Source organism: Corynebacterium sp. AOP12-C2-36 (genome assembly GCF_052379185.1).
Classification (GTDB): domain Bacteria; phylum Actinomycetota; class Actinomycetes; order Mycobacteriales; family Mycobacteriaceae; genus Corynebacterium.
Map to the genome: position 1 here is coordinate 115,344 of NZ_JBQSYJ010000003.1, position 57,176 is coordinate 172,519.

Sequence of the window (57,176 nt, forward strand, 5' to 3'; positions counted from 1 at the left end):
CTCCGCGGAACGCAGGGACTGCTCGACGATGTCGAGCGCCTCCGGGAGGAGCCCGCTCTCGCGGTCGGACACCAGGTGCGCCATCACGCCCTCGAGTACGAGCTCCAGGAGCTGCAGCGTGGTGGCCGTGGAGATGTCGGTGCGCAGCCGACCGGACTCCCGTTGCTCCTCGAGGCGTTCGGTGACCGCCCCTCGCAGCGCGTTCTGGTCGGCCTCCCACACGCCCCGGAGTTCGTCGTCGAGCCGGATCCGTCGGGTGATCTCCACTCGCAGGCCCCACCACTCGGCGAGTTCGGGGTCCTCCAGGAGGTACCTGATCAGGCCGATCATTCCCCGGTTTCCGGCGAGGTCGGTCATGCGCACCATGTCGCGGTGGGCGACCTCACGGAAGAGGGTCTCCTTGTTGCGGAAGTGGTGGAAGATGGCTCCCCGGGACTTCCCGGTCTCCTTCTCCAGGCGTGACACCGTCGCCCCGTCGTAACCGTAGGTCACGAAGCAGGTCCTGGCTGCGCGGAGGATGTCGGTGCGCCGTTCTGAGAGATCAGTTTCACTGACCTTGGGCATGGACGGGCACCCCTCTCCGGTACACGTCCGCCCGCCTCACGGAGTCCGCGGGGCGGGCGGGGATGGACTACGGGACTAGCCGGACTAGCTGTTTTCCATCATGTTGCGCAGGACGAACTGCAGGATGCCGCCGTTGCGGTAGTACGCGGCCTCACCGGGGGTGTCGATACGGGTGACGGCGTCGAACTCGACGACGTTGCCGTCCTCCTTGGTGGCGGTCACGTGGACGGAGTCCGGGGTGGTGCCCTCGTTCAGGGCCTCGATGCCGGCCAGGTCGAAGGTCTCGGTGCCGTCCAGGCCCAGGGACTTCCAGGACTCGCCCTCCGGGAACTGCAGCGGGATGACACCCATGCCGACCAGGTTGGAGCGGTGGATGCGCTCGAAGCTCTCGGCGATGACGGCCTTGACGCCCAGCAGCAGGGTGCCCTTGGCGGCCCAGTCACGCGAGGAACCGGTGCCGTACTCCTTGCCGCCGAGGACGACCAGCGGGGTCTCCTGCTCGCGGTAGTTGACGGAGGCGTCGTAGATGAACGACTGCGGGCCACCCTCCTGGGTGAAGTCGCGGGTGTAGCCGCCGGTCACGCCGTCGAGCAGCTGGTTCTGCAGACGGATGTTGGCGAAGGTACCGCGGACCATGACCTCGTGGTTGCCACGACGGGCACCCAGCGAGTTGTAGTCCTTGCGCTCGACGCCCTTGGAGTCCAGGTACTGGGCTGCCGGGGTGCCGGGCTTGATGGAGGACGCCGGGGAGATGTGGTCGGTGGTGACCGAGTCGCCCAGCAGCGCCAGGACGCGGGCGCCGCTGACGTCGGAGACGGGGCCCGGGGTGGGCTCCATGCCGTCGAAGTACGGTGCCTTGCGGATGTACGAAGAGGCGTCGTCCCAGGCGAAGGTCTTGCCCTCCGGCACGGGCAGGGACTGCCAGCGCTCGTCGCCCTTGAAGACGTCGGCGTAGTCCTCGGAGTAGAGCTCCTTGGTGATCGAGGACTTGATGACCGACTCGATCTCCTCGGTGGCCGGCCAGATGTCGCGCAGGAAGACGTCGTTGCCGTCGTTGTCCTGGCCCAGCGGCTGGGTCTCGAAGTCGAAGTCCATGGTGCCGGCGATGGCGTAGGCGATCACGAGGATCGGGGACGCCAGGTAGTTCATCTTGATGTCGGGGGAGATACGTCCCTCGAAGTTACGGTTACCGGACAGCACGGCGGTGGCGGCGAGGTCGGCCTCGTTGATGCCCTCGGAGATGGCCTCCGGCAGGGGACCGGAGTTACCGATGCAGGTGGTGCAGCCGTAACCCACGAGGTAGAAGCCCATGGCCTCGAGGTCCTTCCACAGGTCGGCCTTCTCGAAGTAGCCGGTGACGACCTGGGAGCCGGGGGCGATGGAGGTCTTGACCCACGGTGCGGAGTGCAGGCCGAGTGCCGCGGCCTTGCGGGCCAGCAGGCCGGCGCCGACCATGACGGAGGGGTTCGAGGTGTTGGTGCAGGACGTGATCGACGCGATGCCGACCATGCCGTGGTCCAGGACCATGTCCTTGCCGTCGTAGTTGATCTCGATCGGGTTGGACGGACGGCCCTCGTTGCCGGTGGCTGCGGACGGCAGGTTGCCCTTGGCGTCCGCGGCGGTGGCCGGGTTGCCGGTGTGGCCGCCGACGTTGCCGCCTTCGGCGACGAAGTTCTGGGCGTCGGCGTTGCCGGAGTTGCTGTCGGCGTAGTTGTGCAGGTCCTTACGGAACTGTGCCTTGGAGTCGGAGAGCTCGATGCGGTCCTGGGGACGCTTCGGGCCGGCGATGGAGGGCACGACGGTGGAGAGGTCGAGCTCGAGGTACTCGGAGTACTCGGCGTCGTTCTCCGGGTCGAGCCACATGCCCTGCTCCTTGGCGTAGGCCTCGACGCGGTCCAGGGTCTCCTGGTCGCGACCGGTCAGCGCCAGGTAGTCGACGGTCTCCTTGTCGATGGGGAACATCGCGGCGGTGGAGCCGAACTCCGGGGACATGTTGCCGATGGTGGCACGGTTGGCGAGCGGCAGCTCGGCGACACCCTTGCCGTAGAACTCGACGAACTTGCCGACCACGCCGTGCTGGCGCAGCATGTCGGTGATGGTCAGCACCACGTCGGTGGCGGTGACGCCCACGGGGATCTCACCGGAGAGCTTGAAGCCGACGACGCGGGGGATGAGCATGGAGATCGGCTGGCCGAGCATCGCCGCCTCGGCCTCGATGCCGCCGACGCCCCAGCCCAGGATGCCCAGGCCGTTCTCCATCGTGGTGTGGGAGTCGGTACCGACACAGGTGTCGGGGTAGGCCATGCCGTCCTTGTCGAAGATCGACCGGGCCAGGTACTCGATGTTGACCTGGTGGACGATGCCGGTTCCGGGAGGCACGACGCGGAAGTTGTCGAAGGCGCCGGTGGCCCAACGCAGGAGCTTGTAACGCTCCTCGTTGCGCTGGTACTCGATGGCCACGTTCTGCTCGAGGGCGTTCTCGTCACCGAACGCCTCGATGATGACCGAGTGGTCGATGACCATCTCGGCCGGGTTCAGCGGGTTGACCTGGTCGGCGTCGCCGCCGAGGGCCACGACCGCGTCGCGGATGGTGGCGAGGTCGACCACGCAGGCCACACCGGTGAAGTCCTGCATGACCACACGTGCCGGGGTGAACTGGATCTCGATGCTCGGGTCGGCGGACGGGTCCCAGTTGGCGATGGCCTGGATGTGCTCACTGGTGACGTTCGCGCCGTCCTCGTTGCGGAGAAGGTTCTCTCCGAGGACCTTCAGCGAGTAGGGCAGCTTCTCCATACCCGGGACCGCGCTCAGGCGGTACATCTTGTAGGACCGGTCACCGACCTCCAGAGTCCCCTCTGCTCCAAAAGAATTCTTGCTGTCAGTCACGGCAGTACTCCTGAATCTCTTCTCGTTATCGTCGTCAGTTGTGTTGACGTTCGTCTGACGTCATCCCGCGGCGCGGACCTCACGGACCTCGTCTGGACCTGGTCCCCGGCACCGGGCACGATGGTGCCGTCGCGGACTACCACCATTGTGTCAGCAGTTGTCGCGGATTCCGTCGGAACTACTATAACAGTACGACCGTAATGCTACATAACCGCAGGACGTAGAGATTTATGCGTCCCAACCCCGCGTGTCGGCACCCCCGGACGGCGGGGTCAGGTGCTAGAAATCTATACAGTCAGATAACAAACCCACCCACCTCCAGCGAAATGAGCACGCCGTGGACTTCGAGAACGTCGACCTGCAGGCGGTCCTCGACGACATCGCCGAGACCGGGTACTCGACCTCCCAGGCGAGGGAGCAGCCGTCCGCCTCGGACCTGGCCGGCTACCGGGACCTCGCCGACGACGGCGTGGGGGTCGTGGTCGTCGACACCGACGCACTCCAGTCCACGGACCTGCGCAATCTGGCGCAGACCGTGAAGGACTCCGGCGAGGCGGGCGCGGAGGCGTCGACGGTCGTCGTCAGCGCCCCGAACAACACCCAGGTCGTCAGCGACGTGATGTCGCGCTACCAGATCGAGTCGACCCAGGGCGAGCTCCACGGCTCGACGGGACCGCAGGACGTGGCCGCGTTCCTGTCTTCCGCCGAGGACGCCCAGCCGGCGTTCTCCTGGATCTACGTCCTGGCCGTCGCGGGCGTCCTGCTCGCGGTCGCAGCCACCGCCGTGTTCGCCCGCATCACCTACCGCCGCTGAGCGGAAGCCCGGAGAGCGCCCCCGTGGCGCCCAGACAGTTCTGCAGTTAGAAGCTAGCGCGAGCCATCATAAATAGGGGCGGGGAGCCGCGCGAATACACTAGTCAAGGCACTGGGATTGTCTATGCTCAAGTCAAGGTTCAGAGTTTGAGTTGACCTCGGGGGATCATTGCAACGGGACACGCCGAAGCCACCATCTTTGTGACAAAGATCACATTTAAGGAACTGGCCTCTGTGGCCGCAGGTCAAGGCATTCAGCGTGACAAGTGTGCCTGCTGATTCTTATGTGGTTAGTGGGATTCGGGTTTCGCATGGGTCCGGAGTGGCTTACGGTTCAGTTGTCGTCAATTGGTAACGATCCGATATCGGAACGAGACCTGTTCGTGACATTTCCGGCGGTGATCAACCGGGCCGCCGGAACCTGGGCCCGGGCCCTGGACCACCTCGCGGGGAAGCGCGGTGGACAGGTGGCCGAGACAGGCTGACGTCAAGAACGACGACTTGACCGTAATGACCGGTACGCCATTGCAAGGAGAGACTCACCGTGGCACTTAGGCTGAACACCCGCGGCACCGTCCGCAGGTCGACCGTCCGGTCCACTCGGGCGCTGCTGTCCTTCGCGGTGGCCGCAGGACTCGCTGTCCCCGCCGCCACTGCCGTCGCCGCCCCGTCCGACAGCTCATCGAGCGCTGAAGACCAGACCGCCGAGGCCTACCTCGCCGACCTCGTTGGCACCGTCTCCTCGACAGAGGGTGAGGTGTCTTCACTGGAACTCGAGCTCGGTGGGCTCCGTGAGTCGGTGAACAAGGCTCGCGTCGACGTGGACCGGAGCCAGCGCGCCGCCCAGGAGGCACAGGACAACGTCACCGAGGCGCGTAGCCGTCTCGACGGATCCGACTCCGAGGTCAAGGACGCGCAGTCCACCCTCGACGAGCTGGCCCGCTCCGCATACACCCGCGGCGGCGACTCGGCCCCGATCGCACTGGCCTCCGGGTCGGACGCGACGGGCGACACGATCGACCGCGCGACCTACATGCGGATGGCCGCCGAGAAGCAGCAGGCCGACATCGACAAGCTCGACCTCGCGCGCACCCAGGCCGCCAACGAGGAGTCCTCGTTGCGCGTCTCCCGCGATGACGCCGACGGTCTCGTCACCGCGGCCCGTGACGCACACTCCGCCGCGGAGAAGGCGTTCACCGACGCACAGTCGACGATCTCCGCGAAGTCCGCGGAACTCGAGCGCGTCAAGAACACCCTGTCCGATGCGCAGTCGCGTCTGGCTGCCGCGAAGAAGGCCGTGGACAAGGTCTCCGAGAACGCCGCCGCCAGCTCCTTCGACAAGCGCCGCGCCGCCGAGGCGGCCGCCGACGGTATCGAGTCGACGCCCGCCGTCGACACGAAGGTCGACGTCGACGACGGCAACGGTGAGAGCGACGAGGTCGCCGGTCCGACCGCTGACGAGGCGACCGACGAGGCGACCGACGAAGTCACCGAGGACACCACGGACGAGGCCACCGGTGAGGACGCGGTGACCGAGGAGCCGCTCGACGACCAGCTCGTCGACGACACCGAGGCCGACGAGGCCGACGACGCCGCCGACACCGGTGAGGTGCCCGAGGTCGACGAGATCCCGGGGAGCTTCGACGGCAGCACCGAGGGTGACGCCTTGAGGCAGGCCGCGATCGACGGACTCGTCGGCGCGGCGGGCGATGCCGCGTACGCCGGCATCAGCTCCCACCTCTCCGGCGACCCCGACGGGGCTCTCGAGGCTGCGACGAACGCCGGCCGTGAGTCGGCCGCCAACGCCTACGCAAACCTGCCTGAAGGTACCGAAGGCACCGAGGGCGTCGAGGACACCGAAGGTGTCGAGGGCACCGAAGGCGAGGAGGGCGTCCTGCCGGAGGTCAACCCCGGTGAGGGTGAGGAGCCTGCGGAGCCGGACTCCTCCGGTACCAGCGAGGAGCAGATCGAGCGCGTCATCGAGCGCGGCATGGGCCAGCTGGGCGTGACCTACGCCTGGGGCGGCGGCAACGCCGACGGTCCCACCATGGGTGTGCGTGACGGTGGCGTCGCCGACTCCCACGGCGACTACTCCAAGGTCGGTTTCGACTGCTCCGGTCTGATGGTCTACTCCTTCGCCGCGGCCGGCATCCAGCTGGAGAAGTACTCGGGCTACCAGTACACCTCCGGAAACCAGGTCCCGGTCGGCGACGCCAAGCGTGGCGACATGCTCTTCTGGGGTGTGGGCGGCAGCTCCCACGTGGCCCTGTACCTGGGCGACGGGACGATGCTCGAGGCACCGCAGTCCGGCGACGTGGTCAAGGTCTCGCCGGTCCGTTGGGACGGGATCGAGCCGATGGCCGTGCGCATGATCGAGTAGCGCACCCGGGGCCACGGCGGCCCCGTCACACCGACATCACCGCAGGAGTTCACGCATCGCGTGGTCGACTGCGGTGATTCTCGCTGTGCGCACCGCCCCGGACAGCGGCAGCAGCTGCGGGTCGAGTTCGGCGCCGTGGTCGGTCGCGCGGGTGACCTCGATGACGGAGGCGACGACGTCGGCACGGGCCATGAGCTTCTCCGCCCGCGGCGAGACCCCGGGCGGCAGTCCGGGCAGACCGAAGAAGTCGGTCAGGGCGCCGACCGCCAGGCGCGGGGAGTGGTGACGGATCCCGGTCGTGCCGGACGCCTCGACGAGTGCGGCCGCGGCCTCCGTGGCCTCGCGCAGCCGGGTGTCCGCCTCGCCGGGGCCGTAGAACTCGCCGGCGCGCACGCGGCCTTCGCACCGGTACCACACCCACTGCACCAGCGAGTTGTCCACGACCGTGGGCACGACGACATGGGTGACCAGCGGGTCGGCGTCGGCGACGCTGATACCGGCACCGGCGCGTGACACCGCGGCCGCCCCGCGGCTTCCCGCGGGCAGGGCCGGCGGGTCGCCGGGACCGGCGAGGACGAGTCCGACGAGGGGACGCGAGGACAGCTCGACGGGGACGTCACGGGTGACCTCGCGCACGGCGTGCAGCAGGTCGACCAGGCCGGTGGCACGGTCGTCGAAGCGTCCGGCGAAGGGGTCGTCGCCGCCGGGGTCGACGGTCAGGGAGTGCGCCGGGCCCTGGACGTCCTGGAACGCGTCGATGACGTCGTCGGCGGAGACGAGGCCGTGCAGCCACCATCCCAGCCAGACGGTGGTGTTCTGCACCGGGGACCACAGTTGTTCGCGCAGCGGGGTGGCCCGCCTCGTGCCGGTGGCGTCACCGGCGGGGTTTCTTGACGACATTGCACCTAGCCTAGAGTTGGAGCCCATGAGCTTCAACGACAGGTACGGCCGTGACATCCTCGGGGGTTCCGGAGACGGGCAGGGGGCGGCCGGGGGGCACCGTTCCCGCCAGGCCCCGCCGGCACCGGAAATGCCCGCGAAGCCGGGCACCGTCGTCGAGGTCGCCGACGGGGGCTGGGTCGGCGCCGTCGTCGGTTTCGAGAAGACCTACGACGGGCAGTTCGTCCGGCTGGAGGACCGGCACGGCCGCGACCGTCTGTTCAAGTTGCGTCCCGGGGGCTTCCTCGTCGACGGTCGGCCGGTCACCCTCACCCGCTACGTGGCCCCGTCGCAGACGCCGCAGGACCAGCAGCGCTCGAACTCCGGGTCGCGCAGGGTCAGGGACGTGCGCGCCAAGGTCGCGGCCCCCTCGCGGATCTGGGTGGAGGGGTTGCACGACGCCGCCATCGTCGAGCAGGTGTGGGGCCACGACCTGCGCGTGGAGGGGGTCGTGGTGGAATTCATCGAGGGACTCGACAACCTGCCCGCCATGCTCGAGGAGTTCCGCCCGGGCCCCGGCAGGCGGGTCGGAGTGCTCGCCGACCACCTGGTGGAGGGGTCGAAGGAGACCCGGCTGACCCAGGGTCTCGGACCGGACGTGATGGTGACCGGACACCCGTACATCGACATCTGGGAGGCGGTGAAACCGGCGACCGTCGGCATCCGGGCCTGGCCGAAGGTTCCCTACGGGGAGGACTGGAAGAACGGCGTGTGCCAGCGGCTGGGGTGGGGCACGCCGACCGAGGGGTGGCGGCACGTGTACTCCAAGGTGCGGACGTTCCGGGATCTCGACGCCACCCTCATCGGGGCCGTCGAACGTCTCGTGGACTTCGTCACGGAACCCGGGAACCCCGCGAACTGATATTCTGCGGGCATGGGCCCGATTATCTGGTTGATTGCAGCGGCCGTCCTCGCGGTCGGCGAATTCCTGGTCATGGACTTCACGTTGCTGATGCTCGCGGTCGCCGCCCTGACCACCGCCGGGGTCGCCGTCGTGGACATCCCGGTGTGGGCGGAGGTCGGTGTCTTCGGGGCCACCTCCGCGGCCACGCTGCTGCTGTTGCGCCCGGTGCTTCGGCGCCGCTACATCGCGCAGGGCGAGGTCCGGGAGTTCACCACCAAGGAGCTCGAGGGGCAGCCGGCGCAGGTCCTGACCGACGTCACCTCCGAGAACTCGTCGGGCCAGGTGCGCATCGCCGGCGAGATCTGGTCAGCCCGGGCGGCACACCCCGGGTCCTCATTCAGTGAAGGGGACCGTGTGCAGGTCGTCTCCATTGACGGCACCACAGCCGTGGTGTGGAAAGGAGTGTGACCCGTGGAGATGATCTCGATCCTTCTGATCCTCCTCGTCATCCTCGTCGCAGTAGCCCTGTTCAAGTCCGTGGCCTTGATCCCACAGGGGGAGGCTGCGGTCATCGAGCGACTCGGCCGCTACACCAGGACGGTGTCCGGCGGGCTGACGATCCTCGTGCCGTTCATCGACCGGGTCCGCGACCGGGTGGACACCCGTGAGCAGGTCGTGTCGTTCCCTCCCCAGGCCGTGATCACCCAGGACAACCTGACCGTGGCCATCGACATCGTCGTGACCTTCCAGATCAACGACGCCGCGCGGGCGATCTACGGTGTCAACGACTACATCATCGGCGTCGAGCAGATCTCCGTGGCCACGCTGCGTGACGTCGTCGGCGGCATGACGCTGGAGGAGACGCTGACCTCCCGTGACGTGATCAACCGTCGGCTGCGCGGCGAGCTGGACGCCGCCACCACCCGCTGGGGCCTGCGCATCAGCCGCGTGGAGCTCAAGGCCATCGACCCGCCGCCCTCCATCCAGCAGTCCATGGAGATGCAGATGAAGGCGGACCGTGAGAAGCGTGCGATGATCCTCACCGCCGAGGGCCAGCGCGAGTCGGACATCAAGACCGCCGAGGGTAAGAAGCAGGCCCGGATCCTCGGTGCCGAGGGTGACAAGCACGCCCAGATCCTCTCCGCAGAGGCCGAGCGACAGGCTCGCATGCTGCTGGCCGAGGGTGAGCGTGCCGCGAAGTACCTCGAGGCGCAGGGCCAGGCGAAGGCGATCCAGAAGGTCACCGCCGCCATCAAGTCCTCCCAGGTCACCCCGGAGGTGCTGTCCTACCAGTACCTGGAGAAGCTCCCGGAGATGGCGCAGGGCGACGCGAACAAGGTGTGGATGCTGCCGATGCAGTTCGGCGACTCCCTGGAGCAGTTCGCGAAGGCCTTCGCGAACAAGGACGAGGACGGCACCTTCCGCTACGAGCCGACCCCGGTCGACGAGTCCTTCCGCGACGTCGCCAACGAGACGACCTCGGAGAACTGGTTCAACACCGAGTCCGCCCCCGAGATCGCCAAGGCCGTGGCCGAGGCCAATGCGGTGGCCAACCGCTCGGTCGACGAACCGACCGACGTGCCCACCCCGTCACCTGCGTCCCCGTCCGCCACCTCCTCATCCGCCTCCTCCGCGGCGACCGAGGAGGCGGCGGCGGCGATCACCCGAGGGGAAGAGTCTCCGTCCTGGCCAACATATGGACAGCCAGAAGCCAACCAGCCTGCTCAGCCTGCCACCCCGCAGCAGAAAGACGCTGAGACATAGCCTGTTTCGAGATGCCCAGCATCTCCGCCGCCTCACTCTGCAGGTGGCCCTGCCGGACCAGAGCCGTCGCCTCCCGCCCTTCGGCGGTGCGGCGGTTCAGTACGTGGGAGACCAGGGTGAACGCCGCGGCGATGTCCCCGGCCACGTCCGCGCCACGCCCCACCGCCTGCACGCCACCGGGACCGGCCTGCTCGACCCTCGCACGGATCATGCCGGCACGCCGGGAACCCCGCACCGCCCGGCCGGACGCCGCCACGAGCTGGTCGCGCAGCACGGCGTCCGACGCGTCCTCCCGCCCGTCCGCCTCTCCGTCCCCGCCGACCACGGCGCCGATCCCGATGGCGAAGTCGCCGGCCTGGATGAGGTTCATCACGACGCCCGAGGCACTGTCCGCGTCGTCGGCGAGGACGGCGAGTTCACCGGGCCCCAGGACCCGGACGTCGACGACGTTGTGGGCGTTGCCCAGGGCGTCGGCGACCTGTCGGACGTAGTCGGCCCGCCGGAGTGACGTTCCGCGGTATGTGGCGTGGACGGAGTACATGCCCGCCACCCTACATGTGTGTCTACTGTCAGGGCTTGACCGGCCCGGTCCCCGCCGCCGCGAGTTCGGCCCGCACGCCGCGCAACGCACCGGCGGTGAGCGCCAGGCCCACCACGGCGAGCACCACGCTGAGCAGCAGGAACCACGGTTCACCACCGCCGGCCAGCGTGTCCGCGGAGACTACGAGGGCGACGGTGAGCGGGGCGGAGCCCACCACGGTCGCCAGCACACAGGACACCAGCGGGATGCGGCTCAGCCCGCAGGCGTAGTTCAGCAGGCTGAAGGGGACCAGGGGGACCATGCGCAGCCCGAGGACCGCGAGCCAGCCACGGGCCTCCAGGGCCCGCTGCAGGGCGTGCACGCGCGGCATGGTCTCGGCACGACGCACGGCCGGGCCGCCGATCCAGCGTACGAGGAGCAGCGACAGCGTCACCGACAGGGCCATGCCGGTGAGTGCCAGCACACTGCCGACGAGGGGGCCGAAGAGCACGCCGGCGGACACCGTCCAGATGGTGCGGGGGACAGGCAGCTGGGTGGCGCCGACCATCAGGGCCAGGAAGGTCACCCACGCGACGCTCCCGCTGTTCTCCACGGTGGTGCGCACGGAGTCGAGGTCCGGGGTGGGCAGGAGCACGGCCGCGACCACGACGGCGATCCCCAGAGCCACGAGCCCGGCGAAGGGGAGCAGGTGGTCTCTGGACATGTCGGGTACGCCTTCGCGAGGGTCAGTTGAAACGACGAAGAGGCCCACCGTAGTGGGCCTCTTCTGTGGTGTCCGGAGGGGGACTTGAACCCCCACGTCCGTTAATAGGACACTAGCACCTCAAGCTAGCGCGTCTGCCATTCCGCCACCCGGACATGGATGCGGACGCCGAACACGGTCGCGGCTGATATCCAACCCTGTGTCCGTCGCACTCCGGTAACTATAACGAGTCGGTGCCGCGGTGACAAATCTGTGCCGAATGCCCAGGCCGGCGCGTATATCGGGGCACAGGTCGGGCCACCACAGGCTATGACTTCAGAGTCTTACTGCGGGGTACGAAACACTGCGGCATACTGGTTGCCATGAGTGACAAGACCCACCACCAGCCCACCTACCTCGACGACCGGTTCCCCGCCGCGGACCCCTACGCCCCGCTGACCGACCTGCCGCGCCTGGAGGTCTCCAGCGCGGACTTCGGTGACGGTGACCGTCTGCCCGGCGACCAGCTCGGCGGGAGCGACGTCTCCCCGCAGCTGTCGTGGTCGGGGGCTCCGGAGGGTACGCAGTCCTACGCGGTGACCTGCTTCGACCCGGACGCGCCGACGACGTCGGGCTACTGGCACTGGGCGGTGTTCAACATCCCGGCCTCGGTCACCTCGTTGGACGCCGGCACGGGCGACGCCGAGCTGGCCGGCCTGCCGGACGGGGCGATGGCGCTGCGCGGCGACTCGGGCAGCCGCGGCTACTACGGTGCGATGCCCCCGGCCGGGCACGGTCCGCACCGCTACATCTTCGCCGTGCACGCCCTCCCGCAGTTCCTGGAGATCAACGACCGCTCCACCCCGACGATCCTCGGATTCAACCTGAACTTCACGGCCACCGCCCGCGGCCTGCTCTGGGGCTGGGCCGAGAACTAGACGACCGACCGCCCCCGGGCAGTTCGGCTAGTCCTTCCAGGGAAGTTCGGCACCGACGGCCTCGGAGAGGTTCGTCAGACCGTGCTGCCGCACCTGGTGGGCGATACCGAGGTGGATGTCCCGGATCCAGTCGGGGCCGCCGTAGATGAAGCCGGTGTAGCCCTGCAGCAGGGTCGCCCCGGCGCCGATGCGTTCCCACGCCTGCTCCGGTGTCTCGATGCCGCCGACGCCGATCAGGACGAGACGGTCGCCGGCGCGCTGCCGGATACGCCGCAGCACCTCGAGCGCCCGGTCTGCCACCGGGGCGCCGGAGATCCCGCCGGCACCGAGCGCCTTCACGTCGGAGGCGCCGGTGGCGAGGTTGTCCCGGCTGATGGTCGTGTTCGTGGCGATCAGACCGGTGAGGCCGAACTCCAGGGCCATGTCGGTGACCGCGTCCACGTCCTCGTCGGTGAGGTCGGGGGCGATCTTCACGAACAGGGGCCGGTCGCTGGCCTGGCGCACGGACTCCACGATCGGCCGCAGGCTCTCCACGGCCTGCAGGTCGCGCAGCCCGGGGGTGTTGGGCGAGGAGACGTTGATCACCAGGTAGTCGGCGACGTCGTCGACGGCGCGGGCGGACTCGAAGTAGTCGCCGGGGGCGCACTCCACGGGCGTGTTCTTCGTCTTGCCGAGGTTCACCCCCACCGGTTCGGGGGAGACCCGGGTTCCCAGGCGCTTGGCCGCGGCCAGTGCACCGTCGTTGTTGAAGCCCATCCGGTTGAGCAGCGCCCGGTCGGCCGGGAGGCGGAACAGGCGGGGGGTCGGGTTGCCCGGCTGGTGCACCGCGGTGACGGTGCCGACCTCTGCCGAACCGAATCCGAGCGGGCCCCACACGTCGACCTCGGTGGCGTTCTTGTCGAAGCCGGCGGCCAGCCCCAGCGGGCGGGGGAAGCGGACCCCGGCGACGGTCTGCGCGAGCACCGGGTCGGTGACCACGAGGCAGCGGCGCAGTGCCGCGCGCGCCGCGGCGGACCGGGCGGCCACGGACAGTGCGGACGTCATCAGCCCGTGGATGCGTTCGGCCCGCAGCGTGAACAGCACGCGCAGTGAGGAGTCGTAGACGGCCCCGCGGAAGGCACGGAAGGTGGTCATGAGTCTGGTGTCCTCTCGGGAGGGTTAGCTGGGGAGGTCGTCGGCGGGGATGAGTTCACGGGTCCCGTCGGCGGCGACGAGCAGCAGGTCGCCGCTGCCGTCGTCGATGATGTGGCGCACGTCCGAGGTCGTCGGCACCTTGCCGACCTCCTCCGGTGTGCCGGTCGACAGGTCGTAGCCGGTCAGCGTGTTGTCGCCGGTGGTGGACACCCACATGACCTCACGCTCGGAGTCCCACAGCACCGCCCACGCGCCCTCACCGGTGGGCACCGCCTGGGTGTGCCGGATGACGTCGGTGAGGGTGTAGACCAGTGCCTGTCCGCGACGGGCGTCGGAGGCGACGAGCACCCCGTCGGGCTGCGTGCCGGCGGAGACCGTCCCCACGCCCTGGCCGATGCGCAGCGCGGCCACGCGCGACTCGCCGGCGATGTCGATGTCGGTGACGCTGGTCTGCTGCGCGTCGATGAGCGCGGCGCGCCACTCCGCGTCCTCGTTGTCGGCGTCGTCCTCGTTGTCGGCGTTGCGGGTGTTGCCGACCAGCTGCATGTCGCTGCCGGTGGCGGTCATGTCCTCGGAGCTGGTCTCCTCGCCGTCGGCGTCGAACCAGTGGACGTCGCTGTCGGACTCCACGGTCAACGCCACCTTGCCGTCGGGGTGCACCGCGGCGGCGGTCACCTCGCCGGGGGCCTCGAGACTGCGCACCTCCTGGCCTTCGGCGTCGAGGATGCGCACGGTCGTCCCACAGCCCAGCACGACGCCGTCGACCGCACCGGTCACCGTGGTGCACGTGTCGTCGACGTCCACCGACGGTGCGGAGCCGGACGCCACGTCCTCCAGCGGGCCGATCACCAGCCGCCCCTGCTCCAGCGCGGCGACCGGGGCGGGGGAGTCTTCGGTGACGGACGTCCCCACGCCGGCGCGGACCAGGCCCAGCAGGGCCTCGCCGGAGTCGAGCGTGCCCGTCACGTCGGAGGCGTCGGTGTCGGGGGACTCCAGCGGCTTGGCGGCGACGCCGACCACGGTCTCCCCGTCACCGTCGTCGGAACCGTCGGTCCCGATCATCTGCTCGGCGCACCCCGACAACGTCACCAGCGGCACCATGGCCAGGGCCGCGACGGTCAGGGGCTTGGCCGGGCTCATCCGCGGCTGTGTCAACAGGCTTCTCACGCCAATCACGCTACTACACGCGGTGCGGGACTCCGGCCTGTGTCGGGGCGGGGGGCTGTCGCGAAGTGACGGCGAGGTGATGGCGGGGTCGCGGCAGGGTACTCTCGTCAGCCATGGAGTTTTCCTCACATCTCGCCTCCGACGCCGGCGACGTCGTCACCACCACCGACATGGGGTGGTTGCAGACCATCATCCTCTCGATCGTCCAGGGGCTCACCGAGTTCCTGCCGGTGTCCTCCTCAGGGCACATGCGCATCGTCTCCCAGCTGATCTGGGGGGAGGACGCGGGCGCGTCCTTCACCGCCGTGATCCAGCTGGGTACCGAGCTGGCGGTGCTGGTGTTCTTCGCCAAGGACATCTGGATGATCCTGTCGGCCTGGTTCGCCGGTGTCTTCGACCCGGCCAAGCGCGACAACCAGAACTACCGCATGGGCTGGATGGTCATCGCCGCGACGATCCCGGTCGGTCTGATCGGCTTCCTCGCCAAGGACCTCATCCGCGACAACCTGCGCAACCTGTGGATCACCGCGATCGTGCTGATCCTGTTCTCCTTCGTCTTCATCTGGGCGGAGAAGGTCGGCACCCACCAGCGCAGCTACGACAAGCTCACCATGAAGGACGCCCTGCTCATGGGCTTCGCCCAGTGCCTGGCGCTGATCCCCGGGGTGTCGCGCTCCGGTGCGACGGTGTCCGCCGGCCTGTTCCTCAACCTCGACCGTGAGGTCGCCACCCGCTTCTCCTTCCTGCTGGCCATCCCCGCCGTCCTGGCGTCCGGCCTGTTCAGCCTGCCGGACGCCTTCGACCCCGCCGCCGGGCAGGCCGCCAGCGCGCCCCAGCTGGTCGTGGGCACCGCCATCGCCTTCGTCCTGGGTTACGTCTCGATCGCCTGGTTGCTGAAGTTCGTCGCCAACCACTCCTTCGCCTGGTTCGCCCTGTGGCGCATCCCGGTGGGTGTGATCGTGCTGATCCTGCTGGCCACCGGCATGATCAACGCCTGATCCACGCACCGGCCCCACCGGTGGCGTACCGCCGGGCCCGGGGTGACTAGACTCAGGCCCCATGCGTTCCTGGCCCACCCCCGACGTCCCCGTCCTCGCCGGTGACGGTGTCCCGCTCACTCTCCACGACACCGCCGCCGACCACGTCCTGCCGGTCGACACCGGCACCCTGACACCGGCCGGCGAGGTCGGTGTCTACGTCTGCGGGATCACCCCGTACGACTCCACCCACCTCGGCCACGCGGCCACCTACGTGACCTTCGACCTGGCGATCCGCCAGCTGCTCGACAACGGTCACGGCGTGCACTACGTGCAGAACATCACCGACGTCGACGACCCGCTGTTCGAGCGGGCCGAGCGCGACGGGGTGGACTGGCGCGAGCTCGGCGACAGCCAGATCGACCTCTTCCGCTCGGACATGGCGGCGCTCTCCGTCGTCCCGCCGCGAGACTACGTCGGCGCGATGGAGTCGGTCGACGAGGTCATCGACATGGTCGAGCGCCTGGTCACCGCCGGTGCCGCCTACCGTCTCGAAGACGATTTCCCCGACGTCTACGTCGACCACACCTTCACCGAACAGTTCGGCTACGAGTCGCGCTACGACTCCGAGACGATGGCCCGCTTCTTCGGCGAGCGTGGCGGAGACCCGGAGCGTCCCGGCAAGCGGCACCCGATGGACGCGCTGGTCTGGCGCGCCCACCGCGACGGCGAGCCCGCCTGGGACTCGCCCTTCGGCGCCGGACGACCCGGCTGGCACGTGGAGTGCTCCGCCATCGCCACCAACCGCCTGGGCTCCTCGTTCGCCGTCCAGGGCGGCGGCAGTGACCTGCGCTTCCCGCACCACGAGTTCTCCGCGGCCCACGCCGAGGCCGCGCACGGCGTGGAGCGCATGGCCGGGCACTACGTGCACACCGGCATGATCGGTCTGGACGGCACGAAGATGAGCAAGTCGCTGGGCAACCTGGTGTTCGTCTCCCGCCTGACCGCGCAGGGCCACGACCCGGCGGCCATCCGCCTGGGCCTCTACGAGGAGCACTACCGCCGCGACCGCGACTGGTCGGACGCGGTGCTCGCCCGCGCCGAGCGGCGCCTGGCGCACTGGCGCACGGTGGCGGACGCCGCGGTGGACGCCGGGACCGTCACCGCGGTGCGCGCCGCGCTGGCCGACGACCTGGACACCCCGGGCGTCCTGCGTCTCCTCGACTCCTGGTGTGTCGCCTGGGGCGATGCCGGGAGTGACGGGGCACCGGAACCGGACGCACCGACGCTGCGCACCGTGTGCGCGGCCCTGCTGGGGGTGGCACTGTGAACGAGTTCGTCGCCGCGACCGACGCGGCCCGTCAGGAGTTCATCGGGAACCTGCGGTCCATGGCCACCGGCAGCTACCTGCGCGAGGAGGACCGGGAGTTCTGGGAGGCTCCGTTCCCGGAGTCCGTGGTGGACGAGTCCGCCGAGATCCTGCACCGCCTGGTCGCCGGCGTGCGCGCCGACCCGACCGGGGAGGTCGTGCTGCAGGTCATCTCCGCGCACGACGCACTGCGTGCCCTCAGCGACCGGCACGCCGGCGCGGTCTACGAGGACGAGGAGGTCGAGGACTTCCGTGCGCTGGTGACCGTGCTGTGCGAGGAGGTCGGGGCGGACTCCCACGAGGTGCTCGACGACCTCGACAGCATCATCGAGCAGGAGTAGCCGGGGGAGCTACATCACCCGGCCGGCTGCAGCAGCAGCGACTGGCTGGTCGAGCCGAGGGGACCACGGGCGTCGTGGAGGCGTCCGATGGTCAGCCCGACCCCGTCGGGTCCCAGGTTGGCCTCGGCCTGCACCCCGGTCCACCCGTCGCCGGCCCACCCCTGCCCGGGCAGGCGGTGCAGCGACACGGTGAGGTCGGTGTTCATGAACTGCCACTCACGCGGGTCGAGGACGCGGTCGACGCCGTTGGTGGCGTCCGCCACGGCCATCAGGGAGGTCCAGGGGGAGTCGGGGACACCGGCGACGACGGGGATCGTGCTGCGTATCCAGGCCTGGCGTCCGGAGCCGTACATCTCGATGGTGTCGATGTACGGGCTCGCCCAGGCCTCGAGGAACTCCGTGGCGTCGGCGCACCGGTCACGGGGGAGCATCTCCGCGGCGCTGGGCACCTGCGGGTTCTCCACGGCGGTGGTGTCGGTGGTCCTGATCCACCAGGCGCTGCCGCGCACGACCTCGCGGCCGGAGGTGTCGGTGACGACGGCCTCCAGGTAACTGATCCGCCGGCCCGGGCGCACGACCCTGGCGGTGGTGCGCAACCGTGCCACCGGCACGGCGCCGAGCAGTTCGGTGGTGACGCGCACGAGGCGCCCTCCCTGCGGTGCGGCCTTTTCGAGGACGTGGGTGACCAGGGCGGACGGGGGAGCGCCGTGCTGCAGGTCCGGGCCCCAGGGGCTCACGGTGTGCGCGGTGGCGACGTAGTCGGTCCAGGTGGCCCCGAGGTCGTCGGTGGTCACGGCCGCGGGCTCGAAGTAGGCGTCGGTGGAGTGGGCGGGGGTGGAGATGTCTGGGGTGACGGAGGTCATGGTGGGCGATTGTATCGGCCGGTCGTCCCGGCGGGCATGATGGGAAGCATGAAGGCGATTCTCTGGGACATGGACGGCACACTCGTCGACACCGAACCGCTGTGGGGTGAGGCGACGTACGCGATGGCCGCGGCGATGGGCCGTGAACTGACCCCGGAGGTCCGGGCCACGACGGTGGGCGGCACCGCGGACGGGACGGTGCGCCTGGTGGCGCGGTGGGCGGGGCTGGAGCCCACCGACGACGAGGTCGACGGGTGGATCACCTGGCTCTACGACCACGTCTCCGCCCTCTTCGCCGAGGGGCTGGAACTGCGTCCGGGCGTCGGCGGGCTGCTCGCCGAGGGCCACCGGGCCGGTCTGCCGATGATGGTGGTCACGAACACCTTCCGTTCGCTGACGGACCAGGCCCTGGGCTCGATCGGCCACGAGTTCTTCGTCGACTCGGTGTGCGGCGACGAGGTGGCCACGGGCAAACCCGACCCGACGCCCTACCTGTTGGCCGCCGACCGGCTCGGCCTGGCCCCCGACGACTGCCTGGTGATGGAGGACTCCACCAACGGCATGACCTCCGCGGTCGCCGCGGGGTGCCGGGTCGTGGGACTTCCCGCGGACGGGGCTGTGGTGCCGGACGGTGCGGTGCCGGTGGCGGTGCTGCGTGGCGGGGAGCCGAATCTCGGGGGACTGGTCATCGACGACCTGCGCGGCTTCTGGGAACAGCTCGGTCGCGCCCGGGTGGGGTGAGCGGTCGGGGTGACCGCGTCGGCGCGCGGGTGCTGGTCTGTGACAGAATGAGTGCCGTGAAGAACTTCGACTCCCTGTTTGAGGAACTGTCCCAGCGTGCCGCGGATCGTCCCGCCGGCTCCGGAACCGTGGAGGCACTCGACGCTGGGGTGCATTTCCAGGGCAAGAAGATCGTCGAGGAGGCCGGTGAGGTCTGGCTCGCCGCGGAGTACCAGTCCGACGACGAGCTCTCCGAGGAGATCTCCCAGCTGATCTACTGGCTGCAGGTCGTGATGGTCGGCCGCGGCCTGAACCCTGCCGACATCTACAAGTTCCTCTGAGAGGCGGCGGCGTGAGCAATCCAGAGAACAACCAGCCCGACCTGCTGCGGGTCGCGGTCCCCAACAAGGGGTCGCTGTCGGAGACCGCCACGGAGATCCTCTCCGAGGCCGGTTACCCGGGCCGTGGCGACTCCAAGTCCTTGACCGTGGTCGACGCCGACAACGGCGTCGAGTTCTACTTCCTGCGCCCCAAGGACATCGCGATCTACGTGGCCAGCGGCCACCTGGACATGGGCATCACCGGCCGGGACCTGGCCGCGGACACCCGTGAGGAGACCGAGGAGCTCCTCGAGCTCGGCTTCGGCGACTCGACCTTCCGCTACGCCGCGCCCGCCGACCAGGAGTGGACGGTGGAGGGGCTGCAGGGCCGTCGCATCGCGACGTCCTACCCCAACCTCGTGCGCCGCGACCTGCAGTCCCGCGGCATCGACGCCACCGTCGTGCGTCTGGACGGCGCGGTGGAGATCTCGATCCGCCTCGGCGTGGCGGACGCCATCGCCGACGTCGTCTCCACCGGCCGTACCCTGCGCCAGCAGGGGCTGCGTCCCTTCGGCGACCCGGTGATCAGCTCGACGGCGGTGGTCGTGGGGCGTCGCGGTGCCCCCGTCGACGACCGGCAGCGGGTGCTGCTCAAGCGCATCGAGGGGATCCTGCACGCACGCAACTACGTGATGCTGGACTACAACTGCTCCCGGGACATCCTCGACCGGGCCGCGGCGGTCACGCCCGGCCTGTCGGCGCCCACGGTCGCCCCGTTGGCCCAGGACAACTGGGTGGCGGTGCGTGCCATGGTGCCGCGCAAGGACGCCAACACCCTGATGGACAATCTCTCGGCGCTGGGTGCCGAGGCGATCCTCGCCAGCGACATCCGCATCGCACGAATCTGATCTGACCCTCCAACCCCCCTTTCCCGAAAGGCCACGACCTCCCATGACCGTCCCCGAGTACCGGCCCGAGTCTTCGCCGGTCACGTCCTCGACTCAGCTGATCACGGCTGCTGAGACCCATTCCCTCAGCGCCCATGCCGCGGACACCTTCCGCACCGAGGAGGACCTGCTCGGCACCATGCAGGTGCCCGAGCACGCCTACTACGGCGTGCACGCACTGCGTGCGGTGGACAACTTCCAGATCTCCCGGACCACGTTGAACCAGCTGCCGGAGTTCATCCGCGGCATGGTGCAGGTCAAGAAGGCGGCGGCGCTGGCCAACCAGCGGCTGCACACCCTGCCGACGGAGAAGGCCGAGGCGATCGTCTGGGCCTGCGACCGGATCCTGCTCGACCACCGCTGCATGGACCAGTTCCCGATCGACGTCTACCAGGGCGGTGCGGGCACGTCGACGAACATGAACGTCAACGAGGTCGTCGCCAACCTGGCGTTGGAGTACCTGGGCAAGCCCAAGGGCAGCTACGACGTGATCAACCCCAACGACGACGTCAACATGGGCCAGTCCACCAACGACGCCTACCCGACGGGGTTCCGGCTGGGCATCCACACCGCCTTCCAGGACCTGATCCGCCACCTCAGCGCGCTGGAGCGCGCCTTCTCGAACAAGGGTGACGAGTTCCGCGACGTGATCACCATGGGCCGCACCCAGCTGCAGGACGCCGTGCCGGTGAGCCTGGGCGACGAGCTCACCGCCTTCGCCCAGAACCTGTCGGAGGAGCAGGCCCAGCTCGACCGGGCCGCCGGCTTCATGCTGGAGGTCAACCTCGGTGGTACGGCGATCGGCACGGGCGTCAACGCGCACACCGGTTACCGCGCCGAGGTCATCGAGGCGCTGCGTGAGGTCACCGACCTGGACATCGTCTCCGCCAACGACCTGCTCGAGGCCACCAGCGACACCGGCGCGTACGTCAACGCCAGCTCCGTGGTCAAGCGTGTGGCGATGAAGCTGTCGAAGATCTGCAACGACCTCCGCCTGCTGTCCTCGGGTCCGCGTGCCGGGCTCAACGAGATCAACCTGCCGGAGCGTCAGGCGGGGTCGTCGATCATGCCGGCGAAGGTGAACCCGGTGATCCCGGAGGTCGTCAACCAGATCTGCTTCAAGGTCTTCGGCAACGACGTGACCATCTCGATGGCCGCGGAGGCCGGCCAGCTGCAGCTCAACGTGATGGAGCCGGTGATCGCGCAGTCCCTGTTCGAGTCGATCCGTCTGCTCGCCCGCGCCTGCACCACGCTGCGCACGCTGTGCGTGGTGGGCATCACCGCCAACGAGGACGTGTGCCGCTCCTACGTCGAGCACTCCATCGGTATCGTCACCTACCTCAACCCGCTGATCGGCCACCACAACGGTGACCTGGTCGGCAAGGAGTGCGCACGCACGGGCAAGTCGGTGCGTGAGGTCGTGCTGGAGCGCGAGCTGCTGGACGCCGAGACGCTCGACCAGGTGCTCAGCAAGGAGAACCTGCTGCACCCGGTGTGGCGCGGCACGCTCTACGACAACTGAGCCCCGACACCCGCCACGGCACCCTGCCACGGCACCGGGGGTGTTCCCCGGGTGTCCCCACGCGGGGGGTGAATCCCGCACGGCCGCCCACGAGGTTAGTTTTCATGACTAACATCATGGGCGTGACATACCCCGCTGACAGCACCAGCACCACCGACACCACCACACTCAGCTACCGCACCATCCTGGGGGAAGTTCCCTGGTCACTGCGTGATATCGCCGTCGTCCGGGACAAGGGGAGACCGGACGACTCCGCCCGTGCCTGGGCACTCAGTCTGCCCCACGGACTCGCCGACGGCAGGATGGTCGACGGCCCCGCCGCCGCACACCCCCCGAACGCGGGGTTCCAGAAGATCTTCGTCGTCGACCCGGGCGAGACCCACCGCCACCACCTGGCCCGCGTCTTCGGCATCCGCTCCGGCCAGGACGCCCTCGACGCCGTCGCCGACCGGCTCTCCGCGGCAGGGGACCCGGCCTACAGTTCACAGCACGGCGTCCTCGCCGACCTGTGCGCCACCGCATGGTCCGAGCGTCCGGCGGCCCACACGGTCCTGGGGCCGGTGGACGCCGACCACCACCACGTGGTCGTGCCGTTCCTGCAGCCCGAGGCGTACCAGGCCCTTCCCCCGACCCCGCCGGAGGACATCTGTGCCTGGGACATCTCGGTCGCCGTACACCTGCTGTGGCTGGCCCACGGCGGGGGACTGCTCACCGAAGAGCAGTGCGATGCACCCCTGGGCCGCGCCCTGGCGATGGCGCGGGACGCCTACGGCAGCTGGACGGACTACGCCGACGGTGTGGTCGTCGGCCGGGCGGTGTCCGACGGGCGCCTGGACGACTCCTGCCACCGCTTCGTCCACGACACCGCCGTGGCGCTGAACCACCCGGACTCGCCGTGGTTCCGCCTGGACCTGCAGGGGTAGCCTGGCGGGCATGCTCCCTGACCTCGTGACCCCGGTCCACCGGTCCGCACTGCGCTCGATCGCCCGGGTCGTCGACGAGACCGCCACACCCACCCCGCCGGACGAGGCGCTGCAGGCGCTCACCGCGCAGCTGCGCGCCACCCCGGCGCTGGTGCTCACCGGCGCCGGGGTGTCCACCGACTCCGGGGTGCCGGACTACCGGGGCCCGTCCGGGTCGTTGACCCGCCACCGTCCGATGACCTACCAGGAGTTCCGGCACGACCCGGACGCCTCGCACCGCTACTGGGCACGCTCCTTCGTCGGCTGGCGCCGCATGGCCGCCGCACGGCCCAACCTCACCCACTACGCCCTCGTCGAGCTTGAGCAGGCGGGTCTGGTCACCGGGGTGGTCACCCAGAACGTCGACGGGTTGCACGCCGCGGCCGGCTCGCACAACCTGCTCAGCCTGCACGGGGATCTGGCGCGGGTGATCTGCCTGGACTGCGGGCACCTCGAGGACCGTCCGTCGTTGGACGCCCGGCTGGAGGAACTCAACCCCGGCTACGCCGAGAGCATCCGGTTGGACGCCTCGCAGGTCAACCCGGACGGCGACGTGAGCCTCGACGAGGCCCACGTCCGCGAGTTCCGCATGGCCGGGTGCCGGCGGTGCGGCAGCATCCTGCTCAAACCGGACGTCGTCTACTTCGGTGAGCCGGTGCCGGCCGAACGAAAGCACCGCGCGGACTCCATGCTGGACACGGCGTCCAGCCTGCTGGTCGTCGGCTCGTCGCTGGCGGTGATGAGCGGGTACCGCCTGGCGTTGGACGCCGCACGCCAGGGCAAGACGGTCGCGGTGGTCAACGGCGGGCCGGGACGCGCCGACCGCCGCGCCGACGTGCTCTGGCGCACCCCGGTGGCCCCGGCGTTCCTCTCGTTGCTGGACGCCCTCGACCTCTCCTGAGCGCTCAGGCGAACTCCTCAGGCGAACTCCTCGGGCACCCCGGGGTACTCCGGCGGTGTCCCGCCGAAGGCGGGGCAGATGGGCTTGAAGGAGCACCAGCCGCAGAGCTTCGAGGTCTTCGGCGCGAAGTTCCCGCTACGCGCGTCGGCCCCGATACTCGACCAGATGTCACCGAGGTCGCGTTCCACGTAGTTGAGTTCCGCCGGGGTGGGGGAGAGCACCATGTCGTCCTGCACCTTCAGGTACATCAGACGCAGCTGCTCGGGGATGTGGCCGAACAGGCGCCACCACACCAGGGCGTAGAAACGCATCTGGAACACCGCCTGCGCGGAGAACCGGGGGATGGGCTTCTTGCCGGTCTTGTAGTCGACCACCCGGACCTGGCCGGTGGGTGCCACGTCGACACGGTCGATGAACCCGCGCACAGGCACCCCGTTGGGCAGCGTGGTGTCCACGAACTTCTCCACGGACTCGGCGTCGAAACCGCCCGGGTTCTCCATCTGGAAGTACCCCTTGACCAGGGAACGGGCCTCCACCAGGAAGTCCATGGTGGTGTCCTCGGGCACGAGCTCGTCGAGCTGCGGGTCCTTGGCCTTCATCTCCGTCCAGTGCGGGGAGAGCATCTTCACCGCCGCCGGGTAGGTGCGTTCCTCGCGCGGCATGCCGTGCAGGTCCTCGAGCACGGCGTGCACGAGTGTGCCCTTGACCTGGGCGACGGTGCTCGGTTCGGGCAGTCGGTCGATGGCCCGCAGCCGGTAGAGCAGCGGGCACTGGCGGTAGTCGCCGACACGCGACGGGGACAGGGCGAGGGGACGGCGGCTCACAGGTGTTCCAGCATCTTTCCGGGATTGAGGATCGTGGTCGGGTCAAGGGCGCTCTTGACCGCGCGGTGCAGGGCGCGGTTGCCGGCGTCGAGCTCGGTGGGCAGCCAGGCTGCCTTCAGCGCACCGACGCCGTGCTCGCCGGTGATCGTGCCGCCGAGTTCCAGGCCCAGGGCCATGATGCGGTCGAAGGCGGTGGTCGCCGCGGCGACGGAGGTCTCGTCGGCGAGGTCGTGGAACACCGAGGGGTGGACGTTGCCGTCGCCGGCGTGGGCGACCAGGCCCACGGTGGTGCCGGTGTCGTCACGGATGGCCTCCACCCCGGCGCAGAAGTCCGCCAGGCGGCTGCGCGGGACGCACACGTCGTCGATCATCTGCCCGCCGCCGTGGGTGGAGGCGTAGCGTTCATTGGCGACCTGCACCGCCCGCCGGGCGGCGACGAGCAGGTCGGAGTCGACCGGGTTGTCGGCGAAGGCGACGTCGACGGCCCCGTGGGCCTCGGCGACGGCGGCGAAGGCGCGGGTGTCGTCGGCGGCGGTGGTGGCGTCGGACTGCATGAGCAGCACCGCGCCCACGGAAGCGTCCAACCCGAAGTCACCGACCTCGCCGAGCAGCCCGATGGTCATGCCGTCCATCATCTCCAGCATCGACGGGGACGCCCCGGTCGCCATGTAGGCGGCCACGGTCTGCACCGCGGCGGCGACGCTGGGGAAGGTCGCCAGCGCGCTCAGCGGATCGGCCCCTAAGGGAACGACCTTCAGCGTGGCCTCCACGATCACCCCGAGGGTCCCCTCGGACCCGGTGAGCAGGGACACCAGGTCCAGGCCCGCCACGCCCTTGACGGTGCGCTGGCCCAGCCGGGTGAGGGTGCCGTCGGCGAGCACCACGGAGATCTCACGGACGTACTGGCGGGTCACGCCGTACTTCACGCAGCACATGCCGCCGGCGTTGGTGGCGATGTTGCCGCCGACCGAGGAGATCGCCACCGACCCGGGGTCCGGCGGGTAGGCGAGACCGCGGGGACGCAGCGCGTCCTTGAGGTCCTTGTTGATGATGCCGGGTTCCACGGTGACGGTCATGTTCGCCTCGTCGACCTCCAGCACGCGGTCCATGGACGCCACGGACAGCAGGATGCAGCCGTCCACCGCGCACGCACCACCGGACAGCCCGGAGCGCGCACCCTGCGGCACCACCGGGACGCCGTGGGCGTGGGCGAAACGCATCGTGGCGACCACGTCGTCGACGCACCCGGCGCGCACGAGGGCCCGTGCCGCGCCGTCGGCGCGGTGCGCGGACTGGTCGGTGGAGTAGGACGCCAGGACGTCGGCGTCGGTGCTCAGCGAGCCGCTGAGCCGGCCGCGCAGCTCGGCGAGAGCAGTATCGAGACCAGTAGCAGTTTCCGTCACAGGTGCTCCAGCATCTTGCCGGGGTTCAGGATCCCGGTCGGGTCCACGGCGGCCTTGATGTCGCGGTGCAGGCGTCGGCTGCCCTCGTCGAGTTCGGTGGCGAGCCAGTGGCTCTTCAGGTTGCCGACACCGTGCTCGCCGGTGATGGTGCCGCCGAGTTCCAGGCCCAGGGCCATGATGCGGTCGAAGGCGTCCTGCGCGGCGGCCACGGAGGCCTCGTCGGAGGTGTCGAAGAAGACCGAGGGGTGCATGTTGCCGTCGCCGGCGTGGCCGATCACGGTGACCTGGGCGCCGGTGGCGGTGCGCACGTCCTCGATACCGTCACAGAACTCCGCCATGCGGGAGCGCGGCACGCAGACGTCGTCGAGGAGCTGTCCGCCGCCGTGGGCGCGGGCGTAGTGCTCCCAGGCGGGCTGGGCGGAGCGCCGGGCGGCGACGAGGAGTTCGGAGTCCACGGCGTTGTCGGCGAAGGCCACGTCGATCGCCCCGTGCTCACCGGCGACGGCGGCGAAGGCCTCGGTGTCGTCGGCGGCGGTGGTGGCGTCCGACTGCATGATCAGCACCGCGCCGACCGAGGCGTCGAGTCCGAAGTCGCCGAGGTCGTTGACCATGGCGATGGTCGCGGCGTCCATCATCTCCAGCAGCGACGGCGCAGCACCGGTCGCCATGTAGGCCGAGACGGCCTCGGCGGCGGCGCGCACGGTGGGGAAGGTGGCCAGCGCACTCAGCGGGTCCGCCCCCAGGGGCACGACCTTCAAAGTGGCCTCCACGATCACCCCGAGGGTTCCCTCGGAGCCGGTGAACAGGCTGGCGAGGTCGAGACCGGCCACGCCCTTGACGGTGCGGTGTCCCAGGCGGGTCACCGTCCCGTCGGCGAGCACCACGGTAAGTTCACGGACGTACTCGCGGGTCACGCCGTACTTCACGCAGCACATGCCGCCGGCGTTGGTCGAGATATTGCCGCCGATGGAGCACATCGCGTAGCTGCCGGGATCCGGCGGGTACGCCAGCCCACGCGGGCGCAGCGCGTCCTTCAGGTCCTTGTTGATGATGCCGGGCTGCACGGTGACGGTCATGTTCGCCTCGTCAACCTCCAGCACGTGGGTCATCGACGCCAGGGAGAGCAGGATGCCACCGTCGACGGCGTTGGCCGCCCCGGAGATCCCCGAGCGTGCGCCCTGCGGCACCACGGGGACGCCGTGGGCGTGGGCGAAGCGCATCGTGGCGACCACGTCGTCGACGTCCACCGCGCGCACCAGGGCCAGCGGTGTGCCGACCGGGCTGTACAGCGCCTCGTCGGAGGAGTGGGCGGCGAGCACGTCGGGGTCCGTGCTGAGGGAGCCGGTCAGCTGGGCGGCGAGTTCGGCGGTGTCGGGGAAGCTCATTCCCGTCACTGTAGTAGGCGGTGTTCCACCGGTGTTCCGTCGGTGCTCGCCCGCCGTCGCGGTTACCGTGGTGTGCATGCACAGCAACGCACTCTCCGGATCGACGTCCCCGTACCTCCTCGCCCACGCCGACAACCCAATTCAGTAGATAGGCACCCTTAGAACCACCCCCGGACACGGGGTCTCGTCGGCGGGCTAACGCCGTACCTTGTGGACGCGCGGACGGGTGGGCAGGACATAGAGTCCATCGCCCCGCCGGGGCGGCATCTTCCCCGTTTCGATCAAGGAACGGTAGATGTCCTCGATACGCTCGATTTCCTTCTCCGTTGCCACGAACACCGTGTCTTCCGCCGGGTCGCCCTTGGGTTTGAAAACCGCCATGGGTTCATTTGCCACGAACGCCGCCATATCGTGAATCAGGTAATACAGAAGGTCGAAGTCGTCTCTCATCTCCTTGACGTAACAGCGGGAACCCAACATGGATACGTCGTCGGCCAGTTTCCTCATATGTTCCACCATCGTTTTTGCATCGCGTGGGCGGAAGAATGCAACTTTCTTCACCAGGAGCTTTGCAGGGGAAATCTGCTTCCATTCTTCGATGTAGATGGACCGCATTTGCGTGCGTTTGGCGGACCGCGCTGCCAGCCACCCACCCCACCATGCACCAATGAGGGCACCGATGATCGCCGCCCCGCCGGATATGGCCGCTACGGCCACGTCGATTTGTTCCATGGGATGAACATAGCCTGCCCCGCCGTCCCCGTCGTCCAGGACCCCCAGCGCAGAAGGAACCCCCTATCCGTCGCCGTGTTGGCGGGATAGGGGGTTCCTTCTGCCTGCGCGTCACCGTCACCGTGACACATTCACCGTGTCCGGGTCACCATCCCGGACGTGTCGATCTTACCAGGTGGGGACGCGAAACTCCGCACTAGAAACCGAACATGCGGCGGCCGATTTTGCCTAAGTCGGTCTCGTTGTCGGTGGCGTGTTCGTGCCCACGGCCGTAGGCGGCGACGACACCGCCATTCGCGGGCGCTGGCACGTTCGCCGTCCCGGTCAGGGCGTCTCCGTACACCCGGCGGCCCAGATCATCCAGCGACGGCGGAAGGGACACGTTCCGTGACTCCCCCCTGCGCTCCCGGGGCAGGCCGGACGGTCCCGGCGGTGTCGTACGTACCCGCTCGGCGTCCTGGCGCCACTGTTCTAACTGCTCCGGGGTGGGCTTGTTCGCTGTCATCGTCGGGTCCTTCCGAACGGGACGAACCCGTCCACATAGCCGTGCATGGTCTCTACGTAGATGCCGCTTCCCGTGGGGTCGCCTATGTCGGCGGTGCCCACGGCGCGGTTGCGCCGTAGCGCCAGGTCTCCCTGATAGGCCTGCACCGGTGTCGGCCGGTTGTCGTCGTTGCTGTTCACGCTGCGGTCCTTTCGTCGGTCGGTTCGTCGGTGTGGCCCAGCGCGTGCAGGGCCTTCACGATGTCGGGTTCGTCCACGTCGCCGTCAAGACTGACCCAGACCTCTAGGGTGAGATCCTCCAGGGACAGCCCCGGCGCTTCCCGCAGTAGACGGCGGGCACTGCGCTTGACCCTGGTAGCCACCGGGTCCAGGGCGGCTACCTCTGGGACGGGTTCGGGTGCCACCTCCGGTTGCAGGATGGGCACAACGGGTTCCGGGGCGGGGACCGGTGCCGGGGTGGTCTCCAGTGTCTGCGGGGTCGCTGTCGGCGGTGACAACGGATCGGCGCGCCCTTTCCGTAGGTGCTTCCCACGGAAGGCCAGCAGGGCCAACGGGCCACGTGCGAGGAAATGCCCCGAGACGGTAAACGTGTCGGCAGATAGGTACGTTCGACACAGCCCGTGTCCGCCGCCTGCCAGCCCGTAGGGTCGGCGTTCATCTTCTCCAACGGTTGCACCTATCGGAGTCAGGCCACGCAACAAGTCGGCCGCACCCTGCGGGTCCTCGGCACGCCCAGCCAGGTGCTCCGCGCTGACCACTTCGCCGGTGCCCACCAGGTCCCGCAGGGCGCGGATCACCCGCTTACGTTGGCGCTGAAGGGCCAGGCCGTCGCCGCGCTTATCCGGGCGGCTGTCGTGCACTGCAAGGGCGGCGGCATCCTCCGGCGTCACCGGGAAGCCTGCCAGTCGATAGACCATTGCCCGTTCCCATGAACCGACGGGATGCCAAGGGTAGCGGTCCCAGTCGGGTTCAGTCGCGGTGGCGGTCATGGCGGTGTCCTTACGCGGCGGGGGCTGCGCTGTGCCGTGCCAGGTAGGCTTCCGTGGCCTGAAGGGGGGTTCCCAGCCCTGCCCGGCGAATCAGGGTGCGAGCGTCAAGGACGACACCCTGCGCCCTTTCACGGTCAGTCAGCTGCACCTGATTCTCCAGCCACGCACGGGCACCGGACGCGGCGTCCTGCCGGGCCTGGAACTCGTCGGCGTCAGCACCCAGCGGGTCAGCCAACGGCTCCAGTCGGCCCCAGCCACGGGTGACGATGATGTGCAGGGGACCAGCGCCCAGCGTGTGCGCGGCCATGCCGTCGGCGTCCAGCCACACGGCGGCCCGGTCGTGATTGTCGAACCCGTGGGGGAAGTCGGTTGCGCGGGCGTCCCGGACAGCACCGGTTTTCATCGTCCCGAACAGGGCCAATAGGTCGCGCTGGTCGGCGTTCAGAATCGGTGCCCAGCTGGCTTCGACCTCACGGGCCAGTTCGATGTGGGCACCCGACAAGCGCCGGATGTCGAGCTTCTGGCTGAAGTTCGCGGCACCGTAGGCGTCCGTGCGCTTCAGCAGTTCGTCCCGCAGGTTGCCGGGCAGTGCTTCGACGGCCGCCATGGCCCGGTCAGCCATGTCCTGGAGACCGTCGGCCACGGACTCCCTGCTGGCATCGATCAGGGCACGGGTGGCGAACTCCGGGCGGTCGTTCTGCTCGACCAGCGCGGCCGTGGCACCCCGGCGGGCGGCATCGTAGCGCCGACGGGCGGCACGATTCACGGACTGGTTGGTGGTCCGGCCGTAGGCGTCGGTCTCCGGGATGTAATCGGCGGCGGTCGGCGGGACGGAATGCACCCGGTCGGCCAGCGTGCCCACCTTCAGGTCCCCCTTCGCCCAGCGGCGTCCAGCGTCCTCCAGGGTGTCCAACGGGTGGGGGTTGATCGCGTCGGCCAGTTCGTCCAGGCGCTCGGCTACGGCAGCGTCGGCAGCTGCAAGTTCATCGGCAAGGGGAACGGCGGCACCGGCGAATGACAGCGCGGCGGTGACCTTCTGGTGACGTTCGGTGAAATGGGTGAAGTCGGTACTCATGGTGACCTTTCGGCAGGAAACTCGATACCCGAAAATCGTAAGTCAGCGCCGGGCCAATGGCAACATTTTCGACTTTCCCGAAATTGGTACTTTCCAATTAAAGGTGCAGTGTTAGTTACGTTTAACAGGCACCGTGTCGGTTACGATTAATCGTCTCGATATTCGCGGAATCGCGCGCGTCATGACCCAATCCCTTCACGCTCCAGGCGCTCCCGGCGCTTCCGGGCCAATTCGTCCATGAGGGATTCCTTCTGGGTGTCTGCCGGGGTCAGCTGCTCGACTTCCACCAGGCCCAGCCGTTCCAGGTTCTGGCGCAGAACACCGGTCAGCTGTCGGGCTTCACCGATCATGCCGTTAACCACGATGTTGACCCCATCCGGCAGGTCGTCGGGTTCCTCCAGTTCGAACCAAAGCGTCGAACCGGACGCAAGTGCCCCGGCGAACCGCTCCAGTCTGTCCGCGATACGGCAGGTCTCGCCTAGTACCTCCAGGGCTGCGGGGGACAGGCTATAGCCGGTCGTCACCGACTCCCACAGTGCGGCCCCGCGTGCCTTCAGGTGTGCCGGGGCGGCAGTGGCCCCTGCGGTCTCTCCGGCGGGTATCGGGACGGCCTGGAGGGCGGGGGAGGACTTCACCGCGTGGCCTGCCGTCCCGGTGCCCGTCGGCTTCCGGTTCGCCGTAACCGCACGCTGGCGTTCCCGCTTGTTGTTCGCCGCCTTGCACGCGGCGCACGCGGACTCCCCGCGCCTTCCATGAGCTGCATAGCCTGCTCTGGAGCCACAGCGGCCTTTGGGGTCAGTCGTTGGCTTCTTCTTCGTGGTACGCATGTGCCAAATCTTATGCACGAAATGCATATTCCGTGAATGGCCGTGGTGACGAGATGCCACGGTTTGGGCTTCACAGTTGCTACCCCCTGGCACGCTTCCTGCCACGGACTCCCGAACTGCGTATACCGTCAGGGGGGAGGGCCGGGGATCAAGGGGAGTCACCCCCCAGGGGCGCGGTCGGCGTCACACTTCACGACGAATATTCGATGAATACTTTTCGTTCTTCATTCATGTTCATTCATTGAAATGTTTTTCATTCATGAACTTTGTTCGTCGTCGTCAGGTCTGGTCGCTGTCGTCGTCGCTGACAACCTCGGCGCAACTTCCAGCTTCAGTTCATCTTCTCACAGTTCGATCTGTTGCTGTCGTTGCTGTCGTCGTCATGAGTCCCGGCGCTCCAGGTCCATCGTCGCTGTGCGTCCATCTGCGGCGTCGAACCTGTCGATGCTAGGTCAGTGGTGCCTGAAGCTCTCACAGTCCAGCACGCGCACAGCCAGCCGTGGTTCCGTCCATCGTCAGCCTTCATCGTCACGCGCAACGTCCAGCGTCACCCGGCCCTGCTGGTGTGGTTGTCGTCCTCCAGGACCACGGACACCCGGCCCGGCGTTGCAGCGGTCAGGTGCCCGTGGTTCTCGGCCCTGCTATCCACACCCAGCCCTGACCAACCACCCATCCCTATATCCTTCCTGTATATAGGGATTCCGCACGGTCCCGCAGGGTACCCGCACGGTGCCATTTTCAGGGGGTGAAAACGGGTCCTTTTCGCAGGTCAGGGCAACCGTGCGTATGTGCGTATGGCACCGGTAGAATCCGGCCCTGTTTTCAACGGAACAGCACCCGCACACCCGCACGGTTGCCCTGAACTGCACAGACAGCGGTTTGGGCCGGGTCTCGCGGGGAAAAATCCGGTACCGTGCGGGACCGTGCGGGCCACCGTGCGGGTTTTTGGGCACCCGCACACCCGCACGGTGGCCCTGAACTGGTGTTTCACACCCGGCGGAACCCTGCGGGACGGCCCCGCAGGGTCTAGAACGGCACGCGGTGGTTCGGCGGTCGGAACTCCACCACCGTCCCGTCCTCGGCTACCCCGTCGTCCGCGTCGGGCACGGCGGGCAGGACTGGCAGCACGGTGTAAGTACCGACGGGCTGCGGGGCGCTACCCGTCGGCCGAATCAGCGTCTGTGTCCGGGTGGTGTGTATCTGCTCCAGCGACCCCACGGCCACCAGGTGGTCCACGGCGGCACGTAGGCGGTCCCGGCCGATCTTCAGCCGTCGTGCACGCGGCTGCGCGTCCGAAATCAGCTTGTGCCGGGACGGCCAGTTGGTGCGGTCGTCGCTGTCGGGGTCATCACCGCACAGCTCGGCGTGTGCATCCTCCAGAAGTTCCAGGATGGTGGGGTAGACCAGGTGCGCGTCCTCCACGCACTTATCCGGCTTCACGATCTGGGCACCCATCGTTGTGAAGTGGCCACCGTCACGGGTCAGCTCCAGGGACACGTCCGGCGCTCGGCCCGACGTGGTGAACCGGTAGCTGGTCGGTTCCTCCCCGTCGTTGTCCTCGGCGGCCAGGTACCAGACGTGCGAGGCAAAGGCCGTCTTTCCGCTGTCGCCCTTGGGGCCGTTGCCGGGGTTGGACGATTTCGCAGACTCATGGTCCACGACCACGTGCACGTCCACACCAGCGTCATGGCACATATCCCGCAGGGCCAGCATGAACGTTCCCGAATCCACGTTGTCGTCCAGCCCGTTGCGCCGGATAAGCGGTCCCAGCGTGTCGAACACAACCACCTCGGCGTTCATGTCCCGCAGAACATGGGTCCAGTAGGCACGTGACACGTCGTCCATGGGGTTGAACCCCTGTGCGTGGTTCTTCAGCGCGATCATTCCCAGGTGACTGCCGTCGATGTCGCCGTGCCACCGTCGCAGACGTTCGGACAGCTCCCAGCCCTCCAGCTCGGTGTCCACCAGCACCACGCGGCCGTCCGGGCGCATGGGCGCGATGTCGTAGCGGTCCAGGAACCGGCGGCCACTGGTCAGGCACGCGGCCAGGTTGTGCACGAACTTCGACTTGCCGGTTTTCTCACGGGCGTAGAACAGCACCTGCGCACCGCTGGAAATCACGTGGTCCACCCGCCACCGGTTTTCCGGTACGGGCACCGCCAGCGCGTCAGCACCGATGTAGATAGGCACGTCGCCCACCTCGGCGGCACGCTCGGCGGCCTTACGCCGTGCGACATGGGCACGGCCCCGTTCCTCGGCATCATGGCGCTGCACCCACAGCCGGGTGTCCTTGTCCAGGCCCGCCAGCTCCGGGTCCACTGGTTCCGGTGATGCCGTGTCCGGTGCCCCGGCCGTCGTTGCACCGGGCAGGATGTCGGCCGGGTCCAGCATGGTGGCGCTGTGGTCCCGTTCGATACCTGCGGCGTGCATGGCTGCGGAAATATCGCCGTCGTGCTCCAGGGCGGCGTAAGCGGTCAGCTTCGACATGGTTTTGGACCCGGTACGGGTCACCACCTCGGCCAGTTCGTCGCCGGGGTTGTCGGTCCACAGATGAATCGGCGGGTTGGTCTGGTCCACCTGCGGACGGTCACAGCCCATGTCGTGCGTGGTGGCTGACTTAGGGCTGGAATGTTCCCCTGGTGCGGTCCAGACTGGGCACCCGCACTGGTCCACGGAACCGGTTTCGTGCCAGCCGTGCGGTGCCAGGACCTCGGACCACGGGGTGGCCTGGCTCCAGTTGGTCACCTGATCTTCCAGCGGGTCCACATCACCTGACAGCGCCCGGTGCGCTTGCTCGGCCCGGCGCTCCTGGCGTTCAGCGGCCACGGTGGCGTGAGTCGCCAGGACCTCCAGGACCTCGGCGGGGGCTTCGGTGTCGCTGCTGACCAGACGATAGGCACCCTCGGCGCGCACCGACGGCGGAACGAGTACGTAGGCGTCACCGACGTACAGCGTGAAGCCTGCGGCGTGGCCGTCCACGGTTACTTTCACCACGGACGGCAGAGACTCCAGGTCGAAATCCAGCGTGTCGGGCAGCTTGAACCACCAGTGGCCACCGTCGGAATGTGCCCCGTCGGCGGTCCCCGGCGTCTTGACTGTGGGGGAGGGGACCCACTGCTGACCTCCGTAGGCCGGGGCCAGGAATGCACGCAGGGCGGCGACTTCCTCCGGGGTGTCAGCGTCGGCCACGATGTAGCCGGAACCACCCAGACGCACGGCCCAGTTCAGCTGTGCACCCTCGGCCAGCGGGGACGGGTGGCCCCGTTTCGGCGTCTCGGCGTAGGCACGTTCCAGGTACTTCTTCAGCGTCGGTATGTGGGTGGTCGCCAGGTGCACCCCACCCTTTTCGTCCCCGGCCTTCTTCTTCTCCGCATCACTGCGCCAGTCGGCGGGAAGTTTCGTGCCGGGGTTCACGAACAACACCGGCAGGCCCAGCCGGGCCAGGCTGCGGGCGTAGGCGGTCCAGGCCGTGACGTCGGCGTCGGCGGGACGGGGGTGAGCGCCCAGGCGGGCGGCCAGTTGTGTGGCACCGAACATCAGCGATCACCGCCGTTCAGTGCGACAATTCCCAGGGTATGGGGTACGGTACTCATAGGTCTAAAGCCTCCGCCCCCGTGTGATTCCAGGTCAGCACGGGGGTTTTTCTTTGTCTGAAGTATGGGGGAGCGGTGAAGTGAAGTGGGCCGCGGCGCGGCGGTCACGGGGTAGCCGGGGCACGGCGGGGCGATTCTCCCCGGTGCTCGGCAGGCGGCCATTCGGCGTCAGGACCAGACGTAGGCCAGCCCGTGGGCCACAGCGGGGCACCCTGTATGGCGCTCACGGACGGGTCCAGGTGACGTACCAGGGCCACGTCAGGGGCAAGGAACTTGTACTGCACCTTTTGCGGGTTGTCCGACCACGGCATAGGGCTGTCCACGTCGGTGGCAGGCCAGTCGTAGGCTCGCACGTAGGCTGCACGGCCCGGCAGGCGCGGGATGGTCCAGCGACCGACGGGCGTAGTCGTCCACGTGTCCCACCACGCGCCGTCACGGGGGCGGAACACGGCGTAGACGGTCACCACGGACTGGTGTGGTTCCGGCGCCAGCTGCGGTAGGAAATCTGCGCCGTCAGTCTGCGGCGGGGTGCGCAGGACCTCGGCAAGGTCACGGGACATCATGCCACCCCCTGCGCCGGTGCGGACGTGGCCATGAGGACCAGCAGCCGACCGCGCACGTTGTCGGACATGGCAGGTGCGGCGGACACGGCAGCTTCCACGTGGTCGGCCCAGCGGGAAACCGGGTGGAAGATTCTGCGGCCGTCCGCATGGCGGGGGACGGCGGTGGGGGATTCCGTCACCGTGACGCAACCGAGTTCGGTGGCGGTGCTCATGCCGTCACCTCCGTGGTGGCGTCCTGGTGCTCCAGGACGGTGGACGGGTCCCGGCGCTCCAGGACGGCGACGATTGCAGCCACCTGGTCGCCGGTCAGCGCGGGCGCGGTGTCCATCACCTTCGTGGCGTAGTGGTAAATGCGTGATGCGGACACGTCACGGAACAGGCCGGTGTGGTCAGCCCTTGGGTCATTGCGCCGCGCGGCATTAAGGCGGCCGGTGGCTCGTTGTACGACGGGTTCAATCGGGGTGCTCATGGGGTTCAGTTCTCCGGTTCAGGCAAGCGACCCGCACCGGCCAGGGGCCGGGGGTCTGGTGTGTGCCACTACGCAAGGGAACGGGAACTGAACTGAACGGGAACTGGAGCGTGGCCTATCCGATTGCCCAGCGTCTGTGCCGGACAAATCGAACACTAAGCGATTACGGTTCGGTGCGGCAACGCCGTGTTTTTGTATGCTGACCTGCGCGAATGTGGACAAACACAACATGTAGTGTCGAATCCGTGAATATCGGCATATTCGGCACTACATGTTGTGTTTCGAGGTGTGCGAAAGTCGGTGTCTCGGCATGCACGGGGGATTCCGTGACAGGTAGTCAGATTTTCCAGTCCGCGAACGTCACGGTCTCCGGGTAGAACACCCGTCGGCGGTGGTCCTTGTGGATGTTGACCGTGACGGTGGCCTTCAGCACCTCACGGCGGCGCTCCACGCTGGCAGACTCCCACCAGTCCCACACGTCCACCCCGGCCAGCTGGGACAGGGGAGAGTCACCACCGGCTGTGTCGGCCAGCTGCGCTTCCAGCTCGGCCAGCCGGGCTTTCAGCTGCGCGTTCATGCGGTCGAACCGTTCGTCGTCAACGTCCCCGTTCACCCAGCGTGTCTCCAGCCCGACCAGCCTGCCCTGGACGCCTTCACGGTCGGCCAGCAGACGGGCACGGGTGCCGCTGTCGGCCCCTTCTGCCAGCTCGGCTAGCCGCCGGGGGATGTCGGTGCGTTCCAACCGCGTCAGCACAACGTCGCGCACGTACTCGTCCAGGTCGTCGGCTAGCGCTGTGCCGTGTCCGGCCCCCTTACCGCGCACAAAGTAGTAGCGGGTGTTCCCGGTCTCGCCCTTGGCGCGGTTCAGGGCGCGGACGGTGGTGCCGCAGCACGCACACTGGAATATCCCCGTACCCAGGTGCCGGATACGCGGCCCTGGGCTAGACACCGTACGGGCGGGGTCAGTCAGGACGGCTTGTACCCGGTCCCAGGTGTCCCGGTCCAGAATCGCTTCCCACTCGGCGGCCACGCCCTCCAGGTGTTCGCCGTTCCACGTGACGATTCCGGCATAGCGGGGGTTCATGAGGACCTGCCGAATCCCGGTGGTCAACATCTCCCCACCGCGCGGCCCCCGCACCCCGGCATCCCTCCACTCACGGTGCAGGGCGTGCAGGCTTCCCCCGGCCAGCACGTGCTGTGCGGCCTGGCGGATACGCCCGGCTTCCTCCGGGACCACGGACACCCAGTCGTCGGCGTACCCGAACGGCCGATAGGGGCGCTTCACGGCCTTACCAGCGCGGGTGGCCTGGAGCTGCGCGGCGCGGACGCGCTCGGCCTTGTGTTCACCCTCATAGGCGGCCAGGTCTCCCATGATTCGCGCCTGCACCCGCCCTGCGGGGGTAGACAGGTCCCAGTGCCCGGCATTGACCGTGCGGGTGGCCACCCGGTGGCTCTCGGCCAGGTCGATGTACTCGTTCAGCTCCAGCGGGCGGCGGTGCAGCCGATCTGGGTCCCAAGCCACCACGGCGTCGATTTTCCCGGCGCGGATGTCGGCCAGCAGCTGTTCATAGCCCGGCCGCTTCACGGCTGACTTGGAAGCGGTCACCGAATTATCCCGGTACACCTTCACCAGCTCCCAGCCGAGCTGGGCGGCCACCAGGGCCTGGCAGTCGTCCTCCTGGCGCTTCACTCCAGCGCCGTCTTTGCGGTCCAGGGATATGCGGACGTAGATAGCGGCCCTGGTGACGGTGGGTTTCGTGCTAGGCTTCGGTGGCATGGATGCAAGGGTACCTAATTCACTCACTGACAACCCGGTGCACTGGCGACCCTGGGGTGAGCAGGCCTTCGCCGAGGCCCGGGAGCGCGACGTGCCGGTGCTCGTGTCCGTCGGCTACGCCACCTGCCACTGGTGTCACGTGATGGCCGAGGAGTCCTTCAGCGACCCGCGGATCGCCCGGACCATCAACGAGACGATGGTGGCGGTGAAGGTCGACCGCGAGCAGCACCCGGACGTGGACGCCTACTACATGCAGGCCACGGTGGCGCTCAGCGGCCAGGGCGGGTGGCCCATGACCGTGTTCACCGACCCGGACGGACGCCCGTTCTTCGCCGACACCTACTTCCCGCCGGAACCGCGGCAGGGCCGCCCGTCGTTCTCCCAGGTACTCGACGCGGTCACCCGCACGTGGACGACCGAGCGGGGCCGGGTCGACGAGATCAGCGCCCGGCTCAACGAGGCGATCGGCGGCAGCGAGGAAGAGAGTGACGCGTCCTCGACCGCCTCCTGGGCCGCGCAGGACGCCACGACGCAGCTGCCGACCCGCATCGTGCAGCGCATGCGCGCCGCCGAGCACCCCACCGGCGGCTTCGGCGGGGCGCCGAAGTTCCCGCCGGCCGGCGCACTGCTGGGCCTGGTGCGCTGGGCCGAGCGCACCGGATCGCCGGACGCCGCCACCGAGGTGCTCGACATCGTGGGACGTACCGTCGCCGCGATGCTGCGCGGGGGCCTCTTCGACGCGGTGGACGGCGGGTTCCACCGTTACTGCGTGGACGGTGACTGGACGGTGCCGCACTTCGAGAAGACCCTCTACGACAACGCCCTGCTGCTGCGCGCCCTGTCCGCCTACCTGGTGCGGCGTCCCGACGACGCCCTGGCCGCCGAGGCCTGCGAGCTGACCCGCGGCTTCCTTCGCCGTGACCTGCCTGCCGATGCAACAGACCTGCTCGCCAGCGGGCTGGACGCCGACACCGTCGTCGACGGCGCCCGCGTGGAGGGCTACACGTACACCTGGGCACCCGGCGAACTCGAGGCCGTCGGGCTGACCGGTGAGGGTGACGTGGACGGGCGGGTGGTGCTCACCCGGCGCGAGGGGCTGCCCCTGGACCCGGAGGTGCGCGAGGAGTTGCACCGGACGCGCGCCGGGCGGCCGCGTCCTGCGGTGGACGGCAAGGTCGTCACCGCGTGGAACGCGATGGCCGCCGTCGCGCTCACCGAGGCCGGTGATCCGGAGGCCGGGGCACGCACCACCCTGGCGCTGTGGCACCACGCCGTGGACACCGGAACGGGCGACGGCGACAGCACCGTTCGCGGCGTCCTGCGGTGTGCCGGCACCCCGCACGCCCCGGGCACGTTGGAGGACGGGGCGTGGCTGCTGCTGGCGCTCGTGCGGCTCTGGGAGCACCAGGGGCCGACCTACCGGGGGATGGACGTGGCGGGGTCGGTCTCCGAACTGATCCGTCACCTGCAGGTGACCTTCCACCGCGGTGCGGGCACCTGGTACGACGCGGCGACGCCCGTGGCGTCCACCGGGGTGCGTCCCCGCGACCCCTACGACGGGGCCACGCCCTCGGCGGTGGCGGTGCTGGCCGAGGCGTTGAGCTTCGCCGGGGCGCTGGCGACGGCGATGGACGACGCGGACGTGCGCAGCATGGGCTCGCGCTGGGCGGCGGAGGCCCGGCGCATCCTCGACGCCCACCGCGGGGTCGTCGAGGGCCACCTCGCGCAGGCCGGCGGCTGGTTGTGCGCCCTGGAGTGCCACCTGGCCGGGCCGGTGCAGGCCACGGTGCGCGGCGCGTCCGGCACGCAGGTCGCCGCACTGCGCACCCGGCTGGGGACGTCCTGCCTGGTGCTGGACGTCGCCCACGGTGCGCGCCTCGTCGGCGGGGTGCCTGGCGGCGAGTCTGACGGCACCGCCGCGGTGGCGCAGGTGTGCCGGGCGGGGGTGTGCGGGCTCCCCGAGGCGCTGTGAGTAGCGCGGCACGGTTGACCCGTTACACTGTCCGGGTCACTGCCACACCAACGTAAAGGGGAACCCCGTGGCCTACTCCGGCCCGTTCCAGCCCGGCGACCGGGTCCAGCTGACCGACGCCAAGCGCCGTCACTACACCATCACCCTGGAGACCGGCGGCAGCTACTTCACCCACAAGGGCGAGATCAGCCACGACGACATCATCGGCTCCGACGAGGGCACCGTGGTGGTCTCCCACGTCGGCGGCGAGTACCTGTGCTTCCGGCACCTGCTGGTGGACCACGTGCTGTCCATGCCGCGTGGTGCCGCGGTGATCTACCCCAAGGACGCCGCCCAGATCCTCGTGGAGGGCGACATCTTCCCCGGCGCGAAGGTCCTGGAGGCCGGGGCCGGCTCCGGTGCGCTGTCGATGACCCTGCTGCGCGCGGTGGGCGCCGACGGCCAGCTGATCTCCTACGAGATCCGCGAGGACCACCTCGACTACGCCGAGGCCAACGTCACCGAGTACATGGGGGAGCACCCGGCGAACTGGGACCTTCGCCTCGGGGACCTCAAGGACGTCACCGTCGCCGACACCGACGGGCCGGTCGACCGGGTCATCCTGGACATGCTCGCCCCCTGGGAGTGCCTGGAGACCGTGCGCGACCTGCTGATCCCCGGCGGGGTGTTCATGACCTACGTGGCCACCGTGCCGCAGCTGATGAAGGTCATGGAGGGCATCCGCGAGCTCAAGTGCTTCACGGAGCCCAAGGCGTGGGAGTCCCTGGTGCGCGAGTGGAAGGTCGAGGGTCTGGCCACCCGCCCGGAGCACCGGATGAACGCCCACACCGCCTTCCTGGTCTGGGCCCGACGCCTGGCCGACGGCACCGTGGCGCCGAAGCCGCAGCGCCGGGCACGCAAGTAGCCCCACCACCCCAATTCAGCGTTCCTGGATAGGCTACCTTTCCTTAACATGTAGAGTGGCGCCCTATGACGCAGCACTCCACGGACCAGAATCTCCATGACGGACCGACCGCGCGTGTCGACTCCGGACCTGAGTCCTACCGCCAGCTGCAACTGGCCAACCGGACCCTGGGCACACGCAACGCCAAGCTCACCGAGATGCTCAAGTCCAGCCGCGACAAGCTGGACGAACTCAACTCCCGGCTGGACGCGCTGGCCGACCCGCCGAGCACCTACGGCATCCTGCTGGAGACCGGCGACGGCGCCCTGACCGCCGAGGTCCACACCGCCGGCCGCCGCATGCGCCTGCCCGTCAGCCCGCGGGTGTCACCGGGCGAGCTCACCCCCGGATCCCTGGTGCGCCTGGGGGAGGGCCAGCAGGTCGTGGAGGTCTGCGGCTACGCCGACTCCGGTGACATCGCCACGGTGGTCGAGGTCGCCGACTCCGGGCGCATCGTCGTCGCCGACAAGCTCGGCGAGGAGACGTTGATGAAGTGCGCCGGTGCCCTGACCTCCGAGCTGGCCGCCAAGCAGGTCGGCCCCGGCGACAGCGTGGTCGTCGACCGGCGCGCCGGGTACGCCTTCGAGGTGATCTCCCGGGCCGAGGTGGAGGACCTGGTGCTCGAGGAGGTGCCGGACGTGTCCTACACCGACATCGGCGGCCTGGAGAGCCAGATCGAGCAGCTGCACGACGCCGTGGAGCTGCCCTTCCTGCACCCGGAGCTCTACCGCGACTACGGGCTGCTGCCGCCGAAGGGTGTGCTGCTCTACGGCCCGCCCGGCTGCGGCAAGACGTTGATCGCCAAGGCGGTGGCGTCCTCCCTGTCGCGCAAGATCGCCACCGACGCCGGCACCCCGGACGCCAAGTCCTACTTCCTGAACATCAAGGGCCCGGAGCTGCTGAACAAGTTCGTCGGCGAGACCGAACGCCAGATCCGGCTGATCTTCGAGCGCGCCCGCAAGATCGCCTCCGCCGGCCAGCCGGTGATCATCTTCTTCGACGAGATGGAGGCCATCTTCCGCACCCGTGGCACCGGGGTGTCCTCGGACGTGGAGTCCACGGTGGTCCCGCAGCTGCTCGCCGAGATCGACGGTGTGGAGGGGCTGCGCAACGTGATCGTGATCGGCGCGTCCAACCGTGAGGAGCTCATCGACCCGGCGATCCTGCGCCCGGGGCGTCTGGACGTGAAGATCCGGGTGGAGCGTCCCGACCGTGCGGCCGCAGCCGACATCCTGGAGAAGTACCTCACCGCCGAGGTGCCGATGTCCGCGGGGCTGGCCGCCGCCACCGGCGGGGCCGAGGCCGCCGCGGCGCACCTGCGCGCCCGGGTGATCGACAACCTCTACTCCGACGAGCGGCCGTACCTGACCCTGCACTACGCCGACGGTTCCCGCTCCGACCTGTTCTTCCGCGACTTCACCTCCGGTGCCATGCTGGCCAATATCGTCGACCGGGTGAAGAAGCTCGCCATCAAGGACGTGCTGCGCGGTGAGGGCGACGGTGTCACCGAGGCCCACGTCGACCTGGCCGTCGACGAGGAGCGCCGCGACAACGACGACCTGCCGGACACCACCAACCCCGCCGAGTGGGCCCGGATCTCCGGGCACTCCACCCGACGCGTCGTGGAGATCACCATGGCGGATAGAGCAGAGCGCACAGAGGCAGGAGCAGCACGGTGACCGAGGAGCCCCGCCGCCTGATCGGCACCGAGACCGAGTTCGGCATCATCGCCCCGGACGACCCGCACGCCAGCCCCATCGAGACCTCCACGCAGGCCGTCATCGCCTACGCGGGGGCGACCGGGCTGGGTGTGAACAGGCGCACCCGCTGGGACTACACCGCCGAGTCGCCGCTGCGTGACGTGCGCGGCTTCGACCTGCGCCGCTACCGCACCGCCCCGGTGATCGACCCGAACGCCCTGGGCTCGGCCAACGTGGTGACCACCTCCGGCGCGCGGTTCTACGTCGACCACGCCCACCCCGAGTACTCCTCCCCGGAGACCACCAACGCGTGGGACGCGGTGATCTGGGACAAGGCCGGCGAGCTGGTGATGCACGCCGCCGCGCAGGCCGCCGGCGAGGTGGAGGACCAGCCGGTGCTGAAGATCCACAAGAACAACGTGGACGGCAAGGGGGCGTCCTACGGCGCCCACGAGAACTACCTCTACCCGCGTTCCTACGACACCGCCGCGGTGCAGGCCGCCCTGATCCCGCACTTCGTGACCCGCCAGGTCTACACCGGTGCCGGACGTCTCGGCCTCGGTGCCGAGAGTCAGTCACCGGGCTTCCAGCTCAGCCAGCGCGCCGACTACATCGAGACCACCGTGTCGTTGGAGACCACGCTGAACCGCGGCATCATCAACACCCGCGATGAGTCGCACGTGGGGGAGCGGTGGGCGCGGATGCACGTGATCATCGGGGATGCGAACCTCTCGGAGTACGCCACCTTCCTCAAACTCGGCACCACCGCCCTTGTGCTCGATGCGGTCGGCGCCGGCGCGGACTTCTCCGACCTGGCCCTCCACGAGCCGGTCGCCGCGGTGCAGCAGGTCTCCCGCGACCTGGACTGCACCACCGGGCTGCGGCTCTACGGCAACAAGGAACTCACCGCGGTGCAGCTGCAGCGCGAGATCCGACGCCGGGTGGCCGAGGCCGTGCCCGCCGAGCGGCGGCAGCGCGGCGACGACCTCGTCCTGCAGGTGTGGGGGGAGATCCTCGACGACCTGGAGCGCGACCCGATGAGCACCGCCGACCGGCTGGACTGGACGGCGAAGCTCTCCCTGCTCAACGGCTACCGCGCCCGCGGGCTGGAGTGGGACCACCCCACGATGGCCGTGGTCGACATCCAGTACCACGACATCGACCCGGCCAAGGGCCTGTACAACGCGCTGGTGCGCAAGGGGCGCATGCGCACCCTGGTCCCGGCCGAGGACGTCGCCGCCGCCGCGGCGCACGCCCCGTGCGACACACGCGCCTGGTTGCGCGGAGAGGTCGCCGGACACTTCGCCGATGAACTGCTCGCCGCCAACTGGGACACGCTCGTCCTCGACACGCCCTACGGTGCGTCGTCGACTACGCGCGTGCTGCTCTCCGACCCGTTGGACGGTTCGGCCGCCCAGCTGCGCGAGGCGCTGGCCGACGTCACCGACGCCGCCGGGCTCGTCCGCGTGCTCGGCGAGGTCATTCCCGGCTCCCTCGCCGGGGTCGACTGCTAGTCTGTAGACGTCAAGAACGTGCGGTGAACATCACCTAACATCTCGTACCCATCTCCCGCCCGACGGGCGGGAAACTCGTGAAGGAAGTGGTTCCACATGGCAGCCGGATCAGGCTCGACGGGTGGCTCTAGCCAGGGCCAGGTGCACGGGGGCCGTGGCCCCTCCGACGAGGACGCCGGCACCACCGACCCCTCCGCCTCCGGCCAGGAGCAGCTGCGGGTCAGCGGCACCGACGACCTCCTCGACGAGATCGACGGGCTGCTGGAGTCCAACGCCGAGGAGTTCGTGAAGTCCTACGTCCAGAAGGGCGGGCAGTAGCCACGTCCGCCGCGTCGTCCTCTGCCGGTTCCGGTGAGGTGTTCACCCGTAGGATCATGGGCCTGGAGACGGAGTTCGGCATCACCAGTGTGCTCGACAGCCACCGTCGGCTCGGCCCGGACGAGGTCGCCCGGCACCTGTTCGCCCCGGTGGTGGAGCGCTACCGCAGCAGCAACGTGTACTGGCCCAACGCCTCGCGGGTCTACCTCGACGTCGGCGCGCACCCGGAGTTCGCCACCGCCGAGTGCGACTCCCTGCACCAGCTGGTCACCTACGACCGCGCCGGGGAGCTGATCTTCCACGACCTGGCGTCGCGGTGCGAGGCGTCGCTCAACGAGCGCGGCATCGGCGGCAAGGTGTACCTGCTGAAGAACAACACCGACTCGGTCGGCAACTCCTACGGCTGCCACGAGAACTACCTGGTGGGCCGGGGCATGCCCCTGAAGAGCCTGTCGGCGCAGCTGCTGCCGTTCCTGGTGACCCGCCAGCTGATCTGCGGGGCGGGCAAGATCAGCGTGCCGACCGCCGGCGCCCCGAACGAGAACTTCGGGCCGGGTTACTGCCTGTCCCAGCGTGCCGACCACGTGTGGGAGGGGGTGTCCTCGGCGACGACGCGGTCGCGTCCGATCATCAACACCCGCGACGAGCCGCACGCGGACTCCTCCCGGTTCCGCCGCCTGCACATCATCGTCGGCGACTCGAACATGTCCGAGACCACCACCGCGCTGAAGGTGGGTTCCACGCTGCTGGTGCTGGAGATGATCGAGGCGGGGGTGGCCCTGCCGGACTGCGAGCTGTCCAACGAGATCCGCTCGATCCGGGAGATCGCCCGCGACTTCACCGGCACCACGCCCCTGGAACTGCGCAACGGTGGCACGGCCACGCCGCTGGGCATCCAGCGCGCCTTCCACGCCGCCGCGGTCGACTGGCTGGCCGACCGGCAGGAGGACGCCTCGGGGACCGGCACCCCGAACTCCCAGCTGGCGCCGGTCGTCGACCTGTGGGGCCGGGTGCTCGACTGCGCGGAGTCCGGCGACTTCTCCGGCGTGGACACCGAGATCGACTGGGTGATCAAGAAGAAGCTGCTCGACCGTGTCGCCGGGCGTGGCGGCCTGGACATCACCGACCCTCGTCTGGCGCAGGTCGACCTGACGTACCACGACATCGACCCGCAGCGAGGCCTGTTCCACATGCTCGCCCGCCGCGGGCAGGTCGCCACCCTCACCGACCCGGACGAGGTCGCCGCCACCGCGCACACCGCCCCGCAGACCACCCGCGCGGCGGTCCGCGGCCGCTTCCTCGCCGCCGCCGAGGCCAGCGCCCGGCAGACGACCGTGGACTGGACCCGGCTGAAGGTCAACGGCGACGGCGGCGCCGAGATCGTCCTGCCCGACCCCTTCGACCCCACCGCCGAGGGGCTCGACGACCTGCTGGACATCCTGCACGCCGAACCACACGAGGACCGGCCGTGACCGCTCGCAACCGTCCGACGGAGGTGCACTGGGACGCAGCGTCGTCGCGCCTGCTCAACCTCGTGTTCGCTCTGTCGGAGCGTCCCCGCTCCCTGGCGTGGCTGCGCGCCCACGTCGACTGGTACTCCGGCGAGACGGATGCGGTCCGCAAGCGCTTCGACCGGGACCGGGCCCTCGTCGACGAGCTGGGGCTCAGCGTCGTCGAGTCCACCGGCACCGACGCCGACGGCGACCCCGAACTGCAGTACCAGCTCGACCCCGCCACGAGCTTCCTGCCCGACCTGGAGCTCAGCGACTCCCACTGGCAGGCGTTGCGTCCGGCGGCGCAGTGGGTGCCGAACGAGTCACTGGCCGACCCGGTGCGCCACGCCCTGCAGAAGCTCTCCACCGTGGCACCGGCGTCCGACGTCGAGGGTGGCCCCGGTTTCTCCGCCGCCGTGCCCGACGCGGTGGACATCACCGACGCCGACATCCGCGCGATCAACGTGGCCCTGGACCGCAACCTGAGCCTGCGGTTCAACTACTGGCCGGCGTTGACGAAGGACCCCGAGGTCCGCCACCTCGACCCGTGGGGGGTCGCCGCCGTCGACGGCCGGCTCTACCTCACCGGCCACGACAACGACCGTGACGGGCAGCGGACCTTCCGGCTGTCGCGCATCGCCGACCTCGAGGCGACCGCCACGCTGATCCGGCACCACGCCCCGGACCGTCCCGTCGCCCACCTGGTGGGCGAGGGGCTGCGTGCCTCGTCGACGACGGTGACCGCGCGGGTGCGTTTCCTCACGGACGGTGCCCAGGAGCTGCGCGCGGCCGCCACCCCGGCCGGGCACGGCGAGTACACCGTCGGCCCCGTCGACCGCCGGTGGCTGATCCGCACCGCGGCGTCCTACGCCACCGACGCCCTGGTGGTGGACCCGCCGGACGTCGTCGCCGACATCATCACCCACCTGGAGGACGCGGTGCGGACCTTCGGCCGACCGGGGGAGCAGGCATGACCGGATCACCTGTGCCACGACGACGCACCGCCGGCTTCACCGTCTGGCAGGTGCGCCGCGTACTCGCCGTGACCGCCTGGCTGCGCCAGCACCCGGACGGTTCCCTGATGAGCGCCGCCGCCCAGTTCGGGGTGAGTGTGCCGCAACTGCGCCATGAGCTCAACCAGGCGTCGACCTGCGGACTTCCGCCGTACCTTCCGGGGTCGCTGATGGAGTTCCAGACCTCCGGCATGCACGCGCACGTGGTCAGTTCGCTGGGGATGGACCACGCCCCGGCGTTGACGTCCGCCGAGTCCGGCGCGCTGCTGCTGAGCCTGCAGCGTCTGGCGAGCGTGGTCACGGGCCCGGGACGCGAGGCGGTGGAGTCCGCCGCCGCACTGGTCCGCGACCTGCAGCAGGACCTGCGCGACCGTCGTGACCGGTTCACCCCGGACGAGTTCACCACGCCGGCCCGCCCTGCGGCGGCCCTCACCGCGCAGGACGCCGGACGCGGCGACGGGGGAGAGGACGCCACGTCGGCCGCCCTGGCCCGCAACCTGCCGGCGTTGCGCGAGGGCGTGACCTCGCGACGGTGGGTGGAGCTGACCTACCGTTCGACGTCCTCGGACACGCTGCGCACCCGCACGCTCGTGCCGGACCAGCTGGAGTTCATCGACGGCCAGGCCTACCTCTGGGCGCGCGAAGACGGTACCGACCAGCGGTGCTTCAACGTCTCACGGATGTCGCAGGTCACGGTGACCGAACGCGAGGCGCCGGCGGTGCTGGAGCGGGTGATCGACACGTCCGACCCCTTCGGTTTCGACCGCGACGGCCAACGCTGGGCGGAGATCGAGCTGGAGGACGACGCGGCGTGGATGTTCGAGTACCTGCCGATCTGGCAGGTCGACGAGCCGGGACCGTTGCGCGCGGCGATCCCGGACACCGGCGACTGGCTGGAGCGCTTCCTGCTGGCGTACGCGCCGACGATCCGCGCCGCCGTGCCGCAGGACGGTGAGCGTGATCTCGCCCACCGTGTGGCACGTCGTGCCCGCGCTGCGCTGGATGCCTACCGCACTCTGGCGTAGTGTTACCGGTGACTGATTCATGCGACGGAAAGGCCGGTACCCATGGGTAGCCTTGGAGCACCAGAAATCCTCATCATCCTGCTCGTGGTCCTGTTGCTTTTCGGCGCGGCCAAACTGCCCACGCTGGCCCGGTCCGCCGGCCGGTCGATGCGCATCTTCAAGTCCGAGATGTCGGAGATGAAGAAGGACGGCACCCCTGCCGCCGAGCAGCCCTCGGCGATAGAGACCGGCACCGTCAACGACGTCGCCCAGCCGACGGTCAACCCGACCACCGAAAACGACAAGAAGAACCAGGCCTGACCGGCCGAGGAGAAGACCACATATGATGCCCGGCCCCATGCAACTGCTCATCATCGTCCTGGTGATCGTCCTGTTGTTCGGCGCTGCGAAGCTGCCGACGATGGCCCGATCGCTGGGTCGTTCCATGCGCATCTTCAAGTCCGAGATGAACGAGATGAAGAAGGACGGCACCCCGTCCGCCGTCACCCCCGCCGACACCGTGAACAACGCGCACCCCAACGACATCGCCGCTTCCGAGGTCAAGGCCACGGATGCGAAGGATCTGAAGGCCGACTCCACGACCAATGACTGACAGTTCCCCGGACGCCTCCCGGCGGATCCGTGTGCCCCGCACACGCGGTTCGTCGAAACGTCGCCGCCCGACCGAGGCGGAGATGTCTCTCGTCGAGCACCTCAAGGAACTGCGTCGACGGGTGCTCGTGGCGCTGGCGGCGATTGCCGTCGGCACGGTGTTGGGCTACATGTGGTACGGCAACGGTGTGTTCGGCACACCGAGCCTCGGTGAGCTTCTCAAGGAACCCTACTGCGACCTGCCCGACCACCTGCGTTTCGGTAGCGAGACCAACCGGTGCGCACTGATAGCGACGGCACCGTTCGACATGTTCATGCTGCGCCTGAAGATCGGTTTCATCGCCGGGCTCGTGCTCTCCGCCCCGGTGTGGCTCGGCCAGCTCTGGGGTTTCATCACCCCGGGCCTGAAGAAGAACGAGAAGAAGTGGACCCGGATCTTCGTCACTGCGGCGACCCTGCTGTTCGTCATCGGCGCGGTCCTTGCGTACTTCGTCCTGTCCTTCGGGCTGGAGTTCCTGGTGACGATGGGCGGGGAGACCCAGGTCGCCGCACTGACCGGTGACCGGTACTTCAACTTCCTGCTGATGCTGCTGCTCGTCTTCGGCATCAGTTTCGAGTTCCCGCTGATCATGGTGATGCTCAACGTCCTCGGCATCCTGTCGTACGAGTCGTTGAAGGACAAGCGGCGCTACATCATCCTCGGCCTGTTCATCTTTGCCGCGATCGCCACTCCCGGCGGCGACCCGGTCTCGATGTTGATTCTGTCGATGTCGATGTGCCTGATGATGGAGATCGCGATCCAGATCACGCGGCTCAACGACAAGCGCCGCGCGAAGAACGCCGGCGTGGACGGTCTCGGCGGCCTGCCGGAGGACCTCGACGACGAGTGCGCCTCCTCGATCGCGCCCGCCGCCCCGCTGGCCACACCCCGCGCCACCGCCGCTCCGACCCCGACAAAACCCGCAGCGAATCCCACTGCACACACTTCGACAACCACCAGGATGGACCAGAACAATCTCGACGACCTCCTCTGACGCGACCAGCGCCGACGGCACAGAGCTGCCGGCAGCCGTCGCCGCCTTCGCCGCCGCGTACCCCTTCCAGCTGGACGAGTTCCAGCTCACCGCCGCCACGTCCGTCGCCGAGGGACGCGGCGTCCTGGTCTGCGCACCCACCGGTGCCGGCAAGACGGTGGTGGGGGAGTTCGCCGTGCACGAGGCGATCCGCCGCGAGGGCACGTGCTTCTACACCACCCCGATCAAGGCGCTGAGCAACCAGAAGTACCACGACCTGGTCGCCCGCTACGGCGAGGACCGGGTCGGACTGCTCACCGGCGACGTGAGCATCAACGGCGACGCACCGGTGGTCGTGATGACCACCGAGGTGCTGCGCAACATGATCTACGCCGACTCCGACCGGCTGGACTCGCTGACCCACGTGGTCATGGACGAGGTGCACTTCCTCGCCGACCCGTCGCGCGGGCCGGTGTGGGAGGAGACCATCCTCAACCTCGACCCACGGGTGATCCTGGTCAGCCTGTCGGCGACGGTGAGCAACGCCGAGGAGTTCGGCGCCTGGCTCTCCACCGTCCGCGGACGCACGGACCTGGTGGTCACCACGCACCGTCCGGTGCCGTTGCACCAGTCGATGATGGTGGGTTCGCAGATCCTGCCGCTCTACGGTGACGGCAGGAACGGCAGGGACGCAGACGTCAACCGCGCCGTCGTGGCCGCGTGCAGCCGTGCCGAGGAGTCGGGACGCCGCCAGGGCCCGAAGCGTGCGGACGTCGTCGCGCAGATGCGGGCGGCGTCGATGCTGCCGGCGATCTACTTCATCTTCTCCCGCGCGGGCTGCGACGGGGCGGTCCGTCAGCTGCTCGTCGACCGGGTGCGGCTGACCACCGACGCCGAGCGCGACGAGATCCTGGCCGCCGTGGACAAGGGTGTCGAGGGCATCGCCACCGAGGACCTCGGGGTGCTGGGCTTCCGCCAGTGGCGTCGGGCGTTGGGCAACGGCTTCGGCGCCCACCACGCCGGGATGCTGCCGGCGTTCCGGCACATCGTGGAGGACCTGTTCTCCCGCGGGTTGCTCAAGGTCTGCTTCGCCACCGAGACCCTGGCGTTGGGCATCAATATGCCGGCGCGCACGGTGGTGCTCGAGAAGTTGATCAAGTTCAACGGTGAGGCCCACGTGGACCTCACCCCGGGGCAGTACACCCAGCTCACCGGGCGTGCAGGGCGTCGTGGCATCGACACCGAGGGCAATGCCCTGGTGCTGTGGTCCAAGGGGATCGACCCGTACGCGGTGGCGAACCTGGCGCAGACGCGCACCTACCCGTTGGACTCCACCTTCCGCCCCGGCTACAACATGGCGGTGAACCTGATCTCCACGAAGGGCTACACCGACTCCCACCGGCTGCTGGACCGCTCGTTCGCCCAGTACCAGGCGGCGTCCACGGTGGTCGAGCAGGCGGAGCGTGCCAGCCGTCGCCGCCGCGACCTCTCCAGTCTCGAACGTGACCTGTCCAAGGCCCTGTCCTCGCTCAAGGGCACGCAGGTCGGCGTCGACGACGTCATCGAGTACGCCGGCCTGCGCCGGGACCTCACGCTGGAGGAGCGTCGGGCGAAGAAGGACTCCGCCACCGACCGCCAGGCAGAGACCGCACGTCTGCTGTCGAGCCTGTCGGTCGGCGACATCATCGCCCTGCCGACCGGACGCCACCCGCAGATCGCGGCGGTGGCGCGCGGCGACTCCGACCACCGTCGTCCCCGCCCGTGGATCATCACCGAGGATGGCTGGTGCGGACCGGTCACCGCCGAGACCTTCGGCAACGTCCCGGTGCCGTTGGGGCACATGTCGCTGCACAAGGGCGTGCAGCGCAGTCCGAAGCGCAATGCGCGCGCCGTCGCGTCGAACCTGCGCAAGCAGAAGGTCGACCGTCCGCGCGTCCTCAAGCCGAAGGCGAAGGGCGGTTCGCGCAAGGCCGCCGAACTGCGCGACCGGGTGCACGTCCACCCGGTGCACCTTCTCAAGGAACGCGAGGACCTGGTGCGTCCGGCCGAGCGGGTCGTCGCCGCCCGGCGCACGCTGGAACGTGAACTGGAGGTCACCGCCCCGGAGACCGAGTCGCTGTCGCGGACCTTCGACCGCATCCTGGACCTGCTCGGGGAGCTGGACTTCATCGAGCAGGACGCCGCGGCACCGTCCTCCGACCGCACGAGCACGCGCATCACCGCCGAGGGGCGCCGCCTGGCGCAGGTGCACCACGAGTCCGACCTGCTGGTCGCCCAGTGCCTGCGCCGTGGGGTGTGGGACGACCTCGACCCGGCGGAACTCGCCGCGGTGGTGTCGACCTGCGTCTTCGAGAACCGACGCGAGAGCGAGGGACGCCACGAGGACGGTGTGCCCACCGAGGCGCTGGCCGACGCGGTCAGCGCGGTGTTCCGCATCCACGGCGAGCTCGTCTCCGACGAGGCCCGTCACCGGCTGCCGTTGACCCGCGACCCGGACCTGGGTTTCGCCACGGCGGTACACCAGTGGGCCGCCGGTGCCCCGCTGGACTACTGTCTGCGCGCCGCGGAAGCCTCCGGGGCGACGTTGAGCGCCGGTGACTTCGTGCGCTGGTGCAACCGGGTGGTCGACCTGCTGGAGCAGATCCGTCACACCGGCTACTCCGACTCTGTGAAGGCCTCCGCCCGCAAGGCGGTGCCGGCGATCAGGCGCGGCGTGGTGGAACTCGGCGCCTGACACGCCCGGCGCCTGACACGTCCAGCGCAACCACAGCGGACCCCAACCCGCTGCGGCGGATCGCCCACTACGCTCGACGCCCATGTCACGTTCTCAGCCCGTCGTCATCCGTAGCCGGGGTATCGGCGAACCGGTGCCCGGCCCCACACTCTGCGCGGTCACCGACCGGCTCCCGGACTCCTGGACGTGCCTGGAGAACCCGTGGCTGGCGCAGTACGGGCCCGCCGGGGAACGCCTGGAGGGCACCGTGCCGTTCCTCGACGCCGTGGAACGCGGCGCCGACGACCTCGTCGCACTCGTACGCGCCACCACAGACACCACAGACTGTGCAGACCCAGCCGATCCGGGACCTCCCGTGATCCTGCTGGGCTACTCCGGCGGGGCGGTCGTGGTGCACCGTGCCCTGGAACGCCTCGACGCCGCGGACCGTGACCGGGTGATGGCCGTCGGCTTCGTCTCCGACCCGGAGCAACCCCGCGGGACCACCGGGGACCCGACGCGCTACGGCATCCGTGGTGAATCGCCGGTGCCGGACGTGCCGGCGCGGTGGGCTGCCGCCCCGGACGACGGCATCTGCCTGTGCCCGGACCCCAGCCCGCTGCGTCTGCTCGCGCAGTGGACGCCGGACCTCGGGGGAGACTCGCCGTTGACCTGGCGTGACCGTGCGTCGCGTGCCCTACGGCTGCGTCGTGGGGCCGCCTACCACGTCGACGTCCGTGACCTGACCGGGGAGCGCGCCCGCTTCGCCGAGGCCCGCCGGCTGCTCACCGGTTACCTCGGCGAGGAACACACCAGCTACGCCACACGTCGCGAACCGGGCACCGACGCCACCTTCGTCGACAACATGGCCGACTGGCTGCGCAGGATCCACGACGGAGAGATCCACGACGGCAGGATCCACGGCCGCCGGACGCCCGCCACGTCCGTCCGGCCCCGTACAGTGTGATCCATGAGCTTTCCCGTCTCCACCTACACGGCCCGTCTCGACGCCGTCGCCCGCCTGCTCGCCGAGCAGGAACTCGCGGCCGCCGTCCTGACACCGGGCCCTGACCTGCGATTCCTGCTCGACAGCGACCTCGAGACCCATGAGCGTTTCGCCGCACTCGTCGTCACCCCCACGGCACGTCGCATCGTGGTACCCGGTGTCGACGCCGCCGACCTGCGCGACGGGGTGGCCGGGGAGGCCGGCGTCGAGGTCGTGGCGTGGAACGACGGCGAGGACCCGCTCTCCCTGCTCGGCATCCCCACCGACGCCACAGTCGCGGTCTCTGCGACCATGACCGCCGACCATCTGCTGAACTTGCAGGCCAGGGGAGTGGCGACGGTGAACGCCACCGCCGTGCTGCGCGAGGTGTTCATGGTCAAGGACCCGGCCGAGACCGCCGAGCTCGCCCGCGCGGGTGCGGCGATCGACGCGGTTCACCGCCGCGTCCCGTCCCTGCTGCGTGCGGGCCGCACCGAGAGCGAGGTGGCCGGGGATCTCACCGCCCTGATCCTGGAGGAGCACGTCTCCGTGGACTTCGTCATCGTCGGCTCGGGCCCGCACGGTGCCGACCCGCACCACAGTTTCTCCGGGCGCGTCCTCGCCGACGGCGACGTGGTCGTCGTCGACATCGGCGGCACGCTCGACTCCGGCTACCACTCCGACTGCACCCGCACCTACGTCCTGGGTGAGGCGTCCGAAGCGCAGCAGGACGCCTACCGCGTCCTGCGTACCGCGCAGGAGGCCGGCCTCGCCGCCGCGCGTCCCGGGGTCACCGCCACCGGGCTGGACGCCGTGGTGCGCGACGTCGTCGACGCCGCCGGCTACGGGGAGTTCTTCACCCACCGCACCGGCCACGGCATCGGCGTCTCCGGTCACGAGGAGCCCTTCATCATCGCCGGCAACGACACGGTGCTGACCGAGGGCATGGCATTCTCCGTCGAGCCGGGGATCTACGTGCCCGGGCAGTGGGGCGCCCGGATCGAGGACATCGTGGTGCTCACCGCAGACGGCTGCGAGCCGCTCAACACCACCACCCACGACCTCGTCGCCGTGGAGGTGCCGGCATGAGTACAGCGCACGCACCGAAACGCATCGCCCTGTTCGGCGCCACCAGTGAGATCGGTGCCGAGATCGTCCTGCGCCTCGCCGCGGGCAACCACGTGGTGCTCGCCGCCCGGCGTCCCGAGGCCCTCGGCGAGCTCGCCGCGGCGTGCCGGGACGCCGGCGCCGTCGGGGTCGACACCGTCTTCTTCGACGCCACCGACTGTGCGGCACAGGCGTCGGTCATCGACGACGTCGAGGCGTCCGGCGCCATCGACACCGCCGTCGCCGCCTTCGGCGTCCTCGGTGACCAGGACCTCGCCGAATCCGACGGTGCGGAGGTCGAGCGTGTGCTGCACACCGACTTCACCGCCCAGGCCGTGCTGCTCACCGAACTCTCCGCCCGCATGCGTCGACGCGGTCACGGCGACCTGGTCGCCTTCTCGTCCATCGCCGGCGCCCGCGTCCGCCGCCCCAACTACGTCTACGGCTCGGCCAAGGCCGGGCTCGACGGCTTCTGCCAGGGCATGCAGGACGCCCTGCGCGGCAGCGGCGTGCGGCTGACCGTGGTGCGTCCCGGCTTCGTCATCGGACGCATGACCGAGGGCATGGACCCCGCACCGATGTCGACCACACCCGACGTCGTCGCCGAGGCGACGGTGGACGCCCTGGCGTCCCACCGCACCGACGTATGGGTGCCGCGCCGGCTCGCCGTGCTGGCGCGGATCATGCCGCTGGCGCCGCGCGCCGTGTGGCGTCGGGCCCCACGGTAGGGTGGGGGTATGCCACGACTGCTTCCGCTGCTCTACATCGTCGTCGAGATCCTCGTGTTTTTCCTGTTGGGGACCTGGATCGGTTTCGGGTGGACGATCCTGCTCGTGCTCGCGACGTTCATCGGCGGCATGCTGCTCGCCGGATGGCAGTTCCGTGAACTCGTCCGCCGCTCGATGACGGACGCCAGCCACCCCGGACGCCTCACCGCCGACGCCGCGCTCAGCGCCGTCGGTGCCGTACTCGTCGCCCTGCCCGGCCTGGTCACCGCCGTGTTCGGCATCGTCCTGCTGCTGCCGCCGACGCGCTCACTGGTGCGCCGCGGCCTCGGCGGGGCGCTGCGCAGCAAGATCACCGAGTTCGGCGGTGCGTCGTTCACCGCCGTCTCCGGGGTCAGCATGCCGCAGACCCGCGACGTGGACGGGTGGGGCGAGGTCATCGACCACCGCGCCGACGAGTTCGACGGTGACGACAAGCGTGACGGGGACGACCGGGCGTGATCCGGTTCCTCCTGCTGACGGCCGCCGCCGCGGCCGCCGCCGCGGCCGCCGGGGTGGCGCAGTTCGCCTCCTACCAGCCCACCGGACTGTGGTGGGCCGCCCCGTTGGGCTTCGCCCTCTTCTTCTACGCAGTGCACCGGGCGGTCGAGTCCGCCGCCGACGCCCGCCACATTCGCCGCTGGGCGATGTGGCTCGGCTGGGTCCAGGGCCTGGTCTGCTACCTCTTCCTGCTGCCGTGGGTGGGGGAGTACGTCGGGGCGATCGCCTGGATCGGCCTGGCCCTGCTGGAGTCGCTGTACAGTCTGCTGTTCGGCCTCGGACTGGGGCTCATCTGCGTGGCTGTGAGGGGACGGCAGCGGGGTAGAGGTCTCACCCTGCTGGTGCTGCTCGGGGTGCCTGCCTGGTTCGTGGCCACCGAGTGGCTGCGCTCCACCTGGCCCTTCGGCGGGTTCGGCTGGGGACGTGTCGCCTGGGGCCAGATCACCGGCCCGCTGGCGCAGTGGGTCTCCGTCGCCGGGCCCGCACTGGTGACCTACGCGGTGGTCGTCTCCGGGCTGGCGCTGGCGATGCTGCTGCAGCGCCGCTACGTCACCGTCGCCTCGACGCTGGCGGTCACCCTCGGCGGCGGGCTGGTGCTCTCGCTCATCCCGACGTCCTGGGGTGGAACCGTCGGCGGGGACGACGAGACGTTGAACGTCGTCGCCGTCCAGGGCAACGTCCCGCGTCTCGGCCTGGACTTCAACTCGCAGCGCAGCGCCGTGCTGAACAACCACCTCACCCAGACCCACCGGCTCGCCGAGGAGATCGACGCTGGCGAGCGCCCGCGGCCCGACCTGGTGATCTGGCCGGAGAACGCCTCGGACATCAACCCGTTCACCGACCCGGCCGTCGCCGACGAGATCACCGCCGCCGCCCGGGCCGTCGGCGCCCCGCTACTGGTGGGGACCATCACCCGCGACGAGGAAGGCGCCCGGAACACCGCGGTGGTCTGGGGCCCGGAGACCGGAGCGGGTGACCAGCACGTCAAGAAGTTCCTGCAGCCCTTCGGCGAGTACATGCCCTACCGCGACCTGCTGCGTCACGTGAGCCCGTACGTGGACATGGCCGGCGACTTCAAGGCCGGCGACGGCGACGGCGTGGTGGAGATGGACGACGTCCCCGTCGGCGTGGCCACCTGCTACGAGGCGAGCTTCGACGGTGCGTACCGCGACGCCGTGCGCGCCGGGGCCACGTTGTTCGCCAGCCCTACCAACAACGCCACCTTCGGGTTCACCGACATGACCTTCCAGCAGTTGGCCATCAACCGGATGCGCGCGATCGAGTATGACCGCTCGGTCATCGTGGCGGCGACCTCGGGCGTCTCGGCGATCGTGGACCCGGACGGGTCCGTGACGGACCGGACGGAGATCTTCCGTGCGGGGCTTTTGCAGGAGGACGTACCCGTGCGGGATACTGAGACGTTGTCGGCACGGATCGGCCCGTTCGGGGAGTGGCTCATCGCCCTCGCCGGCGCGGGCGTCGTGCTCTACGCGGGATTCCGCCAGAAGAACAAGACGCAGAAGTACCACAAGACACAGAAGAACCAGAAGAACCAGAAGAAGAGGTAGGCACAGGTTTGGCTACGGGACATTCGACGCACCCCAGTGACCGCACCCTGGTCATCATCCCGACCTACGAGGAGCTGGAGAACCTTCCGCTGATCGTGGGACGGCTCCGTGCGGCCGAGCCTGACCGCGTCGACGTGCTCATCGTCGACGACAACAGCCCGGACGGCACCGGTGAGCTCGCCGACGAGCTCGCCGCGTCCGATGCGCACGTCAACGTCCTGCACCGTGAGGGCAAGGGCGG

Annotated in this window: 54 protein-coding genes and 1 tRNA gene (2 of these 55 cut by a window edge); 33 read left to right on the forward strand and 22 right to left on the reverse strand. The window is 69.2% G+C overall.

The features are described 5' to 3' along the window. Positions 1–564: the 5' portion of a TetR/AcrR family transcriptional regulator gene (locus ACT3UN_RS03340; protein WP_301442664.1), read on the reverse strand. Its footprint begins 18 nt before the window's first position; only the first 564 of its 582 coding nucleotides appear in the window; it begins with the start codon at positions 562–564; the stop codon falls past the left edge of the window. Positions 565–648: 84 nt separating this feature from the next. Continuing rightward, a complete protein-coding gene (gene acnA / locus ACT3UN_RS03345; protein ID WP_441579648.1) occupies positions 649–3,450 on the reverse strand; it encodes an aconitate hydratase AcnA in 2,802 nt (933 codons plus the stop codon). Between the two features lie 337 nt (positions 3,451–3,787). On the opposite strand from acnA, the gene ACT3UN_RS03350 reads away from it, so the two are divergent. Continuing rightward, positions 3,788–4,264, forward strand: coding sequence for an Rv1476 family membrane protein (locus ACT3UN_RS03350; RefSeq protein ID WP_444656298.1), 477 nt, complete (start codon positions 3,788–3,790; stop codon positions 4,262–4,264). A gap of 543 nt (positions 4,265–4,807) precedes the next feature. After that, positions 4,808–6,643 carry a DIP1281 family NlpC/P60 protein gene (locus tag ACT3UN_RS03355; protein ID WP_444656300.1) on the forward strand — a complete coding sequence of 612 codons (1,836 nt, stop codon included), beginning with the start codon at positions 4,808–4,810 and terminating at the stop codon, positions 6,641–6,643. A 36-nt stretch (positions 6,644–6,679) separates the two neighbouring features. Here the strand turns inward: ACT3UN_RS03355 and ACT3UN_RS03360 are convergent, their stop codons facing one another. Continuing rightward, the gene (locus ACT3UN_RS03360; RefSeq protein WP_301444201.1) at positions 6,680–7,543 is read right to left on the reverse strand and encodes a hypothetical protein; all 864 of its coding nucleotides are present in this window, start codon (positions 7,541–7,543) and stop codon (positions 6,680–6,682) included. 25 nt (positions 7,544–7,568) lie between these two features. On the opposite strand from ACT3UN_RS03360, the gene ACT3UN_RS03365 reads away from it, so the two are divergent. From ACT3UN_RS03365 to ACT3UN_RS03375, 3 genes are read left to right on the forward strand one after another with little or no spacing between them, the layout of a single operon-like run. Further along, complete coding sequence (locus ACT3UN_RS03365) at positions 7,569–8,444, forward strand: DUF3097 domain-containing protein (protein WP_444656302.1); 876 nt, start codon at positions 7,569–7,571, stop codon at positions 8,442–8,444. Positions 8,445–8,456: 12 nt separating this feature from the next. Continuing rightward, a complete protein-coding gene (locus ACT3UN_RS03370; RefSeq protein ID WP_301442560.1) occupies positions 8,457–8,894 on the forward strand; it encodes an NfeD family protein in 438 nt (145 codons plus the stop codon). 9 nt (positions 8,895–8,903) lie between these two features. After that, entirely contained in the window at positions 8,904–10,190 is a 1,287-nt protein-coding gene (locus ACT3UN_RS03375) for an SPFH domain-containing protein (RefSeq protein WP_441582040.1), read from the forward strand. Here the strand turns inward: ACT3UN_RS03375 and ACT3UN_RS03380 are convergent. From ACT3UN_RS03380 to ACT3UN_RS03390, 3 genes are all read right to left on the reverse strand, one after another. Continuing rightward, entirely contained in the window at positions 10,087–10,731 is a 645-nt protein-coding gene (locus ACT3UN_RS03380) for a DNA-binding protein (RefSeq protein WP_301442562.1), read from the reverse strand. The two genes, ACT3UN_RS03375 and ACT3UN_RS03380, sit on opposite strands and share 104 nt — an antisense overlap. 28 nt (positions 10,732–10,759) lie before the next feature. Continuing rightward, positions 10,760–11,434, reverse strand: coding sequence for a TVP38/TMEM64 family protein (locus ACT3UN_RS03385; RefSeq protein WP_301442563.1), 675 nt, complete (start codon positions 11,432–11,434; stop codon positions 10,760–10,762). A 66-nt stretch (positions 11,435–11,500) separates the two neighbouring features. Continuing rightward, positions 11,501–11,589: transfer RNA gene (locus tag ACT3UN_RS03390), tRNA-Leu, on the reverse strand. A 207-nt stretch (positions 11,590–11,796) separates the two neighbouring features. On the opposite strand from ACT3UN_RS03390, the gene ACT3UN_RS03395 reads away from it, so the two are divergent. Further along, positions 11,797–12,351 (forward strand): YbhB/YbcL family Raf kinase inhibitor-like protein, encoded by a 555-nt coding sequence (locus ACT3UN_RS03395; protein ID WP_301442564.1) that lies wholly within the window; start codon positions 11,797–11,799, stop codon positions 12,349–12,351. 27 nt (positions 12,352–12,378) lie between these two features. Here ACT3UN_RS03395 and ACT3UN_RS03400 read toward each other — a convergent pair whose 3' ends face one another. After that, positions 12,379–13,485 carry a quinone-dependent dihydroorotate dehydrogenase gene (locus tag ACT3UN_RS03400; RefSeq protein WP_301442565.1) on the reverse strand — a complete coding sequence of 369 codons (1,107 nt, stop codon included), beginning with the start codon at positions 13,483–13,485 and terminating at the stop codon, positions 12,379–12,381. A 24-nt stretch (positions 13,486–13,509) separates the two neighbouring features. Next, positions 13,510–14,652 carry a hypothetical protein gene (locus tag ACT3UN_RS03405; protein ID WP_444626762.1) on the reverse strand — a complete coding sequence of 381 codons (1,143 nt, stop codon included), beginning with the start codon at positions 14,650–14,652 and terminating at the stop codon, positions 13,510–13,512. Positions 14,653–14,822: 170 nt separating this feature from the next. Here ACT3UN_RS03405 and ACT3UN_RS03410 point away from each other — a divergent pair, with 170 nt between their 5' ends. The 3 genes from ACT3UN_RS03410 (at position 14,823) to ACT3UN_RS03420 (ending at position 17,339) form a co-directional block, all read left to right on the forward strand. Further along, entirely contained in the window at positions 14,823–15,650 is an 828-nt protein-coding gene (locus tag ACT3UN_RS03410) for an undecaprenyl-diphosphate phosphatase (RefSeq protein WP_301442575.1), read from the forward strand. A 61-nt stretch (positions 15,651–15,711) separates the two neighbouring features. Next, positions 15,712–16,959 carry a cysteine--1-D-myo-inosityl 2-amino-2-deoxy-alpha-D-glucopyranoside ligase gene (gene mshC / locus ACT3UN_RS03415; RefSeq protein ID WP_444656304.1) on the forward strand — a complete coding sequence of 416 codons (1,248 nt, stop codon included), beginning with the start codon at positions 15,712–15,714 and terminating at the stop codon, positions 16,957–16,959. Next, positions 16,956–17,339: a hypothetical protein gene (locus ACT3UN_RS03420; protein WP_444626766.1), complete on the forward strand. Its 384-nt coding sequence runs from the start codon at positions 16,956–16,958 to the stop codon at positions 17,337–17,339. The genes mshC and ACT3UN_RS03420 overlap by 4 nt, the downstream gene beginning before the upstream one ends. 14 nt (positions 17,340–17,353) lie before the next feature. Here ACT3UN_RS03420 and ACT3UN_RS03425 read toward each other — a convergent pair whose 3' ends face one another. Then, positions 17,354–18,202, reverse strand: coding sequence for a thioesterase family protein (locus tag ACT3UN_RS03425; RefSeq protein WP_301442569.1), 849 nt, complete (start codon positions 18,200–18,202; stop codon positions 17,354–17,356). A gap of 48 nt (positions 18,203–18,250) precedes the next feature. Between ACT3UN_RS03425 and ACT3UN_RS03430 the strand changes: the two genes are divergently transcribed. From ACT3UN_RS03430 to ACT3UN_RS03455, 6 genes are all read left to right on the forward strand, one after another. Continuing rightward, positions 18,251–18,943 carry an HAD family hydrolase gene (locus ACT3UN_RS03430; RefSeq protein ID WP_301442570.1) on the forward strand — a complete coding sequence of 231 codons (693 nt, stop codon included), beginning with the start codon at positions 18,251–18,253 and terminating at the stop codon, positions 18,941–18,943. A gap of 56 nt (positions 18,944–18,999) precedes the next feature. Continuing rightward, positions 19,000–19,263, forward strand: a complete 264-nt coding sequence (locus ACT3UN_RS03435) for a phosphoribosyl-ATP diphosphatase (protein ID WP_301442571.1) — start codon at positions 19,000–19,002, stop codon at positions 19,261–19,263. 41 nt (positions 19,264–19,304) lie between these two features. Then, the gene (gene hisG / locus ACT3UN_RS03440) at positions 19,305–20,150 is read left to right on the forward strand and encodes an ATP phosphoribosyltransferase (protein WP_301442576.1); all 846 of its coding nucleotides are present in this window, start codon (positions 19,305–19,307) and stop codon (positions 20,148–20,150) included. Positions 20,151–20,193: 43 nt separating this feature from the next. Beyond that, on the forward strand, positions 20,194–21,711 hold the full coding sequence (aspA, locus tag ACT3UN_RS03445) for an aspartate ammonia-lyase (protein WP_301442572.1): 1,518 nt from the start codon (positions 20,194–20,196) through the stop codon (positions 21,709–21,711). A gap of 122 nt (positions 21,712–21,833) precedes the next feature. Further along, a complete protein-coding gene (locus ACT3UN_RS03450; RefSeq protein WP_441582038.1) occupies positions 21,834–22,634 on the forward strand; it encodes a DUF1266 domain-containing protein in 801 nt (266 codons plus the stop codon). 10 nt (positions 22,635–22,644) lie between these two features. Further along, positions 22,645–23,574: a Sir2 family NAD-dependent protein deacetylase gene (locus ACT3UN_RS03455; protein ID WP_301442574.1), complete on the forward strand. Its 930-nt coding sequence runs from the start codon at positions 22,645–22,647 to the stop codon at positions 23,572–23,574. A gap of 17 nt (positions 23,575–23,591) precedes the next feature. Here ACT3UN_RS03455 and ACT3UN_RS03460 read toward each other — a convergent pair whose 3' ends face one another. The 13 genes from ACT3UN_RS03460 to ACT3UN_RS03520 form a co-directional block, all read right to left on the reverse strand. Continuing rightward, positions 23,592–24,398 (reverse strand): RecB family exonuclease, encoded by an 807-nt coding sequence (locus ACT3UN_RS03460; RefSeq protein ID WP_301443918.1) that lies wholly within the window; start codon positions 24,396–24,398, stop codon positions 23,592–23,594. Continuing rightward, positions 24,395–25,801, reverse strand: a complete 1,407-nt coding sequence (locus tag ACT3UN_RS03465) for an FAD-binding oxidoreductase (protein ID WP_301443919.1) — start codon at positions 25,799–25,801, stop codon at positions 24,395–24,397. The genes ACT3UN_RS03460 and ACT3UN_RS03465 overlap by 4 nt, the downstream gene beginning before the upstream one ends. After that, complete coding sequence (locus ACT3UN_RS03470; protein WP_444626771.1) at positions 25,798–27,186, reverse strand: FAD-binding oxidoreductase; 1,389 nt, start codon at positions 27,184–27,186, stop codon at positions 25,798–25,800. The genes ACT3UN_RS03465 and ACT3UN_RS03470 overlap by 4 nt, the downstream gene beginning before the upstream one ends. 195 nt (positions 27,187–27,381) lie before the next feature. Continuing rightward, positions 27,382–27,918 carry a hypothetical protein gene (locus ACT3UN_RS03475; RefSeq protein WP_444656306.1) on the reverse strand — a complete coding sequence of 179 codons (537 nt, stop codon included), beginning with the start codon at positions 27,916–27,918 and terminating at the stop codon, positions 27,382–27,384. A 196-nt stretch (positions 27,919–28,114) separates the two neighbouring features. Further along, positions 28,115–28,423 carry a hypothetical protein gene (locus ACT3UN_RS03480; RefSeq protein WP_444656308.1) on the reverse strand — a complete coding sequence of 103 codons (309 nt, stop codon included), beginning with the start codon at positions 28,421–28,423 and terminating at the stop codon, positions 28,115–28,117. After that, on the reverse strand, positions 28,420–28,602 hold the full coding sequence (locus ACT3UN_RS03485) for a hypothetical protein (RefSeq protein ID WP_444656310.1): 183 nt from the start codon (positions 28,600–28,602) through the stop codon (positions 28,420–28,422). The genes ACT3UN_RS03480 and ACT3UN_RS03485 overlap by 4 nt, the downstream gene beginning before the upstream one ends. Continuing rightward, positions 28,599–29,411 carry a hypothetical protein gene (locus ACT3UN_RS03490; protein ID WP_444656312.1) on the reverse strand — a complete coding sequence of 271 codons (813 nt, stop codon included), beginning with the start codon at positions 29,409–29,411 and terminating at the stop codon, positions 28,599–28,601. The genes ACT3UN_RS03485 and ACT3UN_RS03490 overlap by 4 nt, the downstream gene beginning before the upstream one ends. Before the next feature lie 10 nt (positions 29,412–29,421). Next, a complete protein-coding gene (locus ACT3UN_RS03495; RefSeq protein ID WP_444656313.1) occupies positions 29,422–30,486 on the reverse strand; it encodes a hypothetical protein in 1,065 nt (354 codons plus the stop codon). Between the two features lie 179 nt (positions 30,487–30,665). Beyond that, complete coding sequence (locus ACT3UN_RS03500; RefSeq protein WP_444656315.1) at positions 30,666–31,313, reverse strand: hypothetical protein; 648 nt, start codon at positions 31,311–31,313, stop codon at positions 30,666–30,668. A gap of 1,026 nt (positions 31,314–32,339) precedes the next feature. Then, entirely contained in the window at positions 32,340–34,850 is a 2,511-nt protein-coding gene (locus tag ACT3UN_RS03505; protein WP_444656317.1) for an AAA family ATPase, read from the reverse strand. 160 nt (positions 34,851–35,010) lie between these two features. Then, positions 35,011–35,466, reverse strand: a complete 456-nt coding sequence (locus ACT3UN_RS03510) for a hypothetical protein (RefSeq protein WP_444656319.1) — start codon at positions 35,464–35,466, stop codon at positions 35,011–35,013. Next, entirely contained in the window at positions 35,466–35,681 is a 216-nt protein-coding gene (locus ACT3UN_RS03515) for a hypothetical protein (protein WP_444656321.1), read from the reverse strand. Before ACT3UN_RS03515 ends, ACT3UN_RS03510 begins: the two co-directional genes overlap by 1 nt. 594 nt (positions 35,682–36,275) lie before the next feature. Beyond that, complete coding sequence (locus tag ACT3UN_RS03520) at positions 36,276–37,715, reverse strand: recombinase family protein (RefSeq protein ID WP_444656323.1); 1,440 nt, start codon at positions 37,713–37,715, stop codon at positions 36,276–36,278. Here ACT3UN_RS03520 and ACT3UN_RS03525 point away from each other — a divergent pair. From ACT3UN_RS03525 to ACT3UN_RS03610, 18 genes are all read left to right on the forward strand, one after another. Next, entirely contained in the window at positions 37,714–39,687 is a 1,974-nt protein-coding gene (locus ACT3UN_RS03525) for a thioredoxin domain-containing protein (protein ID WP_444656325.1), read from the forward strand. The two genes, ACT3UN_RS03520 and ACT3UN_RS03525, sit on opposite strands and share 2 nt — an antisense overlap. 67 nt (positions 39,688–39,754) lie before the next feature. Further along, on the forward strand, positions 39,755–40,591 hold the full coding sequence (locus ACT3UN_RS03530; protein WP_301444181.1) for a tRNA (adenine-N1)-methyltransferase: 837 nt from the start codon (positions 39,755–39,757) through the stop codon (positions 40,589–40,591). A 65-nt stretch (positions 40,592–40,656) separates the two neighbouring features. Then, the gene (arc, locus tag ACT3UN_RS03535; protein WP_444656327.1) at positions 40,657–42,309 is read left to right on the forward strand and encodes a proteasome ATPase; all 1,653 of its coding nucleotides are present in this window, start codon (positions 40,657–40,659) and stop codon (positions 42,307–42,309) included. Then, positions 42,306–43,844 carry a depupylase/deamidase Dop gene (gene dop, locus ACT3UN_RS03540; protein ID WP_301442342.1) on the forward strand — a complete coding sequence of 513 codons (1,539 nt, stop codon included), beginning with the start codon at positions 42,306–42,308 and terminating at the stop codon, positions 43,842–43,844. Before arc ends, dop begins: the two co-directional genes overlap by 4 nt. 96 nt (positions 43,845–43,940) lie before the next feature. Beyond that, entirely contained in the window at positions 43,941–44,162 is a 222-nt protein-coding gene (locus ACT3UN_RS03545; RefSeq protein WP_301442341.1) for a ubiquitin-like protein Pup, read from the forward strand. A gap of 56 nt (positions 44,163–44,218) precedes the next feature. Then, positions 44,219–45,634 (forward strand): Pup--protein ligase, encoded by a 1,416-nt coding sequence (gene pafA / locus ACT3UN_RS03550; RefSeq protein ID WP_301442340.1) that lies wholly within the window; start codon positions 44,219–44,221, stop codon positions 45,632–45,634. Continuing rightward, positions 45,631–46,629, forward strand: a complete 999-nt coding sequence (locus tag ACT3UN_RS03555; RefSeq protein ID WP_444656329.1) for a helix-turn-helix transcriptional regulator — start codon at positions 45,631–45,633, stop codon at positions 46,627–46,629. The genes pafA and ACT3UN_RS03555 overlap by 4 nt, the downstream gene beginning before the upstream one ends. Then, entirely contained in the window at positions 46,626–47,693 is a 1,068-nt protein-coding gene (locus ACT3UN_RS03560) for a WYL domain-containing protein (protein WP_301442338.1), read from the forward strand. The genes ACT3UN_RS03555 and ACT3UN_RS03560 overlap by 4 nt, the downstream gene beginning before the upstream one ends. Positions 47,694–47,735: 42 nt before the next feature. After that, complete coding sequence (gene tatA / locus ACT3UN_RS03565) at positions 47,736–47,993, forward strand: Sec-independent protein translocase subunit TatA (protein ID WP_301442337.1); 258 nt, start codon at positions 47,736–47,738, stop codon at positions 47,991–47,993. A gap of 22 nt (positions 47,994–48,015) precedes the next feature. Beyond that, positions 48,016–48,285 (forward strand): Sec-independent protein translocase subunit TatA, encoded by a 270-nt coding sequence (gene tatA, locus ACT3UN_RS03570; RefSeq protein WP_301442336.1) that lies wholly within the window; start codon positions 48,016–48,018, stop codon positions 48,283–48,285. An 82-nt stretch (positions 48,286–48,367) separates the two neighbouring features. Further along, entirely contained in the window at positions 48,368–49,318 is a 951-nt protein-coding gene (tatC, locus tag ACT3UN_RS03575) for a twin-arginine translocase subunit TatC (protein ID WP_444656423.1), read from the forward strand. Positions 49,319–49,343: 25 nt separating this feature from the next. Next, complete coding sequence (locus ACT3UN_RS03580) at positions 49,344–52,031, forward strand: DEAD/DEAH box helicase (protein ID WP_441579190.1); 2,688 nt, start codon at positions 49,344–49,346, stop codon at positions 52,029–52,031. A gap of 82 nt (positions 52,032–52,113) precedes the next feature. Further along, the gene (locus tag ACT3UN_RS03585) at positions 52,114–52,977 is read left to right on the forward strand and encodes a cutinase family protein (protein WP_444626775.1); all 864 of its coding nucleotides are present in this window, start codon (positions 52,114–52,116) and stop codon (positions 52,975–52,977) included. 3 nt (positions 52,978–52,980) lie between these two features. Then, positions 52,981–54,084, forward strand: coding sequence for a M24 family metallopeptidase (locus ACT3UN_RS03590; RefSeq protein WP_301442334.1), 1,104 nt, complete (start codon positions 52,981–52,983; stop codon positions 54,082–54,084). Continuing rightward, positions 54,081–54,830 (forward strand): SDR family NAD(P)-dependent oxidoreductase, encoded by a 750-nt coding sequence (locus tag ACT3UN_RS03595; RefSeq protein WP_444656331.1) that lies wholly within the window; start codon positions 54,081–54,083, stop codon positions 54,828–54,830. Before ACT3UN_RS03590 ends, ACT3UN_RS03595 begins: the two co-directional genes overlap by 4 nt. Positions 54,831–54,839: 9 nt before the next feature. Then, entirely contained in the window at positions 54,840–55,328 is a 489-nt protein-coding gene (locus ACT3UN_RS03600; protein ID WP_301442332.1) for an FxsA family protein, read from the forward strand. Further along, positions 55,325–56,935, forward strand: coding sequence for an apolipoprotein N-acyltransferase (gene lnt / locus ACT3UN_RS03605; RefSeq protein WP_444656333.1), 1,611 nt, complete (start codon positions 55,325–55,327; stop codon positions 56,933–56,935). Before ACT3UN_RS03600 ends, lnt begins: the two co-directional genes overlap by 4 nt. A gap of 8 nt (positions 56,936–56,943) precedes the next feature. After that, on the forward strand, positions 56,944–57,176 hold the 5' portion of the coding sequence (locus ACT3UN_RS03610; RefSeq protein WP_301442330.1) for a polyprenol monophosphomannose synthase. The gene runs 580 nt beyond the window's last position; 233 of the gene's 813 nt are visible here — the first part of the coding sequence; the start codon lies at positions 56,944–56,946; its stop codon lies beyond the right edge, outside the window.

Bases quoted from the DNA above. Each gene is read 5' to 3' on its own strand.
- ACT3UN_RS03360 (WP_301444201.1), bottom strand. From the start codon at position 7,543: ATGTCGTCAAGAAACCCCGCCGGTGACGCCACCGGCACGAGGCGGGCC.
- ACT3UN_RS03365 (WP_444656302.1), top strand. From the start codon at position 7,569: ATGAGCTTCAACGACAGGTACGGCCGTGACATCCTCGGGGGTTCCGGA.
- ACT3UN_RS03370 (WP_301442560.1), top strand. From the start codon at position 8,457: ATGGGCCCGATTATCTGGTTGATTGCAGCGGCCGTCCTCGCGGTCGGC.
- ACT3UN_RS03375 (WP_441582040.1), top strand. From the start codon at position 8,904: ATGATCTCGATCCTTCTGATCCTCCTCGTCATCCTCGTCGCAGTAGCC.
- ACT3UN_RS03380 (WP_301442562.1), bottom strand. From the start codon at position 10,731: ATGTACTCCGTCCACGCCACATACCGCGGAACGTCACTCCGGCGGGCC.
- ACT3UN_RS03385 (WP_301442563.1), bottom strand. From the start codon at position 11,434: ATGTCCAGAGACCACCTGCTCCCCTTCGCCGGGCTCGTGGCTCTGGGG.
- ACT3UN_RS03395 (WP_301442564.1), top strand. From the start codon at position 11,797: ATGAGTGACAAGACCCACCACCAGCCCACCTACCTCGACGACCGGTTC.
- ACT3UN_RS03400 (WP_301442565.1), bottom strand. From the start codon at position 13,485: ATGACCACCTTCCGTGCCTTCCGCGGGGCCGTCTACGACTCCTCACTG.
- ACT3UN_RS03410 (WP_301442575.1), top strand. From the start codon at position 14,823: ATGGGGTGGTTGCAGACCATCATCCTCTCGATCGTCCAGGGGCTCACC.
- mshC (WP_444656304.1), top strand. From the start codon at position 15,712: ATGCGTTCCTGGCCCACCCCCGACGTCCCCGTCCTCGCCGGTGACGGT.
- ACT3UN_RS03425 (WP_301442569.1), bottom strand. From the start codon at position 18,202: ATGACCTCCGTCACCCCAGACATCTCCACCCCCGCCCACTCCACCGAC.
- ACT3UN_RS03430 (WP_301442570.1), top strand. From the start codon at position 18,251: ATGAAGGCGATTCTCTGGGACATGGACGGCACACTCGTCGACACCGAA.
- aspA (WP_301442572.1), top strand. From the start codon at position 20,194: ATGACCGTCCCCGAGTACCGGCCCGAGTCTTCGCCGGTCACGTCCTCG.
- ACT3UN_RS03455 (WP_301442574.1), top strand. From the start codon at position 22,645: ATGCTCCCTGACCTCGTGACCCCGGTCCACCGGTCCGCACTGCGCTCG.
- ACT3UN_RS03470 (WP_444626771.1), bottom strand. From the start codon at position 27,186: ATGAGCTTCCCCGACACCGCCGAACTCGCCGCCCAGCTGACCGGCTCC.
- ACT3UN_RS03475 (WP_444656306.1), bottom strand. From the start codon at position 27,918: ATGGAACAAATCGACGTGGCCGTAGCGGCCATATCCGGCGGGGCGGCG.
- ACT3UN_RS03480 (WP_444656308.1), bottom strand. From the start codon at position 28,423: ATGACAGCGAACAAGCCCACCCCGGAGCAGTTAGAACAGTGGCGCCAG.
- ACT3UN_RS03490 (WP_444656312.1), bottom strand. From the start codon at position 29,411: ATGACCGCCACCGCGACTGAACCCGACTGGGACCGCTACCCTTGGCAT.
- ACT3UN_RS03495 (WP_444656313.1), bottom strand. From the start codon at position 30,486: ATGAGTACCGACTTCACCCATTTCACCGAACGTCACCAGAAGGTCACC.
- ACT3UN_RS03500 (WP_444656315.1), bottom strand. From the start codon at position 31,313: ATGCGTACCACGAAGAAGAAGCCAACGACTGACCCCAAAGGCCGCTGT.
- ACT3UN_RS03505 (WP_444656317.1), bottom strand. From the start codon at position 34,850: ATGTTCGGTGCCACACAACTGGCCGCCCGCCTGGGCGCTCACCCCCGT.
- ACT3UN_RS03510 (WP_444656319.1), bottom strand. From the start codon at position 35,466: ATGTCCCGTGACCTTGCCGAGGTCCTGCGCACCCCGCCGCAGACTGAC.
- ACT3UN_RS03515 (WP_444656321.1), bottom strand. From the start codon at position 35,681: ATGAGCACCGCCACCGAACTCGGTTGCGTCACGGTGACGGAATCCCCC.
- ACT3UN_RS03525 (WP_444656325.1), top strand. From the start codon at position 37,714: ATGGATGCAAGGGTACCTAATTCACTCACTGACAACCCGGTGCACTGG.
- ACT3UN_RS03520 (WP_444656323.1), bottom strand. From the start codon at position 37,715: ATGCCACCGAAGCCTAGCACGAAACCCACCGTCACCAGGGCCGCTATC.
- arc (WP_444656327.1), top strand. From the start codon at position 40,657: ATGACGCAGCACTCCACGGACCAGAATCTCCATGACGGACCGACCGCG.
- ACT3UN_RS03545 (WP_301442341.1), top strand. From the start codon at position 43,941: ATGGCAGCCGGATCAGGCTCGACGGGTGGCTCTAGCCAGGGCCAGGTG.
- pafA (WP_301442340.1), top strand. From the start codon at position 44,219: ATGGGCCTGGAGACGGAGTTCGGCATCACCAGTGTGCTCGACAGCCAC.
- ACT3UN_RS03560 (WP_301442338.1), top strand. From the start codon at position 46,626: ATGACCGGATCACCTGTGCCACGACGACGCACCGCCGGCTTCACCGTC.
- tatA (WP_301442337.1), top strand. From the start codon at position 47,736: ATGGGTAGCCTTGGAGCACCAGAAATCCTCATCATCCTGCTCGTGGTC.
- tatA (WP_301442336.1), top strand. From the start codon at position 48,016: ATGATGCCCGGCCCCATGCAACTGCTCATCATCGTCCTGGTGATCGTC.
- tatC (WP_444656423.1), top strand. From the start codon at position 48,368: ATGTCTCTCGTCGAGCACCTCAAGGAACTGCGTCGACGGGTGCTCGTG.
- ACT3UN_RS03585 (WP_444626775.1), top strand. From the start codon at position 52,114: ATGTCACGTTCTCAGCCCGTCGTCATCCGTAGCCGGGGTATCGGCGAA.
- ACT3UN_RS03590 (WP_301442334.1), top strand. From the start codon at position 52,981: ATGAGCTTTCCCGTCTCCACCTACACGGCCCGTCTCGACGCCGTCGCC.
- ACT3UN_RS03595 (WP_444656331.1), top strand. From the start codon at position 54,081: ATGAGTACAGCGCACGCACCGAAACGCATCGCCCTGTTCGGCGCCACC.
- ACT3UN_RS03600 (WP_301442332.1), top strand. From the start codon at position 54,840: ATGCCACGACTGCTTCCGCTGCTCTACATCGTCGTCGAGATCCTCGTG.